The organism is Nocardiopsis tropica, from assembly GCF_042660575.1.
Classification (GTDB): domain Bacteria; phylum Actinomycetota; class Actinomycetes; order Streptosporangiales; family Streptosporangiaceae; genus Nocardiopsis; species Nocardiopsis tropica.
On record NZ_JBHSUF010000020.1, the window covers coordinates 1 to 57,117 of the forward strand.

Annotated in this window: 49 protein-coding genes (1 of these 49 only partly in view); 28 read left to right on the plus strand and 21 right to left on the minus strand. The window is 73.2% G+C overall.

Annotated features, from left to right (window positions below):
* Positions 1-964: DUF4349 domain-containing protein (locus tag ACFQBR_RS26400; RefSeq protein WP_344181699.1), on the minus strand; the 964-nt coding region annotated here is incomplete at its 3' end.
* Positions 965-1,224: 260 nt separating this feature from the next.
* On the opposite strand from ACFQBR_RS26400, the gene hemG reads away from it, so the two are divergent.
* Both hemG and hemQ read left to right on the plus strand, forming a co-directional pair.
* The gene (gene hemG / locus ACFQBR_RS26405; RefSeq protein ID WP_344181697.1) at positions 1,225-2,721 is read left to right on the plus strand and encodes a protoporphyrinogen oxidase; all 1,497 of its coding nucleotides are present in this window, start codon (positions 1,225-1,227) and stop codon (positions 2,719-2,721) included.
* Complete coding sequence (gene hemQ / locus ACFQBR_RS26410) at positions 2,718-3,428, plus strand: hydrogen peroxide-dependent heme synthase (protein ID WP_344181695.1); 711 nt, start codon at positions 2,718-2,720, stop codon at positions 3,426-3,428. The genes hemG and hemQ overlap by 4 nt, the downstream gene beginning before the upstream one ends.
* Positions 3,429-3,789: 361 nt before the next feature.
* Here the strand turns inward: hemQ and ACFQBR_RS26415 are convergent, their stop codons facing one another.
* The 3 genes from ACFQBR_RS26415 to msrB form a co-directional block, all read right to left on the minus strand.
* Positions 3,790-4,599, minus strand: a complete 810-nt coding sequence (locus ACFQBR_RS26415) for a CDP-alcohol phosphatidyltransferase family protein (RefSeq protein ID WP_344181693.1) — start codon at positions 4,597-4,599, stop codon at positions 3,790-3,792.
* Complete coding sequence (locus ACFQBR_RS26420) at positions 4,586-5,254, minus strand: phosphatidylserine decarboxylase (RefSeq protein WP_267949187.1); 669 nt, start codon at positions 5,252-5,254, stop codon at positions 4,586-4,588. The genes ACFQBR_RS26415 and ACFQBR_RS26420 overlap by 14 nt, the downstream gene beginning before the upstream one ends.
* Before the next feature lie 268 nt (positions 5,255-5,522).
* Complete coding sequence (gene msrB / locus ACFQBR_RS26425; RefSeq protein WP_344181691.1) at positions 5,523-5,966, minus strand: peptide-methionine (R)-S-oxide reductase MsrB; 444 nt, start codon at positions 5,964-5,966, stop codon at positions 5,523-5,525.
* Between the two features lie 205 nt (positions 5,967-6,171).
* Between msrB and ACFQBR_RS26430 the strand changes: the two genes are divergently transcribed.
* Positions 6,172-6,603 carry a hypothetical protein gene (locus ACFQBR_RS26430; RefSeq protein ID WP_344181689.1) on the plus strand — a complete coding sequence of 144 codons (432 nt, stop codon included), beginning with the start codon at positions 6,172-6,174 and terminating at the stop codon, positions 6,601-6,603.
* A 76-nt stretch (positions 6,604-6,679) separates the two neighbouring features.
* Here the strand turns inward: ACFQBR_RS26430 and ACFQBR_RS26435 are convergent, their stop codons facing one another.
* The 9 genes from ACFQBR_RS26435 to ACFQBR_RS26475 form a co-directional block, all read right to left on the minus strand.
* Complete coding sequence (locus ACFQBR_RS26435) at positions 6,680-7,459, minus strand: GntR family transcriptional regulator (protein ID WP_267949190.1); 780 nt, start codon at positions 7,457-7,459, stop codon at positions 6,680-6,682.
* A 166-nt stretch (positions 7,460-7,625) separates the two neighbouring features.
* Positions 7,626-8,432: a pyrimidine reductase family protein gene (locus ACFQBR_RS26440; protein WP_344181687.1), complete on the minus strand. Its 807-nt coding sequence runs from the start codon at positions 8,430-8,432 to the stop codon at positions 7,626-7,628.
* Between the two features lie 78 nt (positions 8,433-8,510).
* Positions 8,511-10,658: a glycogen debranching protein GlgX gene (gene glgX / locus ACFQBR_RS26445; protein WP_344181685.1), complete on the minus strand. Its 2,148-nt coding sequence runs from the start codon at positions 10,656-10,658 to the stop codon at positions 8,511-8,513.
* Between the two features lie 349 nt (positions 10,659-11,007).
* Positions 11,008-12,639 (minus strand): acyl-CoA dehydrogenase family protein, encoded by a 1,632-nt coding sequence (locus ACFQBR_RS26450; RefSeq protein WP_344181683.1) that lies wholly within the window; start codon positions 12,637-12,639, stop codon positions 11,008-11,010.
* A gap of 169 nt (positions 12,640-12,808) precedes the next feature.
* A complete protein-coding gene (locus ACFQBR_RS26455; protein ID WP_344181681.1) occupies positions 12,809-13,513 on the minus strand; it encodes a pyridoxine/pyridoxamine 5'-phosphate oxidase in 705 nt (234 codons plus the stop codon).
* 236 nt (positions 13,514-13,749) lie between these two features.
* Entirely contained in the window at positions 13,750-14,523 is a 774-nt protein-coding gene (locus ACFQBR_RS26460) for a sirohydrochlorin chelatase (protein WP_344181679.1), read from the minus strand.
* On the minus strand, positions 14,520-15,221 hold the full coding sequence (locus ACFQBR_RS26465) for a phosphoadenylyl-sulfate reductase (protein WP_344181677.1): 702 nt from the start codon (positions 15,219-15,221) through the stop codon (positions 14,520-14,522). Before ACFQBR_RS26465 ends, ACFQBR_RS26460 begins: the two co-directional genes overlap by 4 nt.
* The gene (locus ACFQBR_RS26470) at positions 15,218-15,424 is read right to left on the minus strand and encodes a hypothetical protein (RefSeq protein WP_267949197.1); all 207 of its coding nucleotides are present in this window, start codon (positions 15,422-15,424) and stop codon (positions 15,218-15,220) included. Before ACFQBR_RS26470 ends, ACFQBR_RS26465 begins: the two co-directional genes overlap by 4 nt.
* Before the next feature lie 99 nt (positions 15,425-15,523).
* Complete coding sequence (locus ACFQBR_RS26475; protein WP_344181675.1) at positions 15,524-17,221, minus strand: nitrite/sulfite reductase; 1,698 nt, start codon at positions 17,219-17,221, stop codon at positions 15,524-15,526.
* 387 nt (positions 17,222-17,608) lie between these two features.
* Between ACFQBR_RS26475 and ACFQBR_RS26480 the strand changes: the two genes are divergently transcribed.
* The 4 genes from ACFQBR_RS26480 to ACFQBR_RS26495 all read left to right on the plus strand — a co-directional run bounded on the left by ACFQBR_RS26480 (position 17,609) and on the right by ACFQBR_RS26495 (position 22,281).
* Positions 17,609-18,619, plus strand: coding sequence for a YihY/virulence factor BrkB family protein (locus ACFQBR_RS26480; protein WP_267949199.1), 1,011 nt, complete (start codon positions 17,609-17,611; stop codon positions 18,617-18,619).
* A 185-nt stretch (positions 18,620-18,804) separates the two neighbouring features.
* Positions 18,805-19,581, plus strand: coding sequence for a hypothetical protein (locus ACFQBR_RS26485; protein WP_344181673.1), 777 nt, complete (start codon positions 18,805-18,807; stop codon positions 19,579-19,581).
* A 460-nt stretch (positions 19,582-20,041) separates the two neighbouring features.
* Positions 20,042-21,508: a hypothetical protein gene (locus ACFQBR_RS26490; protein WP_344181671.1), complete on the plus strand. Its 1,467-nt coding sequence runs from the start codon at positions 20,042-20,044 to the stop codon at positions 21,506-21,508.
* Positions 21,509-21,555: 47 nt separating this feature from the next.
* Positions 21,556-22,281 carry a DNA primase gene (locus tag ACFQBR_RS26495; protein ID WP_267949202.1) on the plus strand — a complete coding sequence of 242 codons (726 nt, stop codon included), beginning with the start codon at positions 21,556-21,558 and terminating at the stop codon, positions 22,279-22,281.
* 121 nt (positions 22,282-22,402) lie between these two features.
* Here the strand turns inward: ACFQBR_RS26495 and ACFQBR_RS26500 are convergent, their stop codons facing one another.
* Complete coding sequence (locus tag ACFQBR_RS26500; RefSeq protein WP_378554707.1) at positions 22,403-23,656, minus strand: MFS transporter; 1,254 nt, start codon at positions 23,654-23,656, stop codon at positions 22,403-22,405.
* A 247-nt stretch (positions 23,657-23,903) separates the two neighbouring features.
* Between ACFQBR_RS26500 and ACFQBR_RS26505 the strand changes: the two genes are divergently transcribed.
* Positions 23,904-24,464 (plus strand): GNAT family N-acetyltransferase, encoded by a 561-nt coding sequence (locus ACFQBR_RS26505; RefSeq protein WP_344181669.1) that lies wholly within the window; start codon positions 23,904-23,906, stop codon positions 24,462-24,464.
* Between the two features lie 133 nt (positions 24,465-24,597).
* Positions 24,598-25,905 (plus strand): phosphoribosyltransferase family protein, encoded by a 1,308-nt coding sequence (locus tag ACFQBR_RS26510; protein ID WP_344181667.1) that lies wholly within the window; start codon positions 24,598-24,600, stop codon positions 25,903-25,905.
* 150 nt (positions 25,906-26,055) lie between these two features.
* Here the strand turns inward: ACFQBR_RS26510 and ACFQBR_RS26515 are convergent, their stop codons facing one another.
* The gene (locus ACFQBR_RS26515) at positions 26,056-26,355 is read right to left on the minus strand and encodes a WhiB family transcriptional regulator (RefSeq protein ID WP_017588640.1); all 300 of its coding nucleotides are present in this window, start codon (positions 26,353-26,355) and stop codon (positions 26,056-26,058) included.
* Between the two features lie 788 nt (positions 26,356-27,143).
* Between ACFQBR_RS26515 and ACFQBR_RS26520 the strand changes: the two genes are divergently transcribed.
* From ACFQBR_RS26520 to ACFQBR_RS26575, 12 genes are all read left to right on the plus strand, one after another.
* Positions 27,144-27,551 (plus strand): YccF domain-containing protein, encoded by a 408-nt coding sequence (locus ACFQBR_RS26520; protein WP_267949205.1) that lies wholly within the window; start codon positions 27,144-27,146, stop codon positions 27,549-27,551.
* Between the two features lie 126 nt (positions 27,552-27,677).
* Positions 27,678-29,006, plus strand: a complete 1,329-nt coding sequence (locus ACFQBR_RS26525; RefSeq protein ID WP_267949206.1) for an AI-2E family transporter — start codon at positions 27,678-27,680, stop codon at positions 29,004-29,006.
* Positions 29,007-29,290: 284 nt separating this feature from the next.
* The gene (locus ACFQBR_RS26530) at positions 29,291-30,889 is read left to right on the plus strand and encodes an ABC-F family ATP-binding cassette domain-containing protein (RefSeq protein WP_267949207.1); all 1,599 of its coding nucleotides are present in this window, start codon (positions 29,291-29,293) and stop codon (positions 30,887-30,889) included.
* Between the two features lie 218 nt (positions 30,890-31,107).
* The gene (locus ACFQBR_RS26535) at positions 31,108-31,314 is read left to right on the plus strand and encodes a helix-turn-helix domain-containing protein (RefSeq protein WP_267949208.1); all 207 of its coding nucleotides are present in this window, start codon (positions 31,108-31,110) and stop codon (positions 31,312-31,314) included.
* Positions 31,315-31,387: 73 nt separating this feature from the next.
* Positions 31,388-32,227, plus strand: coding sequence for an enoyl-CoA hydratase/isomerase family protein (locus ACFQBR_RS26540; protein ID WP_344181663.1), 840 nt, complete (start codon positions 31,388-31,390; stop codon positions 32,225-32,227).
* Positions 32,228-32,645: 418 nt separating this feature from the next.
* Entirely contained in the window at positions 32,646-34,271 is a 1,626-nt protein-coding gene (locus ACFQBR_RS26545) for a DEAD/DEAH box helicase (protein WP_267949210.1), read from the plus strand.
* 320 nt (positions 34,272-34,591) lie between these two features.
* The gene (locus ACFQBR_RS26550) at positions 34,592-36,196 is read left to right on the plus strand and encodes an alanine/glycine:cation symporter family protein (protein WP_267949211.1); all 1,605 of its coding nucleotides are present in this window, start codon (positions 34,592-34,594) and stop codon (positions 36,194-36,196) included.
* 132 nt (positions 36,197-36,328) lie between these two features.
* Positions 36,329-37,411 carry a permease gene (locus ACFQBR_RS26555; RefSeq protein WP_267949212.1) on the plus strand — a complete coding sequence of 361 codons (1,083 nt, stop codon included), beginning with the start codon at positions 36,329-36,331 and terminating at the stop codon, positions 37,409-37,411.
* A complete protein-coding gene (locus ACFQBR_RS26560; RefSeq protein WP_267949213.1) occupies positions 37,408-38,256 on the plus strand; it encodes a TIGR03943 family putative permease subunit in 849 nt (282 codons plus the stop codon). Before ACFQBR_RS26555 ends, ACFQBR_RS26560 begins: the two co-directional genes overlap by 4 nt.
* Positions 38,257-38,372: 116 nt before the next feature.
* Positions 38,373-39,779, plus strand: coding sequence for a sensor histidine kinase (locus ACFQBR_RS26565; RefSeq protein ID WP_344181657.1), 1,407 nt, complete (start codon positions 38,373-38,375; stop codon positions 39,777-39,779).
* A gap of 13 nt (positions 39,780-39,792) precedes the next feature.
* The gene (locus tag ACFQBR_RS26570) at positions 39,793-40,869 is read left to right on the plus strand and encodes an AI-2E family transporter (RefSeq protein ID WP_344181655.1); all 1,077 of its coding nucleotides are present in this window, start codon (positions 39,793-39,795) and stop codon (positions 40,867-40,869) included.
* Positions 40,870-40,893: 24 nt separating this feature from the next.
* Entirely contained in the window at positions 40,894-41,553 is a 660-nt protein-coding gene (locus ACFQBR_RS26575) for a TVP38/TMEM64 family protein (protein ID WP_344181653.1), read from the plus strand.
* A 39-nt stretch (positions 41,554-41,592) separates the two neighbouring features.
* On the opposite strand, the gene ACFQBR_RS26580 is transcribed toward ACFQBR_RS26575, so the two are convergent.
* Positions 41,593-42,921, minus strand: a complete 1,329-nt coding sequence (locus ACFQBR_RS26580) for an ABC transporter substrate-binding protein (protein WP_344181651.1) — start codon at positions 42,919-42,921, stop codon at positions 41,593-41,595.
* A 581-nt stretch (positions 42,922-43,502) separates the two neighbouring features.
* The gene (locus ACFQBR_RS26585; RefSeq protein WP_267949218.1) at positions 43,503-44,528 is read right to left on the minus strand and encodes a LysR family transcriptional regulator; all 1,026 of its coding nucleotides are present in this window, start codon (positions 44,526-44,528) and stop codon (positions 43,503-43,505) included.
* A 235-nt stretch (positions 44,529-44,763) separates the two neighbouring features.
* Between ACFQBR_RS26585 and ACFQBR_RS26590 the strand changes: the two genes are divergently transcribed.
* Positions 44,764-45,921, plus strand: a complete 1,158-nt coding sequence (locus ACFQBR_RS26590; RefSeq protein ID WP_344181647.1) for an acyl-CoA dehydrogenase family protein — start codon at positions 44,764-44,766, stop codon at positions 45,919-45,921.
* A gap of 196 nt (positions 45,922-46,117) precedes the next feature.
* Here ACFQBR_RS26590 and ACFQBR_RS26595 read toward each other — a convergent pair whose 3' ends face one another.
* A complete protein-coding gene (locus ACFQBR_RS26595; RefSeq protein WP_267950335.1) occupies positions 46,118-46,897 on the minus strand; it encodes a 4'-phosphopantetheinyl transferase family protein in 780 nt (259 codons plus the stop codon).
* 95 nt (positions 46,898-46,992) lie between these two features.
* Here ACFQBR_RS26595 and ACFQBR_RS26600 point away from each other — a divergent pair, with 95 nt between their 5' ends.
* The 4 genes from ACFQBR_RS26600 (at position 46,993) to ACFQBR_RS26615 (ending at position 49,447) form a co-directional block, all read left to right on the plus strand.
* Positions 46,993-47,127, plus strand: a complete 135-nt coding sequence (locus ACFQBR_RS26600; protein ID WP_344181645.1) for a hypothetical protein — start codon at positions 46,993-46,995, stop codon at positions 47,125-47,127.
* Between the two features lie 50 nt (positions 47,128-47,177).
* A complete protein-coding gene (locus ACFQBR_RS26605) occupies positions 47,178-47,984 on the plus strand; it encodes a DeoR/GlpR family DNA-binding transcription regulator (RefSeq protein ID WP_267949221.1) in 807 nt (268 codons plus the stop codon).
* Positions 47,985-48,127: 143 nt separating this feature from the next.
* Entirely contained in the window at positions 48,128-48,946 is an 819-nt protein-coding gene (locus ACFQBR_RS26610) for a polyprenol monophosphomannose synthase (RefSeq protein WP_267949222.1), read from the plus strand.
* Positions 48,947-49,021: 75 nt separating this feature from the next.
* Positions 49,022-49,447, plus strand: a complete 426-nt coding sequence (locus ACFQBR_RS26615) for a hypothetical protein (RefSeq protein WP_267949223.1) — start codon at positions 49,022-49,024, stop codon at positions 49,445-49,447.
* A 283-nt stretch (positions 49,448-49,730) separates the two neighbouring features.
* On the opposite strand, the gene ACFQBR_RS26620 is transcribed toward ACFQBR_RS26615, so the two are convergent.
* The 3 genes from ACFQBR_RS26620 to ACFQBR_RS26630 form a co-directional block, all read right to left on the minus strand.
* Entirely contained in the window at positions 49,731-51,344 is a 1,614-nt protein-coding gene (locus ACFQBR_RS26620; RefSeq protein ID WP_344184908.1) for an MFS transporter, read from the minus strand.
* A gap of 96 nt (positions 51,345-51,440) precedes the next feature.
* Positions 51,441-54,239 (minus strand): ABC transporter permease, encoded by a 2,799-nt coding sequence (locus ACFQBR_RS26625; protein WP_344184907.1) that lies wholly within the window; start codon positions 54,237-54,239, stop codon positions 51,441-51,443.
* 3 nt (positions 54,240-54,242) lie between these two features.
* Positions 54,243-55,010: an ABC transporter ATP-binding protein gene (locus ACFQBR_RS26630; RefSeq protein ID WP_344184906.1), complete on the minus strand. Its 768-nt coding sequence runs from the start codon at positions 55,008-55,010 to the stop codon at positions 54,243-54,245.
* 366 nt (positions 55,011-55,376) lie between these two features.
* Between ACFQBR_RS26630 and ACFQBR_RS26635 the strand changes: the two genes are divergently transcribed.
* Both ACFQBR_RS26635 and ACFQBR_RS26640 read left to right on the plus strand, forming a co-directional pair.
* Positions 55,377-56,636, plus strand: coding sequence for a sensor histidine kinase (locus ACFQBR_RS26635; protein ID WP_344184905.1), 1,260 nt, complete (start codon positions 55,377-55,379; stop codon positions 56,634-56,636).
* Between the two features lie 115 nt (positions 56,637-56,751).
* Positions 56,752-57,117, plus strand: partial view of a response regulator gene (locus tag ACFQBR_RS26640; protein WP_267949228.1) — the 5' portion only. It continues 294 nt past the right edge of the window; the window shows 366 of its 660 coding nt (coding positions 1-366); it begins with the start codon at positions 56,752-56,754; its stop codon lies beyond the right edge, outside the window.

A 57,117-nucleotide genomic window follows, 5' to 3' on the forward strand; every position in this document is an offset into this window, starting at 1 on the left:
CGGTCCCGCGGCGCCCGCCCGAGGCCTTGCGCCCGGGGGCCGCGCCGCGCCGGCGCGAGCGGTACCACCACAGCGGCCCGGCGCCGAGCACCGCGGCCGCGACCAGGAACGGCAGCAGCCAGCCCGCGACCACGGCGACGCCCCCTCCGAGCGCCACCAGCGCGCGCCAACCGCGCTCCAGGCCGCCGAGGAAGCCGATGCCCTCCTCCGACGGCTCCTCCAGGTAGGTCTCCGGCGGGGTCAGCCGCAGGTGCACCGTCGAGTACGCGGTCTGGTTCGTCAGTGTCTCCAGGCGCGCCTGGAAGGCCTCCAGCTCCGACTGCCGCGTCTGGATCTCGCTCTCCACCCGCAGCAGGTCGTCGACGTCACGGGCCTCCTCCAGGTAGCCGCGCAGCGTCTCCAGCGAGGCCTCGGAGGACGCGATGCGGCTCTCGACGTCCGCCACCTCCTCGGTGACGTCCTCCACGGACCGCTCCAGGTTGGAGCGGTCGCCCAGCTCGCCCAGGGCCTCCAGGGCCCCCTCGTAGCCGTCGTTGGGCACGCGCAGGGTCAGGTTGCCCTCGGGGGTGCCGCCGGCGGGCGTGGAGAGGCTCTCCGAGGCGATGTAGCCGCCCGCCCCGATCGTGAGCTCCTTGGCGAGCTCGGAGGCCTCCGACACGTCGTCCACCCGGACGGTCAGGTCCGCGGTGTGGACGAGGTCGCGCTCGCCGACCTCGACGTCGGCTCCGACCGAGGAGGAGGGGGCGTCCTCCTGCTCGACGCCCCCGCCCCCGTCGTCGGCGCCCACGGCGCGCTCCCCGGCCGCGGCGGGGCCCTCCTCGGAGCCCCCGCCCGCGAAGCTGTCGGAGCTGCCGGAACTGGTGAGCCCACCGGCCCCGCAGGCCGTGAGGAGCAGGGCCGCGAGGCCCACGGAGAACGCAGCCCCGGCGACACGCCGCGCCGGGGGGACCGCTGAAGTAGCCATGAACGTTCGACGCGCCCGGCTCCGCGCCCGGTTGCGGGCCTTCGGTAACGACCCCGCAACAGGGCCGCCGGGACGGGCGGGACCGGGGGGTACGGCGGGGCCCGGCCGGAATCCGTGAGAGGAGGGGCGCCGGAGCGCTCCACACCCCGCCGCCGGAAGGGGGCGCCCCCGCCGCCGCACCGTCCCGGCCCCCGTGGCCCGCTCCCCGGCGCCGGAGGGGGACCGAGGTCACCGGGTGTCGGGAGGTATGGCGGATCACTGTGACCCGCGACATCTGGGAAGCTGGAGGCATGCCTGAAGCACCGCACGTCGTCGTGGTCGGCGGAGGGGTCTCCGGACTCACCGCCGCGCACCGCCTCCGTGGTCTCGGCGCCGCCGTCACGGTGGTCGAGTCCGCCGACCGCCCCGGGGGGAAGCTGCGCGCGTCCCCGGTGGCGGGGGTGCCCATGGACGCGGGCGCCGAGGCGGTCCTCGCCCGCCGCCCCGAGGCCGTCGACCTGTTCTCGGAGCTCGGGCTGGAGGACCGGGTGGTGCACCCCGGGCCGGGCGCCGCCGCCGTCTACAGCCGGGGGCGCGTGCGCCCCCTGCCCCGGGGCCAGCTCATGGGGGTGCCGGGGGACCTGCGCGCCCTCGCCCGCAGCGGGGTGCTGTCGTGGCCGGGCACCGTGCGCGCCGGACTCGACCTGGTCAGGCCGCGCACGCCCGTCCGCGGCGACGTGTCCGTCGCCGCCTACGTCGGCGCCCGCATGGGCCCCGAGGTCGTCGACCGCCTCGTCGAACCCCTCCTGGGCGGTGTGTACGCGGGCCGCGCCGACCTCCTCTCCCTGGACTCGACCCTGCCCCAGATCGCGCCGATGGCGCGCGGCGACCGCTCCCTGATGAGGGCGGTGCACACCAGCCTCCGGGGCCGGGGCGCCGCGCCCACCAGGCCGGGGCCGGTGTTCGCCTCCCTGCGCGGGGGGGTCGCGGAGCTCGTCGCCGCGCTCGCCGAGCGCCACGCCGCGGACCTGAGGACCGGGACCCGCGCCGCCTCCCTCGAACGCCTCCCCGGGGGCTGGAGGGTGCACCTGGACGGCGGCGAGCCGGTCGCCTGCGACGCCGTCCTCCTGGCGTGCCCCGCCCCGGAGGCCTCCCGCCTGCTCACCGGGCACGCGCCCGGGGCCGCACGCGACCTCGGCGGGGTGCGGTACGCCAGCATGGCGCTCGTGACGCTCGTCCTGCCCGCCGCCGCCTTCCCGCGGCCCCTGACCGGGACCGGGTTCCTGGTCCCGGCGGGGGAGGGGCTCACCGTCAAGGCCGCCACGTTCTCCAGCAACAAGTGGCCCTGGCTCGCCGAGGCGCTGGCCGAGGCCAACCCCGGCGAGGACCTGGTGGCCGTGCGCTGCTCGATCGGCCGGTTCGGCGACGACGCCGTGCTGGAGCGCTCCGACGGGGAACTGGAGGCGGCGGCGCGCGCGGACCTCGCACGGGTCACCGGCATGGCCGGCCGCCCCGTGGACAGCCGGGTCACCCGGTGGAACGGCGGGCTGCCCCAGTACTCCGTCGGCCACGCCGACCTCGTCGAGCGCCTCCGCGCCGACGTGCACCGCATCCCGGGGCTGGGGGTGTGCGGCGCGGTCTACGGAGGCGTCGGCATCCCCGCCTGCATCGCCGACGCCGACCGGCAGGCCGAACGCCTGGTCGGCGCACTCTCGACCCACGGACGCAGCGGCGGCGGAGACGCCGCCGGAACGAACCAGCAAGGAGTCAACCCGTGACGGGCCAGCAGAACGAAGCCGTCGGCCAGGACGGCGCCGACCTCAACAAGCTCATCCGCTACACCATGTGGTCGGTCTTCAAGGTCGACCGCCTCGACGGCGTCGACCGGGGCGCGGCCGCCGACGAGCTGCGCACGCTCCTGGACAAGGCGGCCGAGAGCGGCGTGACCACCCGGGGCGCCTACGACGTGCAGGGCTTCCGGGCCGACGCCGACATCATGTTCTGGTGGGTGGCGGACACCCCCGAGCAGCTCCAGGAGGTCTACACGGCGTTCCGCCGCACGGAGGTCGGGCGCGCCTCGAGCCCCGTGTGGTCGGTCATGGGCCTCCACCGCCCGGCCGAGTTCAACCGGGGCCACGTCCCGGCCTTCCTCGCCGGGGAGGAGCCGCGCGACAACATCTGCGTCTACCCGTTCGTGCGCTCCTACGAGTGGTACCTGCTGCCGGACGACGAGCGCCGCGCGATGCTCGCCGAGCACGGTCGCATGGCCGCCCCCTACCCGGACGTGCGCGCCAACACGGTGTCCTCGTTCGGCCTCAACGACTACGAGTGGCTGCTCGCCTTCGAGGCCGACGAGCTGTACCGCATCGTGGACCTGATGCGCCACCTGCGCGGCGCCAAGGCGCGCCTGCACACCCGCGAGGAGCTGCCGTTCTACACCGGCCGCCGCAAGGGCGTCGCGGAACTGGTCGACGCCCTGCCCTAGGTGTGACGGCCGTGGAGGCCGGTGACACCCGCCCCTGCCGTCACAGGCGAAGAGGGCCTCCGGTACCGGTGTGGACGGCGACGTCCACCACCGGTACCGGAGGCCCTCGACGCCCCTCTCGCACCCGCCGGAGGCCTGGTACCGGCCCGATGCGCGGTCGAGGACCGATGGCCGCTGCGACGTCCCGCAGGCCCCGCCGCTCCACCGCCCGCGCCGACGCGCCCCCGCTCCCCGCGGGGCCGTCCGCGCGGGCCCGCCGCGCCGCCGGGGACGGCCGGGGAGCCGGGGCGGACCGGGAACGCGGAGCGCCCCGGGCGGAGGCCCTCGCCTCCGCCCGGGGCGCTCCCCGTGCGTCCCCGCCTCAGCCCCGGGCGGAGGCGGACCTCCGCGTGGCCAGCACGTAGAAGGGGATCGTCACGATGAAGCCCAGCACGAGCGCGCTCATCAGGTAGATGAGCGACTGCCCGGCGGGGAGCCCCATGCCCCAGGCGGCCATGAGGGCCACGCCGAAGCCGAGCACGCCCAGGACCGCGTAGGCCTTGCGGCCGCGGGGCTTGGGGTACTCCATGCGGCTCACCATCAGCCAGGAGATGAGCAGCACCGCCGCGACCCCCGCGAGCAGGGGCGGGTCGAGCAGCACCACCGTCACCACCGCCATCGCGCCGAACGGGCAGGGCAGCCCGGTGAAGTAGTCCGCGCCCGGGGCCTGGCAGGAGAACCGGGCCAGCCGCACGATCACCGCGAGCAGCACCGCGCCGCCCGCGGCCACCGGCAGCAGGCCGGCGTCCCCGGCCTGCATGGCCCACACGACGAAGAAGAACGCCGGGGCGAACCCGAAGCTGATCACGTCGGCGAGGTTGTCCAGCTCGGCGCCCATGCCGCTGCCGCCCAGCTTGCGGGCGACCCGGCCGTCGAGCACGTCGAGGGCGGCCGCGACCATCATCAGGCCCACGACCGTGGCCATCGCGGTGCGCGGCAGCGGGCCGACCGCCCCGGCGGCGGCGTGGGCGGTCTGCGCCACGACCAGCGCCCACACGGCGAGGAAGCCGCACAGGGCGTTGCCCAGGGTCAGGTAGTCGGCCACGCCGAGGCGCAGCAGGGGGGCCGCCTCGACGGCGCCCGCGGGCCGTTCGGCCGCGGCCACGCCCTCCGCGCTCTCAGTCGGCGTCAAGACGGGTTTCTCCGGAGCGGACCTTCTGGCCGATCTCCACCGCCGGGGCGACCCCGGCCGGAAGGTAGACGTCGACCCGGGACCCGAACCGGATGAGACCGATCCTCTCGCCTTGTTCGACCTTCTGCCCCGCAGCGAGATACGGGACGATACGCCTGACCATCGCGCCGGCGATTTGAACGACCGTGATCTCACCGATCTCGGTTTCAAGGGTCCAGATGACGCGCTCATTACGCTCGCTGTCCTTGTCGAATGCGGGGCGGAAACCCCCGGGGCGGTGCTCGACACCGGTCACCACACCGGCGAGGGGTGCACGGTTGACGTGCACGTTGAGGGGGTTCATGAACACCGCGACCCGGATCCGCCCGTCGGGCTGGAGGTCGAGGCTCTGTACGACGCCGTCGGCCGCGGACAGCACCCGCCCGGTCGCAGGCCCCCGTTCGGGGTCACGGAAGAACCAGGTCATCCCAGCCGCGAGGGCGACCACAGGGACGGCGAGCGCCGTGCGGGCCCGGGAGCCCCGTGCCGCCAGCACGGCGGCCCCGGCGGCTCCGAGAGCGGGGAGCAGCCAGGGGCCCGACCCCTGGGCCATGCCGAACCGGGGGCGTGCCGGGGGGCGGTGGGTGACTGATGAGGAAGGTGAGTCGTCGGTCATCGAGCGCTTTCGTCGCGGGTCGGTCGGGTCGCCCGCACATCGGTTGCCGCTGTGAGGGGTCGGCCCGGTGGCTGAGGGCCGGCTGGTGCGCGGAGGACCCGGTGTGGTCCGGGGGCCTTCGCGCCGCGCCTCGCGGGCAGCCGAGGGGGCCGACCGTTGACGCGCTGGATGCGATTATCCCCGATCCCGTCGCGGGCGGGTCGCGGGCGCACGGTGATACGCGCGCCGACCGCCCCGGACCACGCGTCCGGGGCGGGGCGGGGAGGTGCTAGTCGGCCGGTTCGAGGGTGAGCGCGACGGAGTTGATGCAGTACCGGGCGTCGGTCGGGGTGGCGTAGCCCTCGCCGTGGAAGACGTGGCCGAGGTGGGAGTCACAGGTGGCGCACCGCACCTCGGTCCGCACCGCGCCCAGGGACCTGTCCTCGTGCAGTGTGACGGCGTCGGAGTCGGCCGGATCGAAGAAGCTGGGCCAGCCGCAGTGGGAGTCGAACTTCTCGTCGGAGCGGAAGAGCTCCGCCCCGCAGCCCCGGCAGCGGTAGACGCCGCTGGTCCTCGTGTCGACGTAGGCGCCGCTCCAGGGGCGCTCGGTGGCGGCCTGCCGGAGGACGGCGTACTCCTGGGCGTTGAGCCGGTCGCGCCATTCCTGGTCGCTCTGGGGAAGACGTTCGGTCCCGTCGCCGGTGTGCGGGGCCTGGTCCGATGAGTCAGCCATGTGACGACGCTACCCCGAATCGTGTCCTGATGCTGCCACGGCGCCCCCTGTCGGACGGACCGGTACATAGAGCCTTTGGTGCCGGTAAATCATCCTTCATGGCTATATCCACCTAACTTCACCTCTGGCGACGTTCAGTGGCCCGGGCGACGGGTACGGCAACCGACGAGGTCGGTGGTCGTACGGTGCGTGTGAGGCGGGTGACATGGCGGTTGCGACGCAACAGGCACTCGGAGTGAGCAGACGGCCGCTGCGTGTGGGCAGGATTCGATACGGACTGTGGTGGCTGGACCGGACCACCTCGGGGGTACGGGGGCGGGCCCGGGTGCTCGCCGGGGGCGCGGCCGTCGCGGGCCGCGAGCTGGCGTGGGCCGCGGAGCTGAGCCTCCGCACCACGACGAGGCGGGCCGAGCTGGCCAGGCCCGAGCCCTGGAGCGACCGCAAGCTCCTGGTCTCCGCCACGGTGCTCGCGGTGTGCGCGCTCGCCGTGGCGATTGTCCTGGGGGCCGGCATGGCCCGGTGGGCGATGACCGAGTCGAACTCCCTGCTCTTCGCAGCCGCCGGGGCGCCGGCGGTGGGACTCGTGTTCCTGGCGCTGGCGTACCTGGTGTTCGCTTCCAAGCGGGGCTGTCGCTGAGCCGGGTTCGGGGGAGGGGCGCCGGGAACGGCGCCCCTCCCGCCGTGTACGGGCCGGTGCGCGGGCGGGGCGGCGGTCAGGCGTCGAAGTCGTACTGGAGCACGTACGCCGAGCCGTCCATCGTGATCTCGTTGAACTCCACGGGGCGGTGCTCGGAGGTGAGCGCGGTGCGCGCCACCTCCAGCACCGGTGTCCCGGGCGCCAGCCTCAGCTCCTGGCTCTCCTCCGGGGTGGGCATGCGCACCCGGATCTCCTCGGTGAAGTGGGCAGGCGCCTGCCCGAGCTCGGCCAGCCGCGCGTAGATCCCCCCGGGGCCGCTGTCGTGCTCACGGACGCGCCTGGCCGCGGCGGAGTCCACCAGGACCGTCAGGGGCAGGTACGAGACCGCGCGCTGGACCGGCCTCCCCTCCACGAGGTAGCGGCGCGAGCGCCGGAGCACCCCGCCCCCCTCGGTCAGCCCCAGGGCGCGGGCCACGTGCCCGTCCGCGACGGTCTCGTCCACGCACAGCCCGTCGACCTCGTAGCCCCGTTCCTCGCCGTCGGTCTGCCAGATCGCCCGGCCCTGGCCCCACAGCTCCTTGGACAGGCGGCGCGCGCCGTGTCTTCGCACCGGCCGGAACAGGCGGACGTAGATGCCCGAGCCGCGTACGGCCACGGCCAGGCCCTCGTTGATCAGCACGGAGAGCGCCTGCCGGGCTGTCGCCCGGGCGACTCCGTGACGCTCCATGAGGGTGTTCTCCCCGGGAAGGCGGTCGCCGTCGGCGTACCGCCCGGAGCGGATCTGTCCGCGTAGTTCCTCGGCTATCTCCCGGTAGACCGGAGGGGACCCGTTTTCGGACGTCGGCACTACGTTCATCCTCTCGGCCGGGGGCCAAGCCGGTAAGCCCCGTCAATGCGGTGTGTCCCGTGGCGGTGATTCCAGTGGAGGGCACACATCGGGTATGTCCGATTGCGGGATGGTTCATGCGTCGTTGTGGGGCGGCCGAAACCGACCGGTTACAGCCGCGTCCCCGCGAGACGCCCTAGCCCCTGACGTAACGCGCGAACAGGTTCCCCTCCGCCTCCAGCAGGTGCGCGATGCGCACGGGTGTGCTCTGTTGTGACCACGCCTCCGGCGCTCCGGGGGCTCCGGGGCCTCCCGCCACGATGCGGGGCGGCCCCGATCCCAGCAGGTGAGGGCTCAGGGTCAGGCAGAGCTCGTCCAGGAGCCCGGCGGCCACGAACTCGCCCAGCAGGTGCGGTCCCCCCTCCGTCAGGATCCGGCGCATCCCGCGCGCGGCCAGCTCCCCGACCACGTGCGCCGGCGTCACCGACGCCCCGTCCACCACCACGACGTCGGCGTACCGGGCCACCCGCCGCCGCCGCTCCTCCGGTGCGCCCCGGGTCGTGAGGACCAGTGTGCGGGCGTCCTCGGGGGCCTCCGTCAGCAGCTCCTCCGGGAGGTCGAGCGAGCGGGAGACGACCGCCACCGCGGGGGTCCGGGCACGTCCGGCGCGCAGCCCCTCCCACGCCTTCCTGGCCCGGACCGGGCCGTACCCCTCCGTGCGCGCCGTGCCCGCTCCGACCAGCACCACGTCGCACAGGCCGCGCAGCACCCCCATCAGCCTGCGGTCGGGAGCGGAGGACAGGTCGCGGCTGCGGCCCGAGGGCCCCACCGCGCCGCCGTCCGCGCTCGCCACCATGTTGGCGCGCACCCAGGGGCGGTCCAGGCCGGGCGGATAGGCGTACGCGAGGGCCGGGTCGACGTCCCCGGCGCCCGGAGAGGGCAGGAGTTCGCGGAACGTGACGGGAGCGGAGGTGCCGGCGCCGCCGGCGTGTTCGGTCGACATGGTCACTCAGCGTAGGGGGTACGGGGGCGGGCCGCCCGGGGAGGGCCGGGGTCGGCCCCGGCCCTCCCCGGGCCCGGGTCAGGAGTTCCTGTGCGACACGCGGCGCAGCAGGAGCAGCGCCCGGTCGATCACCCGGACCGGTCCGGAGGCGGCCACGAACGGCCTCCCGGACACATCCGGCTCGGCCGTGTCCAGGACGGTCTCCCACGCCATCCCGTACTCGGTTCCCGGGACGGTGAAGTCCACCGCGTCCGCGCCGCTGTTGAGCAGGAGCAGGAAGGAGCTGTCCCGGATGCGCCGCCCGCGCGGATCGGGCTCGGTGATGGCGTCCCCGTTGAGGAACACCCCCAGCGCCTGGCCGGCCGAGTCCCAGTCGTCACCGGACATCGGCCTGCCGTCCGGCCGCAGCCACGCGATGTCGGTCAGGCCGCCCTCCCCGGCGGCGGCCTCCTCCACCGGGCCGCCGCGGAAGAAGCGGCGCCGCCGGAAGACCGGGTGGTCGCGCCGCAGGCGCGCCAGCCCGCGCACATAGTCCAGCAGGTCGTTGTCGGGCTCCTCGTCCTCCCCCAGCCCGGCGCTCTTCCAGTCGATCCAGGCGATCTCGTTGTCCTGGCAGTAGGCGTTGTTGTTGCCGCCCTGGGTGCGGCCCACCTCGTCACCGTGGGAGAGCATCACCACCCCCTGCGACATGTACAGGGTGGTGAGGAAGTTGCGCACCTGGCGGCGGCGCAGAGTGATGATCGCCGGGTCCTCGGTGTCCCCCTCCACCCCGTGGTTCCAGGAGCGGTTGTCGTCGGTGCCGTCGCGGTTGCCCTCGCCGTTGGCCTCGTTGTGCTTGTGGTCGTACGAGACCAGGTCGGCGAGCGTGAAGCCGTCGTGGCAGGTGATGAAGTTGATCGAGGCCACCGGGCGGCGGCCGTCGTCCTGGTAGAGGTCGCTCGACCCGGCCAGGCGCGAGGCGAGCTCGCCCATCACGGGCTCGCCCCTCCAGTAGTCGCGGACGGTGTCGCGGTACTTGCCGTTCCACTCGGTCCACAGCGGCGGGAAGTTGCCCACCTGGTATCCGCCCGGGCCCACGTCCCAGGGCTCGGCGATCAGCTTCACCTGCGAGATCACCGGGTCCTGCTGGACGATGTCGAAGAACGTGCTCAGCCGGTCGACGTCGTGGAACTCCCGGGCCAGGGCCGAGGCGAGGTCGAACCGGAACCCGTCCACGTGCATCTCCAGGACCCAGTAGCGCAGCGAGTCCATGATGAGCTGCAGCGAGTGCGGGTGGCGGACGTTCAGGCTGTTGCCGCACCCGGTGTAGTCGAGGTAGTAGCGCTGGTCCTCGTCGCTCACCCGGTAGTAGCTGAGGTTGTCGATGCCGCGCAGGGACAGCGTGGGGCCCATGTGGTCGCCCTCCGCGGTGTGGTTGTACACCACGTCGAGCAGGACCTCGATACCCGCCTCGTGCAGGGACTTCACCATCGCCTTGAACTCCTGGACCTGCTGGCCGCGTGAGCCGCGGGCGGCGTACCCGCTGTGCGGGGCCAGGAAGGAGAGGGTGTTGTACCCCCAGTAGTTGGTCAGCCCGCGCGCCACCATGGCGTGCTCGGGCACGAAGTGGTGGACGGGCATGAGCTCGACCGCCGTCACCCCCAGCGAGGTGAGGTAGTCGATCACCACCGGGTGCGCCAGTCCCGAGTAGGTGCCCCTCTGGTGCTCGGGGATGCCCGGGTGGCGCATCGTCAGGCCGCGCACGTGCGCCTCGTAGATCACCGTCCGGTGGTACGGGGTGCGCGGGCGGGACTCGTTGCCCCAGTCGAAGAACGGGCTCACCACCACGCACTTGGGCACGTAGGGGGCGCTGTCGTCGGTGTTCTTGCGGTCGGGGTCGGCGAAGCGGTAGCTGAACAGCGACTCGTGCCAGGTGAGATTGCCGTTCAGGGCTTTCGCATAGGGATCGGTGAGTAGTTTGTCAGGATTGCACCGCAAACCGTGCTCCGGGGCGTAGGGGCCGTGCACCCGGTACCCGTACTGTTGCCCCGGGCCGATTCCGGGCAGGTACCCGTGCCAGACGAATCCGTCGTATTCGGTCAGCGGTACGCGCGTCTCCTCGCCGTCGTCGTCGAACAGACACAGGTCCACCCGGTCGGCGGCTTCGGAGAACAGGGAGAAATTGGTGCCGGACCCGTCGTAGGTCGCACCGAGCGGATAGGAACTACCTGGCCAGACTTCCACCATAGGATCTGTCGGTCTCTTGGTGTCGGGGCCTTCGGGTCTGGACGGGACGGCGCGAATCCGTTCCGTTCGGAAGGGTGGTCGTCCGTCACGCCCCTGCCCGAAAGCGGGCGGACGTGTTTCGTGACGACTTCTTCCTTCCGCCGCGACGGGCGAAGTATGCCGACCCCGGGCGATGATCGTCGAGGGGCGTCCCTCTTCGTGTCCTTTGTGGGAATTGTTATCACCGGCTCGGCGGGCGGCCCCCGGAATTCCCCGTGCGGCGGCCGCCGCACGGGGAGGGGCGGCGGGACGGCCGGCCCGGCGTGCGCCGTGCGCGTCCGGCCCGCGGGCCGTGCGGGCCGGACGCGGTTCAGCTGCGCGGCCGGGCCCGGTCCAGGATCAGCCCGGTGTCCGTCCCCCGGGGCAGGGTGCCGAACACGTGCCCCCACTCGCCGCCCAGACGCGACGCGGTGAACGCCTCCGCGACCGGGGTCGGCGCGTACCGCAGCAGCAGCGACGCCTGGAGGGTCAGGGCCATCAGCTCCACCACGGACCGGGCACGGTACTGGACCTCCTCCTGGTCGCCCAGGGACTGCTCCAGGCGCTTGACGGCCGCGTCGTAGTGGTCGTCCACACCGGCGGCGGCGCCCAGCTCCGCGAAGAACGCCTCCACCGACTCCGGGCTGCGGCCCATCGCGCGCAGGACGTCCAGCGCCGCCACGTTGCCCGAACCCTCCCAGATCGAGTTGAGCGGCGAGTCGCGGAACAGGCGGGGCATCCCCGACTCCTCCACGTACCCGTTGCCGCCCAGGCACTCCAGGGCCTCCGCGGCATGGGCGGGCTGGCGCTTGGTCACCCAGAACTTGCCCACCGCCACCCCCAGGCGCCGGAACGCCGACTCCGATCCGTCGCCGCGCACCGAGCGGTCCACCGCCCCGGCCAGGCGCGTCATCAGGGCCGTCGCCGCCTCGGACTCCAGCGCCAGGTCGGCGAGCACGTTGCGCATCAGGGGCTGGTCGACCAGCGCCGCGCCGAACGCCCGGCGGTGCTCGGCGTGGTGCAGCGCCTGCACGACCGCGGCGCGCATGCCCGAGGCCGAGCCGATCACGCAGTCCAGCCGCGTGCTGTTGACCATCTCGATGATGGTGGGCACACCCCGGCCGGGTTCGCCGACCAGGTGGGCGACGGCCCCGTCGTACTCCAGCTCGGCCGAGGCGTTGGACCTGTTGCCCAGCTTGTCCTTGAGCCGCTGGACGGACAGCCCGTTGCGGCTGCCGTCCTCCAGCACACGGGGCACGAGGAAGCAGGTGAGCCCCTCCGGGGCCTGCGCGAGGGTGAGGAAGAAGTCGCTCATCGGCGCCGACGTGAACCACTTGTGCCCGGTGAGCAGGTAGTGCCCCCCGGAGGAGGGCACCGCGCGCGTGGTGTTGGCGCGCACGTCCGAGCCGCCCTGCTTCTCCGTCATCGACATGCCCGCGAGCAGCCCGTGCTTGGTGTGCGGGGCCCGCAGCCCGAAGTCGTACGTACGGGCCGTGAGCAGCGGCTCGTAGCGCTGCGCCAGCTCCGGGGCGTGGCGCAGCGCGGGCACCACCGCGTAGGTCATCGAGACGGGGCAGCCGTGACCGCTCTCCGCCTGGGACCACAGGAAGAACTTGGCCGCGCGGGCCACGTGCGCGCCCGCCCGGTCCTCCGCCCACGGGGCGGCGTGCATGCCGTGCTCGACCGCCTGGTCCATCAGCACGTGGTAGGCGGGCTGGTAGTCGACCTCGTCCACGCGGTGGCCGTAGCGGTCGTGCGTGCGCAGCACCGGGGGGTAGGCGTTGGCGGACTCGCCCCAGGCGCGCACCCGCTCCGATCCGGCGGCGTCGCCGACCGCGCGCACGTCGGCCTCGGCCCACTCGGCGCCCTCGCGCCGCAGTCCTTCGAGGAGGGCGGGGTCCTCCCCGGCGCTGTAGTCGCCGAGCGGTGCGGCCTGGTTGAACACCTCGTGTGTCGGGGGCATCGACCTACCGTCCTTCTGGCTCGGTGTTCGGAGGGTTCCGGAATCCTACCCGTGCCCGGGACGCCGAACGGAACAGGATTCGGTAACGCTGTGGACACACGTTTCCCCCGCCCCCTGCCTGATCAGACCGGGCGCGGCGGACCGCGGGGCATGGGAGCCCTCCCATGCGTCAGGGCCAGAGCAGACCGCGTTCCCAGGACCCGTCCGGCACCGTGCGGGAGTAGTGCAGGCGCGTGTGGCGCCGGTCCGGGTCGGCCTGCCAGAACTCGACCTCGGCGGGGGAGACCACGTACAGGCCCCAGTCCCCGGGGGCCAGCCCCGGCTCGCGCCCCAGGAGCTCCCGGCCCCGGTCCGCGGCCCTGTCCACCTCGGCGGGATCGGCCAGGGGCCGGCTCTGCCTGCCGTGCAGACCGGCCACCCGCGACTCCAGGGGACGCGCGAGGAAGTCGGCCGCGCACTGCTCCGGGGAGGCGAGCTCCACCGAGCCCCGCACCCGCACCTGGCGCCCCTGCGGCCCCCAGTGGAAGAGCAGTGCCGCGGCGGGGTTGGCGGCCAGCTCCCGCCCCTTGCGGGAGGTGGTCGTGGTGGCGAACCACCATCCCCGCTGCGTGAAGTCCTTCATGATCACCACCCGCGCCGACGGGGCGCCCGCCTGGTCCGCGGTGGCCACCGTCATCGCGTGCGGTTCGGGCACCCCGTCCCGCAGCGCCGCGGTGAACCACTCCAGGAACAGCTCCGCCGGGTCGTCGGGCGCAGCGGCGGGGTCGAACCCCGGCAGCGGGCCCGCGAACACCGGCAGCCCCCTCAGCAGGTCCCTGATGCCGTCCTCCGCCGGAGCCCCCTGCGGCTCCGGCGCGCTCTGGTCCCCGGGCACGGCCACCTCCACGGCTCGTACGGCCGGCGGCGTCCGGCCGGAGCGCCGCCGGTCCTGATTCTTCTCGCCCGCGCCGCCCGGCACAAGGGACGCCCCCCGCCTGTGGACGACCGTGTCGGGGGGCGTCTGCACCGGTCAGGGGGCCGGGGCGGCCGGGAGCGGCGACAAGCCGGCGGACGCCGGACCGGGGCGGGGCCGGCTGGGGCGGACCCGGGGCCGGGCCCGCCCGCCGCCTCTCAGGCGCGGACCACCGCGCGCCGGACCGCGACCGCGGAGTCGTACCGGTCCAGGACCACCCGGGCCAGCTCCGGCACGTCGCCCAGGGCCTCGGAGACCACGGAGGCCCCCGCGGACAGCGACTGCGAGCGGATGCGGTCGGCGAAGAAGCCCGGGGCCAGCAGGTAGGTGGCCACCGCGACCCGCCGCGCCCCCCGGCCGAGCAGGGCGGCGACCGCCTCGCCCGGCGAGGGGCGGGCCGCCGAGGCGAAGGCCGCCACCACCTCGCGCCACGGCCCGCGCTCCGCCAGCCGTTCCGCCAGGGCCCCCACGGTCGCGTTGGCCTCCGGGTCGCCGGACCCCGCCGAGGCCAGCACCAGCGCCGTCCCCGGCCCGGCGTCCGCCCCCGCCTCGGCCAGGCGCCGCTCCACGGCGTCCAGCAGCAGGGGGTGCGGCCCCAGCGTGTCGGCGTAGTGCACCCGCAGCCAGGGGCTGCGCCCGCGCGCGGCGGCGAGCGCCCTCGGCAGGTCCACCTTGCTGTGGTAGGCCGCGGTCAGCAGCACGGGCAGGACCACGGCCTCGCCGGCGCCCCCCGAGGCCAGCTCTCCGAGGGCCTCGTCCGCGCCCGGCGCGACGTGGTCCAGGTAGGCCGCCCGCACGTCCAGCCCCGGGCGCAGCGACCGCACCCGGTCCAGGACCGCGGCGACCGTCTCGGCCGACCGCGGGTCCCGGCTGCCGTGCGCCACCGCCAGCAGGGGCGCCGACGGGCGCCCCCCCGGCGTCCCGGCGCTCATATGTGGATCCCGCACTCGGTCTTGCCCGTCCCGGCCCAGCGGCCGCTGCGCGGGTCCTCGCCCGGCTCCACGCGCCGCGTGCACGGCTCGCAGCCGATCGAGGGGTAGCCGTCGTACTGGAGGGGGTTCACCATCACCCCGTTCTCGGCCATGTAGGAGTCGACCTCCTCCTGGGTCCAGCGGGCGATCGGGTTCACCTTGGTCATCCGGCGCCGCTTGTCCCACTGCACGACGGGGGTGTCGCGGCGGGTCACCGAGTCCTCGCGGCGCAGGCCGGTCAACCAGGCGGCGTAGGGCGCCAGCGCCCGCTGGAGGGGTTCCACCTTGCGCAGGTGGCAGCAGATACCGGGGTCGCGGCCGTGCAGGCGCGGCCCCAGGGCCAGGTCCTGCTCGGCCACCGTGCGGACGGGTTCGACGTTGATCAGGTTGATGTCGTACACGGAGGAGACGGCGTCGCGGGTGCCCAGGGTCTCGGGGAAGTGGTACCCGGTGTCCAGGAAGATCACGTCGATGCCGGGCGCGGCCTTCGAGGCCAGGTCGACCATGAGCGCGTCCGCCATGGACGAGGTCATGCAGAGCTGGTCCCCGAAGGTCTCCGCGGCCCAGGCGATGATCTCCTGGGCGGAGGCCTCCTCCAGCTCGCGCGCGGCGCGCACGGCGAGCTCGGGGCCGCCCGCGGCGGTGATGGTGGAGTTCATGAGTTCCCTTCCGTCGGTCTGGAGGGGGCGTCCGCGCCGGAGAACGACGCGGAGCGCAACCCGACGTACTTGACGCGGAACACGCGGGCGCAGGACAGGCAGGCCCAGGGGTAGCCCTCGCCCTTGACGGCGGCTCCCTCCTCCGGAACCAGGTCCTCGTCACCGCAGTAGGGGCAGTAGTGGGGCGCGGCCCTCTCGGACATGGCGCACCTCTTCCTTCGTCGTGTTCCACGGGTCCTGCTCGGGCACGGCCGGGGCGGCCCGCGGGGCGGGAGCCCGCCCCGGCCGGGCCGCTCCGGTCGCTACTTCAGGTCGGCGTCGTCCGCCCGGCCGACCCAGGACGCGAAGGACTCACCGTCCTTCTTCTGGTCCTGGAACCGGCGCAGCACCCGCTCGACGTAGTCGGGCAGGTCGTCGGCGGTGGTCTTCAGGCCGCGGATCTTCTTGCCGAAGGACCGGGTCATGCCCATGCCGCCGCCCAGGTGGATCTGGTAGCCCTCCACCTGCTCGCCGTCGGCGTTCATCACCAGCTGGCCCTTGAGGCCGATGTCGGCCACCTGGATGCGGGCGCACGAGTTGGGGCAGCCGTTGAGGTTGATGGTCAGGGGCTCGCCGAAGTCCGGCAGCCGTTTCTCGAGCTCGTCGATCAGGGTCGAGGCGCGGGCCTTGGTCTCCACGATCGCGAGCTTGCAGAACTCGATGCCGGTGCACGCCATCGTCTGGCGCCGGAACACGCTCGGCTCGACCTGGAGGTCCTCCGCGCCCAGGGCGGCGCGGATCGAGTCGATCCGCTCCTCCTCGACGTCCAGGATCACCAGCTTCTGGTCGGCGGTCGTGCGGATGCGGTCCGAACCGTGCTCCTCGGCGATCTCGGCGATGCGCAGCAGGGAGGTGCCGGAGACCCGCCCCACCCTGGGTGCGAAACCGACGTAGAACCGCCCGTCGTTCTGGCGGTGCACGCCCACGTGGTCGCGCTCCAGCCCGGGGTCCAGCTCCGGGGCGGGGCCGTCCGGGAGCGCGTACCCCAGGTACTCCTCCTCCAGCACCTGGCGGAACTTCTCCGCGCCCCAGTCCTTGATGAGGAACTTGATCCGGGCGCGGGTGCGCAGGCGCCGGTAGCCGTAGTCGCGGAAGATCGAGCAGACGCCCGCCCACACCTCGCTGACCTGGTCGGGGCGGACGAACGCCCCGAGGCGCTGGGCGAACATCGGGTTGGTGGACAGGCCGCCGCCGACGAAGAGGTCGTAGCCGGCCTCGCCCGCCCCGTCGCGCACGCCCACGAACGCGATGTCGTTGATCTCGTGGTTGACGCAGTGGGAGCTGCACCCCGACAGCGAGGTCTTGAACTTGCGGGGCAGGTTGGAGTACAGCGGGCTGCCGATGTGCTCGTCGTAGATCTGGCGGATCTGCGGTGTGGGGTCGATGACCTCGTGCTCGGCGACGCCCGCCAGCGGACAGCCCATGATCACACGGGGGGTGTCGCCGCAGGCCTCCGTGGTGGAGAGGCCGACCGACTCCAGCTTCTCCCAGATCGCGGGCACGTCCTCGACCCGGATCCAGTGGAACTGGACGTTCTGGCGGTCGGTGATGTCGGCGGTGTCCCTGCCGTGGTCGCGGGAGATCTCGCCGATGGCGCGCAGCTGCGCCGCGGAGAGCTGGCCGCCGTCGATCCGCACGCGCAGCATGAAGTAGCTGTCGTCCAGCTCCTCCGGCTCCAGGACGGCGGTCTTGCCGCCGTCGATGCCCGGTGCCCGCTGCGTGTACAGCCCGAACCAGCGGAAACGCCCCCGCAGGTCGGCCGGGTCGATCGAGTCGAACCCGCGCTTGGAGTAGATGTTGATGATCCGATCGCGGACGTTGAGCCCGTCGTCGTTCTTCTTGTTCTCCTCGTTCTTGTTCAGCGGCTCGCGGTAGCCGAGGGCCCACTGGCCCTCGCCACGGCGGCGTCGCGGCGTGGCCGCGGTCGCTGTCCTGCCGGGCTGCGCGGAAGAGGGAGGCATCGCGGGTGTCTCCGATGGGGTCGCGGGGTGCTCACAGTCCCGGCGCCCGCACCGCCGGCCCGTGGGCGCCGCACGTCGTCGTGTCGGGCGTCACGGGTGGGATCCGCGTGTGGGGAAGCGAAGAAGGGGGAGAGCGCCGGGGCCGCGCGCACCCCTGGGGTGCGTCAAAAGGCGGCGAGATTAACCGACGCTGCAACAGATGGCACTGCGGACCCGAAGAAAGTCCACGTGGCGGCGCACGCAGAGCATGGGGTCCAGGGCAGCGATCATGCAATGAGAATGTCACGGGCTTCCGGACTTTGTCCAGACGCGCCGAAAGGCCCCCGACGTGAGTCACGTCACTCACCGCGTCGCCCGGTGGGGCCTGTGCCCACTAACGTTCTCCCCGTGGTGGGATTCTGGGAGGCGCTGTGGCACGCCGTCGACGCATGGCTGAGACGGCACCCCCGCGCGCACGGCGGAATGCTGCTCGTCCTGCGCACCGTGCGGGCGTTCGCCCGGGACCGGGTGGTCGGCCTCGCGGCCGAGTCGGCGTTCTTCACCCTCATCTCGCTGCCCGCGCTCCTGCTGTGCCTGCTGGGGGCGCTGGGGCCGCTGGCCGCCGTGCTGGGCGACGACATCGTGGAGGAGATCCGGGTCTGGATCCTGGACCTGGCCGCGCGTGTGCTCACCCCGGGCACGGTGGACAGCGTCGTCAGGCCGCTCGTCGACGACTTCCTCGGCGGCGCCCAGGGCGGGCTCCTCTCGGTGACGTTCGCGGTGTCGCTGTGGTCGGGGTCGCGGGCGATGAACGTCTTCATCCGCTCCATCACCATCTCCTACGGGCTGGACGAGCTGCGGGGCTGGATACGCCAGAGGGTCCTCGCGTTCGTCGCCTACCTCGGGGGGCTGCTGTTCGCGGTCCTGGTCCTGCCGGTCCTGGTGGCCGGGCCCGACATCGTGCACGCGCTCCTGCCCATCACCGTGGGGCGCCTCAACCTCCTCTACTGGCCGACCGTGGTGCTGCTCGCCATCGCGGCGGTCACGCTGCTGTACGCGCTGAGCGTGCCGGTGCGCACCCCGCTGTGGCGCCACCTGCCCGGCGCGCTGCTGGCCACGCTGGTGCTGATCGGCGGGTCGGCCGCCCTGCGCGCCTACCTGGACGCCTCCCTGGGCCAGGTGAGCATCTACGGTTCGCTGGCGGCGCCGATCGCCATCCTGGCCTGGCTGTACGTGATGGCCGTCGCCGTCCTGGTCGGGTCCTCGTTCAACTCCGAGATCGACGCCATGTGGCCGACCGTCCGCACCGCCGCGGCCAGGGCCGAGCTCGCGAACCGCCGGTTCGAGCGGGCGGACCGCCTCGTCCAGCGGCGTGAGCAGGCGGTCATCGACACGATCGTGGAGGGCAACGGCCGCTGAGGCCCGCCGACTCGCCGAAGGTCGCTCCGCCCCGGTACCGTCGCGGAAACCGTCCGGGAGGAGGGCCGCGGCCCCGCGGCCCCGGGTCCGGACGCCGCACCACGAGAGGTCACCCCCATGACCGTCCCCCCGTCCCCCGCCGGCCCCCGGCCCCGTGTCGCCGCCCCTGAGCGGGGGTACGGCGGATGAGGGCGTCGCCCCTGCTCGCCGCCTGTGCGAGCGCAGGCCCTCTGGCCTGCTTCGTGATCCTCCCGGTGGTGCGGTTCACGGGGAATCCCGTGCCGGTGGCGGCCGGGATCTTCCTCGCCCTGTTCCTCGGGTGGGCCGCCGCCTGCTGCACGACGGTCGCCCACACGGAGATGACGTCCTCGGAGAGGATCCGCTGGGCGGGGGGAGAGCATTTCTTCTCCGTGACGACCCGGTTCAACCTCGTCACCTCCGTCCCCCTCACCCTGCTCGCCCTGGCGTTCGTCGTCTTCAACTCCGCCTGGACGATGATGCCCCTGCTGGCGGTCTCCTGCGGGTCCGCCGTCCTGGCCTGGGTCCACCTGAGGAGGGAGCGTGCGGCGCGGCTGGAGGCCGCGGCGGAACCGGTGCTCACCGGGCCGAAGGTGATCGGCCTGCGCAGCCCGGGACAGGTGCCGCGGGGGTGGGTGCCGGTGGTGGTCCACCGGCCGCATGCGGGCATGCGGGACATGCTCGTCGACTATCGGATCCACGTGGACGGCGACAGGGTGGGGACGGTGGCTCCTGGGGAGAGCCTCGTCGTGGGCCTTCCCCCGGGACCGCACAGCGTCCGGTGCGCGTACGCCGGGTTCTCCAGTGTCCCGGTGTCCTTCGCGGCGGTCCCGGGCGTCCCCGTCCACCTCGTGGGCGAACCGGGGGGAACGGCCGCCACCGCGGCCGCCGACCAGCGGAACCGGCCCCAGGAGTACATCAGGCTCTTCAGGCTCCCCGGTTGACCGGTACACCGCCCCGGCGGGGCCGACGCGCGGTCCCGGAACCGCGCCGGCCGTGGTCGGCCGGGGGCCGTGCGCGCTCCGGGGCGGATCGAACCGCGGGACCCTGGCCGGATCCGGCCATTTTCGGTGTGAACCTCACGACGGGTCGGAGGGTCCACAACAGGGGCGGGACAGCGCGGAACGTCCGGTCCGCATCCCGTGCCGGGGTGATCTTGCAGGTCGGGGGAGGGACAACGGAAACACTGTCGGAAGTTTCGCAGCGGATACCGGGTCCACCGGCCCATGGCCGGAATAGGTCCGGAGGACGACCATCAGTATCATCTCCAGCAGCATCGACTACGCGTGTGCCGGCACCACCGCTTGGTGACCACCCAGGCCGCGACCTACCGTCACCGCTGACCGAGGTCTCCCGTAACCCGTACACGAACAGGTCCACGTTTCCCATGCCTTCGGAGGCACCATGAGCCGGGCGTCCCGACCGGGGCAGTCCCGGCCCACCGCCGTCATCGTCATCGCGCCCGACGAACACAGCGCCGAGATCGTCATCGAGGGGCAGCGCCAGGTCGTCACCGGCCGCGCCCCGAAGGAGACCCGGCGCGCGGCCCTGGACGTCGCCACCGGCTATGCCGCCAGAATCGGGCAGCCGGTCCTGGTCGACGCCCGTGACGCCAACGGCGTCTGGCGCCTGGTCGCCACGCCCGACGGGGTGGTCCAGGCCGCCGAGCCTCCCGCGCCCGTCGCCGCCCCGGTCCCGCCCCCGCCCGCGGCCCCCGCGACTCCCACGCCTTCCGCGAGTCCGGTCCGGCCCGCGGGCTCCGGGCGCAGGCGCGGCCTGCTCATCGCCGGGGCCGCGGCCCTGGCACTCGTCCTGCTCGTGGGCGCGGGCGTGGTCGTGATGCGCTTCCTCCCTGGCGGCGGCGCCGACCCCGCGGAGCAGGCGGCCGACGACGTCACCCTCAACCACCCCGCGCCGCCCCACTTCTCCGAGACCGTCGACTTCAGCGAGGCGCTCGCCACGGGGAGCCAGCCCGGGGTCAGCCGCGACGGCGAGCTCCTCGCCTACGTCGACCCCGAGGACCGGCTCAACCTGTTCGACGCCGACGGCTCACGCCTCTGGGCGGCCGACCTGCCGATGGGCTCCGGCGAACTCCTGGGCTCGCCCAGGTTCGTGGAGTACGGGGGCGGGCCCGCGATCGTGGCGGAGACGGCGGGAACCCTCTGGTTCTGGCCCGCGGACGGCGGGGAGCCCGTCGACATCCCGATCCCGGAGAACGCCTCCGCCCAGTACGTGGGCAGTTCGGTGCTCGTGCGCAGCGAGGAGGAGGCCTACGTCCCGGTCGCGGACGCGCTGGAGCCCGTGGAGGTCCCCGGGAGCGCAGCCCCGATGCTGGCCGAGGGGGAGAACGTCCTCGCCGCCGTCCTCAGCGGGCCCTGGACGTGGGTCTCCCCGGACGGCGACCCGGTCGAGGTCAACGCCGAGCGCCCGGACGAGGCCGGTGAGATGGAGTCGGTCGTCACCGCCCTGCGCGACTACGTCATCGTGCGCTGGGAGCCCCGCGAGGGCGACGAGACGATCCTGGCCTTCCACGACAGCGAGGACGGCAGCGTGATCGGTACCGCTGCCGTCGACCCCGCCCTCCTGGAGGACGTCCGCCACCGCTCCGGCCCCGTCGGGACCGACGTGGTCGCCTACGGGCCCATGGTCCTGGACCCGGCGACCGGCGAGTCCGCGGTGGTCCCCGGTCTCATCCCCGAGATCGCGGTCGGCGCACGGGTCTTCGGCCGGCTCGACGGCGCACTCGTCGCCGTCGACGCCTCCGGAGAGCCGTCCGAGGCCCCCGAAGGCTCGGTCCAGCCCAACGGCCTGCTCGGTGAGCGGGCCGTGGTGGTCCACGACGACCACCTCTATGCCATCCCCCCTGAGTAGATCTCTCCCCCTGAGCAGATCACTCGCAGAGAAGAGAAAGGAGTGGGATGTCCCCCAAGAAGCGCGTTCTGACCGTGACTGCGGCCGGTCTGTTCATGGCCGGTTTCTCCGTCAGCCCGGCGTTCGCCGTGACCGGTGACGAGACCACCCCCGACGTCGCCCCCGCGGTGACCGAGGCAACGGTCGAGTCCCCTGTCCTCCCCGTCCTCGACGAGGTCGTCCTGGAGGACGCGCCGATCACTGTGCCGGACCTGTTCCCGGCCGACTTCCCCCCTTCCCCGGAGAACCCGGGCGATGGTGAGAACCCGGGCAACCCCGACCCGCCGGTCGACCCGGACCCCGGTGACCCGGGTGACGGCGAGGACCCCGGAGACGGTGAGACGCCCGGACCCGACCCGGATCCGGACCCGGACCCGGATCCCGACCCCGACCCCGACCCCGACCCGGATCCTGACCCCGATCCGGACCCGGACCCCGACCCGGATCCCGACCCGGACCCGGATCCCGACCCCGACCCGGGCCCCGACCCGGACCCGGGCGAGGGCACCGACCCCGGTGACGACGACGGCGACGAGAGCCAGGCCCCCGGCGGCACCACCCCCGGTGGTACCACCACGCCCGAGGCCCCGGCTCCCGTCAACAGCGGCGCCGACGAGACCCTCGCCCAGACCGGCGTCGACATGCAGGGCTTCGTGCTCGGTGGCGCCGTCGTGACGGGTATCGGCGTTCTGGCCCTGTGGGCCGGTGCGCGGCGCCCGTCCCCGGTCGCTTAGCGGTACCCGCGTCCCACGGTCCCGACCGTGGACGCACCAGGGCCCCCGGTCGTGTCCCACGACCGGGGGCCCTGCCCGTGTGCCGGGGCGGGGGCGCTCCCCGCCCCGGCACACGGCTCGCTCACCCGCGCGGACGCAGTGCCGCCGCCAGCAGGAACGCGGTGACGCCCGCACCGGAGATCACCCACAGGGCCGCCCCCAGGCTGAACGAGTCGGCCAGGAGGCCGATCAGGGGCGGGAACCCGAGGAACCCCGCGCGTCCCAGCCAGCCGACGACGGTCACGCCGTCGCCGGTGCGCACCCCCGGCACGTTCCCGGCCGCGGCCAGGGTGAGCGGGAACAGCGTGGCCACGCCCAGGCCCATCACGCCGAAACCGATCACGGTGGTCACGGGGTGGGGGAGGAGCAGGGCGAACGCGATCCCTCCACCCGCAAGCAGCCCGCTGGCGCGTCCCACCGCCACCGCGCCGAACCGGTCGGTCACCCGGTCGCCGGCGAGCCTTCCCAGCGTCATCATCGCCTGGCAGGCCACGAACGGCAGTGCGGCGAGGAACAGCGACGCGTCCAGCTCCGAGGTCATGTACACCGCGCCCCAGGACGCGGCCGAGTCCTCGATGCCCCCGGCGAACATCAGCAGCACGCCGAGCCCGACCAGGAGGACCAGCGCGCGGCCGGGGACGCGCAGCCGGCGCCCGTCCTCGCCGCTGGTCCCGTCCTCGCGCTCACTGCTGTCCGGTCCGGGCAGCAGCATCTGGCTCACCACGAGGTTCACCACCAGCAGCACGGCGGAAACGGCGCCGAGGTGCCACAGGAGCGGCACCCCGAGTCCGGCCATCGCCGCGCCCAGCAGTCCTCCCGCGACCGCCGCCAGGCTCCACACCGCGTGGAAGGTGTTGATGATGCTGCGCCGGTAGCGCCGCTGGACGCGCAGCCCGTGCGAGTTCTGCGCGGAGTCGGTCCAGGCGTCCGCGCTGCCCAGGACGAAGAGCGCGGCCGCCAGCATCCACCAGTTCTGCGCCAGGGCGATGAATGGAAGCGCTCCCAGGGAGACCAGGCTGGTCCCGACGGCCGCCCGGCCGCTGCCGAACCAGTGGATCAGCGGCCCCGCCAGCATGCCGGTGAGGATCGCCCCGGTGGGCATGGCCGCGATCGCCAGGCCCAGTTCGGCGTTGCTCAGCTCCAGCCGGTCCTTGATCACCGGCAGCCACGGCACCGCGTTGGTATAGGTGAATCCGTTGACGAAGAAGAGGGTGGAGACCGCGACCCGGGCCCGGCGGGCCTCCGGGGGCGGTGCTGCGGTCTTCTCGGCGGACGTGCTCAAGGCGGCTCCCACGTGGACGGTTCCGTGCGCGCAGATGCTATCCAGTCCGCTCATGGGACGACAGACGTTTTCGGCCACCGCGTCGGGCGGGCTTGCCATAGGACGCGGACCCGATTTACATAGGGGGTCCGCTCCGTATCCGAGAGGCTTCCGACCCGGACCGCTCGGCCAACCCGAGACCCGGGGCCCTGACCCGGCCCGCCCCGGGGCCCGCTCCCGCGCGGGGCCCCAGCCTGCCGTCCGCCGTCTCCCCCACGCCGGGAACCGCCACACGCGGGCCCGGACGGAACCGGAAGATCCCATGATCAACACGAGCGCGCTGCGAGAAAAACCCACTCTCACCGGGGAACGCGTCCATCTGGTGCCCCTGGGGCCGGAGCACACCGACGCCTACTTCACCGCAGGCCTCGACGAGGAGGTCCGCAGACTCACCGGCACCCACCGCCACCTCACCTACGCGGAGGCCAGGGAGTGGTGTGCGACCCGGGCGGGCAGCACCGACCGGCTGGACCTGGCCATCCTCGCGCCCGGGGACGGGCGCTACCTGGGAGAGCTGTCCGTCTACGCCGTGGCCGCGGAGAACGAGAGCGCCGGCTACCGCATCGCCCTGTCCGCCATCGAGTTCACCGGCCAGGGCCTGGGCCGGGAGGCCACACAGCTCGTCCTGGAGTACGCCTTCGAGCGCATCGGGCTGCACCGGGTGTGGCTCCACGTCTACGCCTTCAACATGCGTGCCATCGCCGTCTACCGCTCCTGCGGCTTCTCCGTCGAGGGGCGGATGCGCGACTCGCTGCTCTGGGAGGGGCGCCGCCACGACGAGCTGCTGATGGGGGTGCTCAGGAGCGGGTTCCGGCGGACCTGAGCCATACGGTTTTTGCCCGGTGCCGGGGTTGGGACCGCGGGGTCGGGGGGTATGCCGGTAGCACTTTCCAGCGGCTCATCCACACAGCCGAGAGGAGCGGTGCCGGGGCCCCGGTCCCGGTGCCGGTGAGGACATGAACCCGGTTCCCGTTTCACTGCCCTTCGCCGACCGGTCCGAGGCGGGGCGCCGCCTCGCAGAGCGGGTGCGCCCCCTCGTGGTCGACGACCCCCTCGTCCTGGCCCTGCCGCGCGGCGGGGTCCCGGTCGGGGCGGAGCTCGCCCGGCGGCTCGACGCCGACTTCGACGTTCTCATGGTCCGCAAGATCGGGCTGCCCGGCCGGCCGGAGACGGGGGTGGGGGCCATCGCCGAGAACGGGCAGGTGTTCTTCGACGACCGCGCCCTGGCGCGGATGCGGGTGCCCCGCCAGGCCCTCTCCGAGACCGTCGCGGCCGAGCGCGACGAGCTCGACCGCCGCCGCCGGGTCTACCGGGGCGAGCGCTCGGCGCCGCGCATCGCCGGGCGCGACTGCGTGGTCGTGGACGACGGGGTCGCGACGGGCGGCACCGCCCGCGCCGCGCTGCGGATGGTGCGCCGGGCCGGACCGTCCCGGCTGATCCTGGCCGTGCCGGTCGCGGCGCCCGAGGCGGTCGAGGCGCTGCGGGAGGACGTCGACGAGATGGTCGTGCTCGGCGCGCCGGACAACTTCCACTCGGTGGGCGAGTGGTACCGCGACTTCGGCCAGCTCTCCGACGGGAACGTCACCGCGATCCTCGACGAGCACGGACGCGTCCGTCCCCCGGGGGAGGAGGCCCGCGGCGTGCGGGTGCGCGCCGGCCGGGTCTACCTCGACGGCGATCTCACCGTGCCCCCCGCCCTGCGCGGCGCGGTGGTCCTGGCCGCGGGGGAGGGGAGGTCGGACCCGCGCCGGAGGGTGGTCTCGTCGGCCCTGCAGCGGGCCGGGTACGCGACCCTGGTCCTAGACCTGCTGACCGCGGAGGAGCAGGCGTCGGGTCCGGCGGACGCCGACGCCGGTGCGCTGGGCGAGCGGCTGGGCGCGGCCGTCGGCTGGCTCCGCAGCGCGACCGACGCGGCGGACCGGCCCCTGGGCGTGCTGGGGTCGGGGAGCGCGGCGCCGGCGGCGCTGGTCACCGCGGCGGAGCGCCCCCGGGAGGTGGCCGCCGTGGTGGTCCACGGCGGGCGGATCGACCTGGCCGAGCCGCACCTGTCGGACGTGCGGGCCCCGGTCCTGGTCCTGCTGGAGAGCGGGGACTCCTTCGTCCGCGAACTGGGGGAGTGGGCCCGGGGCCGGATGGGCGGGACGACCGACCTGCGGGTCGTGCCGGGCGTCGAACAGCTGCTCCCCGGCGCGCAGGAGTGGAGACAGGTCGCGGTGGAGGCCCTGGACTGGTTCGACCGCCACATCGGGGGCCGGGAGGGGTGACCCGGCCGCGGCTCCGGCCCGCGGACCGCGTCCCCGCCGGGCACGAGAAAACCCGCGGCGCCCTCGACGTTGCTCGTCGGGGCGCCGCGGGTTGATCGGGGGCCGGGGCCACCGGGGGAGATCCGCTGTGCCGTGGTCCGTGGACCTCGGTCAGGCAGCGTTGGCGCGGCGCATACGGCGACGGCGCTCGGAGGCGCGCTCGTCCTCGTTCAGACCGCCCCAGGTACCGTACTTCTCCGGACGCGAGATCGCGTAGTCCAGGCAGTCGGTTCGCACAGGGCAGGCCGCACAGATCTCCTTGGCCTTGCGCTCCCTGATCTCCCGCTCCGGCTGGCGTTCGCCGTCCGGGCCGAAGAAGAGCACAAGGTCCTCGCCCCGGCACGCGGCGGCATCCTGCCACCCCCAGCTCGGGCGGGGGCGCAGCGCGGCCTGCCGACGTACCTGAGACATGCTTGAACCACCTCTACTGAAATCACTAGTAAGCTGTCGGAAAAAGCTTCAGTCACCAAAAGATTGGTCATGCGGCGTGAGCCACCCCGCACGACGCAAACGCCGGACGGTGCAGACGATGTTCCCCGGTGTGGCTGAGACCACGAGAAGCACAGACCACGCGGCAGGATGTGCTGCTGACGGAGTGCTCTCACGCGAACGGCTGCGGAGGCGGTGACGGCCTCCGTCCGAGCCGGTACGTAATCATGCCATCCCCACTCCCGATCCTGCACGGGGGGTGGGGAAATTACTCGCCCAACCGTTACCGAAACCTGATGTCTACTGACCGGTCTTCGGTCGTTTGTCCGAGTTTGTCGTAAATCACAAGATCTACGGTCTTAAGCAGGACACAGCACATCGTATGGTGCGATGTCCCTCCTGCCTAGGGGGTTCTCCTGATGCGCCGATCACATTGTGGTCTGCTTGGAGCTCCGAGATATGGCGTGACCGTATGTCCTCACGCTGCGTCGCACCAGCCGGGGGGCGCCACGCCCGCCGGCGACCCCCGGTGAACCGGATCGACCCCTTCCCCGGTCCTCCCCGTCCCCGCGCGACGCGCCGTCCCGCACCCGTGCCGGGAGGCCCCGCGGCCCCGTCCCCCCGCCCCTAGGGGAAGGACCAGGGGAACCGCCCGGAACGGCTCGTGGTGCGGCGGCGTCCCAGACGGTAGAAAGCAACGGGTGCGGGGACTCTTCCCCCAGGAGGTCGCGCACCCGCGACCGGGACCCGATCGAAGGAGACGAAACACCGTGGCCCTCTTGCGGCTCATCCTGAACGTCATCTGGCTCTTCGTCGCCGGCTTCTGGCTGGCAGTCGGCTACGTGATCGCCGGAGTCATCTGCTGCATCCTGATCGTCACCATCCCGTTCGGGATCGCCTCCTTCCGCATGGCCAGCTACGCGATCTGGCCCTTCGGCCGCGAACTGGTGCGCAGGCAGGGGTCGGGCGGCGGCAGCACCTTCCTCAACGTCATCTGGCTGATCGTCGCGGGCTGGTGGCTGACGCTCGGCCATATCGCCACCGCGATCGGCCTCGCCGTCACTATCATCGGGATTCCGATGGCGTGGGCCTCGCTGAAGATGATCCCCGTGGCGCTCGCGCCGTTCGGCAACGAGATCGTGCACAGTGGCCGTCCCAGGGAACCCTGGCAGTTCTGACGCCGTTGAGTTCCCGACGGACACGGGAGAACCAGGACCCTCGTCCGCGCATCCCCCCGGTACCGCCCCCGCGTGTCCGTCGCCTCCCGTGCGGGCACCACGCAGCACCCCGAGAATGGAGTCCATGTGCAAGCCCAACGGCCGGGAGTGTGGGCGCTCCTGAACAAATGGCTCACCGCCCGCAGGGCGCGAGCCGAGCGCCTCGCCCAGTTGGAGGCTCAGAAGGAGCACTCCGAGCCCGAACCCCAGTCCCCGGACCAGGGGCCGGCCGAACAGGACGACGTGGGCGCGGGGGACATCCTGAAGTCGGTCAGCGACGTCGCCTGGCGCTTCCTCCTCATCGGCGTCGTCGCCGGGCTGCTCCTCTACGGGCTCGTCTACCTGTCGGTCGTCACCCTGCCGATGATCCTCGCGGTGTTCATCACCGCCCTGCTCATGCCGCTCGCCAACCTGCTGCGCCGCAAGGGCCTGGGCCGGGGCACGTCGACGACGATCTCGATCCTCGTCGGGCTCATCGTGTTCGGCGGCGTCATCTCGATGATCGTCACGCCCGCCGTGCAGGGGTTCGGCCCCCTGGTCGACAGCGTTACCAGCGCGGTCAGCGAACTCCAGGACATCCAGGTGCCCTTCGGGCTCGACCCGGCGCTGTTCACCGACATGATCGACGACGCCTGGGTGCAGATCCAGGCCATGATCAGCGAGAACCAGGACCAGCTGCTCAGCGGCGCCTGGACCGCGGGCGCGGCCGTCATCTCGGTTCTCGTCGGCATCGTCCTGATCATCGCCCTGACCGTGTACTTCGTGCACTCGGGCGACCAGCTCATGGACTGGTTCCTCACCCTGTTCCCGCCGCGGTCCCGTCCGGGCCTGCGCCACGCGGGGGACGTCGCCTACGGCGTCATGGGACGGTACGTGCGCGGTGTGGCCGCGGTCGGCTTCTTCGACGCCGTCGGCATCGGCATCGCCCTGGTCTTCCTGATCGACATCAACCTGGCCATCCCGCTGATCGTGCTGACCTTCGTCGGCGCCTTCCTGCCGATCATCGGCGCCTTCCTGACCGGGCTGCTCGCCGCCCTGGTCGCGTTCGTCACCGAGGGCTGGATCGTCGCGCTCGTCGTCGTCGGCGCGGTGATCCTCGTGCAGCAGCTGGAGAGCAACGTCTTCGCGCCGCGCATCTACGGGGCCTCGCTCGACCTTCCCTCGCCCGTCGTGCTGATCGCGATCTCCGTCGGCGCCGTGGTCGGGGGCGTCCCCGGCATGTTCCTGGCCACGCCGGTGGCCGCCGTCCTGGCGGCCCTGCTGCGCAACCGCCCGCCGGGCAAGCCCGGGGACTCCGACGAGGAGTCCCCGGAGGGAACCGGGGGGGAGCCGCCCGTCGCGGCGGCGGTCGTCGTGGCCAAGGTCCCCAAGGACAAGGAGCCCGAGGGCGCGCACCCCGCTCCCGAGGAGGAATAGGGCCCCTCAGGAGCGGCGGGGCGTGCGACGGGGTGACCGGCGCCGCCCGGCCGCGGGGAATGCGGCGCGCCCCCGCACCCGTTGACCGGGTGGCGGGGGCGCGGCCGTGTCCGGGGGCCTCCCGGAAAACGGATCGCCGCACCCCCCGCCCGTGCCGTTAGGCTGGGTCGGTCGGCCCGAAGGCCACCACCCCCCACCCACGCGGAGGAGCCGCCGCTCCCGTGCACCGCGGGTGCGTGTCCGGCCGTACCGAACCGTCCCACCACCTCGTAGGAAGCCCCACCATGCTGATCGCCACCGACCTCGAACTGCGTGTCGGTCCTCGACTCCTGTTGGAGCCGACCACCTTCCGCGTCGCCGCCGGGGACCGGATCGGACTGGTCGGCCGCAACGGTGCGGGCAAGACGACCATGACCAAGGTGCTGGCGGGCGAGGGCCTGCCCACCGGCGGCACGGTCACCTCCTCCGGCACCATCGGCTACCTGCCGCAGGACCCCCGCACCGACGACCCCGACGTCATCGCCCGCGACCGCGTGCTGTCCGCGCGCGGGATCGACGAGGCCCTGCGCGGTATGCGCGAGGCCGAGAAGAAGATGGCCAGCACCGACACCAAGACCCGGAACAAGGGTGTGCGCGCCTACTCCCGGTGGGAGGAGCGCCTGCACGTGCTGGGCGGGTACGCCGCCGAGTCCGAGGCCGCCGCCATCGCCTCCAGCCTGGGCCTGCCCGACAAGGTGCTCTCCCAGCCCCTGCACACCCTCTCCGGCGGTCAGCGCCGACGTATCGAGCTGGCGCGGATCCTGTTCAGCGGAGCGGACACGCTGCTGCTGGACGAGCCCACCAACCACCTGGACGCCGACTCCATCGTCTGGCTGCGCGACTTCCTCAAGTCGCACCAGGGCGGGCTCATCGTGATCAGCCACGACGTGGACCTGGTCGAGCACGTGGTGAACAAGGTGTTCTACCTCGACGCCAACCGCAGCGTCATCGACATCTACAACATGGGCTGGAAGCTGTACCTGGAGCAGCGCGAGGCCGACGAGCGGCGGCGCAGGCGCGAGCTGGCCAACGCCGAGAAGCAGGCCGACACCCTGCGCAAGCAGGCGGACAAGTTCCGGGCCAAGGCCTCCAAGGCGCGCGCCGCCCAGCAGATGCTCAACCGGGCCGACCGGCTCCTCGACGGCGTGCAGGGCGTCCGCAAGTCCGACAAGGTCGCCAAGCTGCGCTTCCCCGACCCGGCTCCCAGCGGCCGCACGCCGCTGATGGCGGAGGGGCTGTCCAAGTCCTACGGCTCGCTGGAGATCTTCACCGGCGTGGACCTGGCGATCGACCGGGGCAGCCGCGTGGTGATCCTGGGGCTCAACGGCGCCGGCAAGACCACGCTGCTGCGGCTGCTCGGCGGCGTCGAGGAGCCCGACCGGGGGGCCGTGGTCCCGGGGCACGGGCTCAAGCTCGGCTACTACGCCCAGGAGCACGAGACCCTGGACGTGGGCCGCAGCGTGCTGGAGAACATGATGAGCGCGGCCCCGGAACTCCCGGAGGTGGAGGCGCGCCGCACGCTGGGCTCGTTCCTGTTCACCGGCGACGACGTCGACAAGCCGGCGGGCGTGCTCTCCGGAGGCGAGAAGACCAGGCTGGCCCTGGCCACGCTGGTCGTCTCCAGCGCCAACGTGCTCCTGCTCGACGAGCCCACCAACAACCTGGACCCGGCCAGCCGCGAGGAGATCCTGGCGGCCCTGCGCAACTACAAGGGCGCGATCGTGCTGGTGACACACGACGAGGGCGCGGTCGACGCCCTCCAGCCCGAGCGCGTCATCCTGCTGCCCGACGGCGTCGAGGACGTGTGGAACGCCGATTTCGAGGACCTGATCTCGCTGGCGTGAGCCGGGGGCCGCGAGGGCCCCGGCGGCGGAGGTGGACGCCCAGCATGCTGGGAGGTTCACCTCCGTCCTTTTCGGACGACGTTTGCGGCGCTCCGAAACCCGGGCAGGGAAGGGGGCGCCCGGCGCGGCGCGCGGCGAATGTGGCGGGGCGTGAGCGCGATGCCGGATCATGGCAGGGATTCCAGAAGCGTTGACCGGACGACCCGGAGGAGTGGACTGTGGACGATGCGCTGAGGAAGGGCACCCGCGTGGCGGGAACGGACCGCTCCGAGCTCGCGGCCCAGCTCAAGCGGCGCTACGACTCGGGGGAGAGCATCCGCATGCTGGCGGCCGCCACCGGGCGTTCCTACGGTTTCGTCCACCGGCTGCTCAGCGAGGCCGGGGCCGAGCTGCGCGGCCGGGGCGGGGCGACCCGCAAGGCCTGAGGCCCCGCCCGCGCGACCGGTGGTTACCGATGGGTAATATCGAGGGTGACACCGAGCACGACGGAGGAACCCCATGGCACAGGCGTCGAACGGGCCCGGGCGGCTGCCCACGGAAGCGGAGCTGACCCGGGCCGGGCTCGGACTGGCCGTGGAGGGGCCGGTCGCCCGCATCACCATCAGCCGCCCCGAGCGGCGCAACGCGATGACCGGGCGCACCTGGACCACGTTGGCCCACATCGGCCACACCCTCCCGGCCGATGTCCGAATCGTGGTGATCGCCGGCGAGGGCGACATCTTCTCGGCCGGGATCGACCTCGGCATGTTCACCCCCGAGGGCGTGGACGGCGAGCGCTCCATGGTCGGCGGCATCCTCGACGGCTCCTCTACCGGGGCCGACGTCGAGGAGTACATCGCCGGCCTCCAGGAGGGCTTCCTCTGGCTGCGCCGCCCCGACCTGGTCACCGTCGCCGCGGTCCGGGGCCACGCCATCGGCGCGGGCTTCCAGCTGGCGCTCTCCTGCGACCTGCGCATCCTCGCTGACGACGCCAAGTTCTGCATGAAGGAGCCCGCGCTCGGCCTCGTCCCCGACCTCACCGGGACCAAGCCGCTCGTGGACATCGTCGGCGTCCACCGCGCCGTCGAGATCTGCCTGACCGCCCGCCGCGTCGGCGCCCAGGAGGCCCGTGAGCTCGGACTGGCCGAGCTGGTCGTGCCCGCCGACGAACTCCCCGGGGCCGTGGACGACGTCGTCGCCGCGCTGCTCGCCACGAACGCCGAGGCGGCCGCCGCCACCAAGGCCCTCCTCCAGCAGGCCGCGGGCAACACGCTCGAGGAGCAGGCCGCGGCCGAACGCCGCGCGCAGGTCGCCCGCCTGACCGCCCTCGCCGGGACGATGGCGGCCGACAACCGCTGACCCGGCGGGCCCGGCGCCGCACCGCGCCGGCGCCGCGCCGCCCCCGGAGGGATGGGGGAGACCCGTATCACCGGTGAAAAACCCCCATCCCGTCCCCGTTTCCGGACGATGTCTAGTACGCTTCTGCAAGCGGTCGTCCAGTAATGCCGCGCGCATCCGAGCGCGCCGAGGCCGCACAAGACGCGGAGAGCGTGTCGACCCCGTCGGCGCCACTCTTGCCAGAAGAGTTGCTCGTATCCACTCAGTGGGATGCACCGAGCACAGGAGCCCCGAGAATCGAAGGGGTCCGCTTCCGCGTGTGATCAGGCGCGTTTGTGTGATTTCTTCGCTGGGTCCGCTGTGGCCGTGTGGAGCCTTCCTCGAAACGCCGCCAAACGATGAGGAAGGTACACGTCACTTGACGACGGACACTGCCGTAATGCCCGCTTTCGACTCCCTGGGTCTGCCCCAGGACATCGTCGACGAGCTGGCCAAGAACGGTGTGACCACCCCGTTCCCGATCCAGGCCGCCACCATTCCCGACGCCATCGAGGGCCGCGACGTCCTCGGCTGCGGTCGTACCGGATCGGGCAAGACCCTGGCCTTCGGCCTGCCGGTCCTGATGCGCGCCGCAGAGCGCCGCGCCGCCGCCAACCGCCCCAGGGCCCTGATCCTGGTGCCCACGCGCGAACTCGCCCACCAGGTGCGCGACGCCCTTCGCGGTTACTCCCGCATCGTGGGCGTGCGCGTCGGCGACGTCGTCGGCGGCAGCTCCTACACCCGCCAGATCAACGAACTGCGCCGCGGCGTCGAGATCCTCGTCGCCACCCCGGGCCGCCTCAGCGACCTCATCGACCAGGGCGCCTGCGACCTGAGCGACGTCGAGGTCTCGGTGCTGGACGAGGCCGACCAGATGTGCGACATGGGCTTCATGCCCCAGGTCAGCGAGCTCCTCGACCAGGTGCGCCCCGACGGCCAGACGCTGCTGTTCTCGGCCACGCTCGACGGCGACGTCGACAAGCTGGTCCGCAAGTACATGAACGACCCGCAGACCCACTCCGTGGACCCGCCGGTCTCCCAGGTCACCGCCATGGAGCACCACCTACTCAAGGTGCTGCCCCGTGACAAGAACAAGATCATCACCCAGATCGCCGCGCGCGACGGCCGCACGATCCTGTTCGTGCGCAGCAAGTACCGCGCCGACGCCATCAGCGAGCAGCTGGCGGCGGCGGGCGTGCCCTGCGCGTCCCTGCACGGCGGCAAGACGCAGAGCGTGCGCACCCGCACCCTCGCCAAGTTCCGCGAGGGCAAGATCCAGGCGCTGGTCGCCACCGACGTCGCCGCCCGCGGCATCCACGTCGACGGCATCGACATGGTCGTCAACATCGACCTGCCCACCGGGCACAAGGACTACCTGCACCGCGGAGGCCGCACGGCCCGCGCCGGCGCCTCCGGCCTGGTCGTCTCCCTGGTCGCGCCCAACCAGCGCCGCATGGCCCGCCGCCTGCTCAGCGACGCCGGCGTCGACGCCAAGCAGCACCTGGTCAACCCGGGCGACGAGCTGCTCACCGAGGTGACCGGGGCCAAGGAGCCCTCCTGGGAGCCGTGGATCGAGCCGCCGGAGCCCGTGCGCGAGCGCCGCGGACGCGGCGGCCCCCGCCGTGGAGGCTACGGCGGCGGTGGCGGCGGCTACCGGGGCGGCGGCTACCGCGGTGACCGCAGTGGCGGTGGCGGCGGCTACCGCGGCGGCGGTGGCGGCGGCTACCAGGGTGACCGTCCCCGCACCGACCGCGGTGAGGGCGGCGGTTTCCGTGAGGGCGAGCGCCCCCGCGGCGAGGGCGGCGGCTACCGCGGCGGCGAGCGCCGCGAGTACGCACCGCGCTCCGAGGGCGGCTACCGCGGTGACAACCGCGGTGGCGGCGGCTACCGGGGCGGCAGCGGCGGCGGCTACCGCGGTGACCGCAGTGGCGGTGGCGGCGGCTACCGGGGCGGCAGCGGCGGTGGCGGCGGCTACCGGGGCGACCGTCCCCGCACCGACCGCTACGACTCCGCCCCGCAGCACTAGGGTGTGAACGGACCCGGGCCCGGCAGGATCTCCTGCCGGGCCCGAGCCTTTTCCGGGGTTGTACACCTCTCTCGGACAGCGGCGCCCCGCGCGGGTCCGAGCCCCGGGACGGGGCGGTCGGAGGGAGGGCCGCCGCGCCCGGACGGCCACGGGGCGGGCGCCGCCGCGCGGCCACGGGCCCGCCCGGGGGTGGTGACCCATTACGGTCCTTTACCGCCCCTTCGCGTGTCCGAATCGCCCGGAACCGCAGGGGGCGTGGACAGTTGCGGGACAGCCCCGATGTCGCACTCGGGACCACCACGCCGCCTGAAGGGGAACGCGTGAACGTCCTCAACGTCCTTCTCGTCACCGTCAACGACTTCTTCTGGAGCTACCTCCTCATCCCGCTCCTGGTCGTTCTCGCCGTCTACTTCACGGTGCGGTCGGGTTTCGTGCAGCTGCGCCTGCTCCCCGAGATGTTCCGGGTGCTGCGGAGCAGCCCGGGGACGGCGCCCGACGGTGGCAGGGAGATCTCGTCCTTCCAGGCCTTCGCGATCTCCGCCGCCTCCCGGGTGGGGACGGGGAACATCGTCGGCGTGGCCACCGCGATCATGCTCGGCGGGCCGGGCGCGGTCTTCTGGATGTGGGCCATGTCCTGCGTGCTGGGGGCCGCGGCGTTCGTGGAGTCGACGCTGGCCCAGCTGTACAAGGTGCGCACCAGCACGGGGTTCCGGGGCGGACCCGCGTACTACATGCTGCACGGGCTGGGCCAGAGGTGGATGGGCGCCCTCTTCGCGGTCCTCATCACCGTCACCTTCAGCCTCGTCTTCAACTCCGTGCAGGCCAACAGCATCACGGGCGCCATCTCCACCTCTATGCAGGAGCTGGGCGCGCCCACCGGCTGGTTCCTGAGCGTCCTGGTCGGGCTGGCGCTGGTCGGGCTGACCGCCGCCGTCGTCTTCGGCGGGGTGCGGCGCATCGCGACGGTCGCCCAGGCGCTCGTCCCCCTCATGGCGATCCTCTACATCCTCCTCGGCCTGGCCGTGGTGGTCCTCAACATCGGCGAGCTGCCCCGGGTCGTCGGCGACATCTTCGCCTCCGCGTTCGGGCTGCGCGAGTTCACGGCCGGCGGCGTGGGCGCGGCGCTCGTGCAGGGCATGCGGCGGGGCATGTTCTCCAACGAGGCGGGCCTGGGGTCCGCCCCCAACGCCGGAGCCACCGCGTCGGTCTCCCACCCCGCCAAGCAGGGGCTCGTGCAGACCCTCGGCGTGTACTTCGACACCTGGCTGGTGTGCTCGGTGACCGCGTTCATCGTCCTCGTGTACAACCCCGACTTCACCACCGAGACCGGGGCCGAGGTCACCCAGCGGGCGCTCCAGTCCTCCCTGGGGAGCTGGTCGGTGCACGCCCTCACGGTGATCCTGTTCCTGCTGGCCTTCACCTCCGTGCTGGGCAACTACTACTACGGCGAGTCCAACCTCCGGTTCCTGGACGCCGACCCGCAGCACATGACCTACTTCCGCTACGCGGTGCTGGCCGCGGTGTTCATCGGCTCCGTGGCGCCGCTGACGCTGGTGTGGAACCTCGCCGACATCTCCATGGGCGTCATGGCGACCGTCAACCTCGTGGCACTGGCACCGCTGTCGGCCGTCGCCTTCCGGCTGCTGGGCGACTACAGCCGCCAGCTGCGCAACGGGCTCGACCCGCAGTTCACGCTGTCCAAGATGCCCGACCTGCGGAACGTGGAGTGCTGGGGGCCCGCGTCCGGCTCCCTTCCCGACGACGTCCAGCGCGGGGAGGGGGAGGCGCCCGGCGACCCGGCCTCGGCACTGGCGGAGCGGGACGCGGACACGCGGGACGGCGGGGCGGGCGGAGCCCACGCGGACCCCGGTGAGGAGGAGGGCCCCTCCGACGACGGCCGCGACGAGGGCCCCGGGGAACGCTAGCCGCGTCCCGCCGGGCGGATGCGCTCCTGCCACCGGGGGAGCGTCGTCCACAGGAAACGCCGGGTCGTCCCGGGCGAAAACGATTTTCGGTACTATGCGTGAAGATCCCGCCCGACCACCACGGAGACCGACGTGCCCGACCGGACCACACCGGCCACCGACCCCGGCCCGCCCCCGAGCAGTTCGCTCGGCGACTCCCTCGCCGGGGGGTGGGCGGACCGCGGCGAGGAGCTCCCCCCGGAGGACTGGGGACGAGCCCGGGGCCGCCGCAGGACCGGGACGGTCTGGCTGTTCGCCCTGTTCATCACCGCGATGGCGCTGGGGCACGCCTGGATCTCCGACGAGCTGACCAGTCAGGCCTTCCTCGCGTGGGCCACCATCTTCACCGCGATCAGCTTCCAGGCACTGCCCTTCCTGGTGTTCGGTGTGGCGCTGTCCGCCGCGCTCACCGCGTTCGTGCCGCCCTCGGCCTACCAGCGGTTCATCCCGTCCAAGCCCAGCCACGCCGTGCCGGTCGCGGGGGCCTCCGGGGCCCTGCTGCCCGGCTGCGAGTGCGCCTCGGTGCCCATCGCCGGAAGCCTCATCAAGGGCGGGGTCGCCCCGGCCGCCGCGCTCACCTTCCTGCTGGCGGCGCCCTCCATCAACCCGGTCGTCATGATCGCCACGGCGGTGGCCTTCGCCGGGCAGCCCGAGATGATCCTCGCCCGGTTCGTGGCCTCCCTGCTGGCGGCCGTGGTCATCGGATGGATCTGGGTGCGCTTCGGCCGTGCCGACTGGCTGCGCCTGCCCACGCACAACCACGCGCCCGGGGCCTCCCGGTGGCAGGTCTTCCGCGAGTCGATGCTGCACGACATGATGCACGCGGGCGGCTACCTGGTGGTCGGGGGCCTCGCCGCCGCCACCCTCAACATCATGGTGCCCCGCGAGTGGCTGCTGGCGGTCGCCGGCATGCCGGTGGTCTCGGTCCTCGTGCTCGCCCTCCTGGCCATCCTGCTGTCCATCTGCTCCGAGGCCGACGCGTTCGTCGCCGTCAGCCTCACCGACTTCTCGCCCACGGCCAAACTCGCGTTCATGGTGATCGGGCCGATCGTCGACCTCAAGCTCCTCGCGATGCAGGCGGGCGTGTTCGGCTGGCGCTTCGTGGCCCGCTTCGCCCCGCTGTGCCTGCTGGTCGGCCTGCTCAGCACGTTCCTGATCGGAGGACTGATCCTGTGAACCGCATCGCCCAGGGACTCACCCTGGTCCTGCTCGGCGCGGCCGCGCTGACCAGCACGATCCCCACCGACCTCTACCTCAACTGGGTCAAGGCGGGCTTCGGCCCCTTCCTCATCGCCGCAGGCGTGGCCATGGTCCTGCTCGGCGTGCTCGTCATCGCCTCCGAGCTGCGCGGCGAGGACGAGGCGGAGGAAGAGCACGGGCACGGGGCGGACGCCGAGGTCGTCGCCGCCGGGAACACGGTGTCGGCGCAGGAGAGCGCGTCCGCCGTGGAGAGGGACTACGAGGAGGCGTACGGGCGCGGGCGCGGTACCCAGGGGCACGACCACTCCCGGGCGCCCGGCGTCGCGTGGCTGCTCCTGCTGCCGGTGCTCGCCGTGTTCGTCGTCGCCCCGCCCGCGCTGGGCTCCTACACGGTGGAGGCCACCTCCGGCTCCTCCGGACCGCCCCCGGAGGACCGGCGCGCGGGCGCCTTCGACGACGGGGTCGAGGAGGCCGCTCCGGGCGAGGTCGTCTCCATGGACATCCGCCAGTTCGTGATGCGCGCCTGGATCGACGAGGACCGCCTGCTGGTCGGCCAGGAGGTCGAGCTCACCGGGTTCGCGGTGCCGGAGAAGGACGGCGACGGGTGGTACCTCGCCCGCCTCCAGATGGCCTGCTGCGCCGCCGACGCCGTCGTGAACAAGGTGTACATCTCCAACGAGCCCGCGCCCGAGGCGGACACCTGGTGGACGGTGCGCGGCACCTGGGTGGAGCCCGAGGGCGAGCTCTCCGAGGTGAGCCAGCACGAGTTGACGGCCCTGGAGGTCCAGGAGGTCACCAACCCGCCGGACCCCTACGAGTAGCCCCTGGAGGGTGTCCGGTTCCTCCCTGAGTCGGACGATGGCCCCTCTCCTGCTCACTCTTCGCCACACCGTTCACCATTCGCCGGTTTATGGTCGCACTGAGTGACAATGGGCGGGTGTCAGAGCGGAGCGACGGAAGCCGGGGAGGGTGGGGCCGACTGCGCCCCCGGTCGATCCGTGCCAGGGTCACCACCGGGGCCGTGGTCACCCTGATCCTGATCACCGGCCTGTCGCTCTCCCTCAGCAGCTTCCTGATTCGGGAGATCTCGCTGACCCAGATCAGGGACCAGGCGGACGACGAGGCCCGCCGGGTCTCCGAACGGATCGCCACCGAGCGCTACCAGGGCCCGATCCCCGACGGCGAGACGGTCCTGCGCGTGCAGGTCGTCGACTGGGACACGGGCGAGGTGGTCGCGGCCACCGACGCGATGGAGGGCAAGCCCCCGGTGACGGACGAGCGTCCGGAACCGGGGGACTTCCGCCTCCAGACCACCGTCTGCGGCGACATCGCGGGCCCCGAGCGCAGGGACTGCCTGCTCGTGGTCGGGTACGGCCTCTCCGATTCCGCCTACGGCGAGGTACTGGTCCTGGCGGCGGCGAGGTCGCCCAGCATCCTGGGCACGTCCCTGGTCGAGGCGGTCCTGGTGGGGACCTCCGTGGCGTTCCTGGTGATCACCGCGACCGTCATCTGGTTCTGGGTCGGGCGTGCGCTGCGGCCCGTGGAGAGGATCAGCGCCCAGCTCGACAAGCTCTCCGTCACCGACCTGAACCGCAGGCTCCCGGTCCCCGGGACCCACGACGAGATCGCCCACCTGGCCCGCACGGCCAACGCGAGCCTGGCGCGGCTCGACGAGGCGGTCACCCGGCAGAGGCGGTTCGTCTCCGACGCCTCGCACGAGCTGCGCAACCCCATCGCCGGGATGCGCACCAAGCTGGAGGTCGAGCTCTCCGACCCCGACCCCGACGCCCGCTCGCGCGAACTGCTGCTCACCGGCCTGCTCTCCGACACCGAGAGGCTGGAGAACATCGTCTCGGACCTGCTCGAACTCGCCCGCCTGGACAAGGACGTGGCCCGCGAACGGGAGGAGGTGGACCTGGAGGCGCTCATCAGGGAGGAGTTCGTCGACGAGCGGCGCCACCCCGCGCTGCGGATGCACTCCTCCGGGCCCGTCCGGGCGACCGTCAACCGGCTCCGCCTGGTCCGCGTCCTCACCAACCTGGTCGCCAACGCCGAACGCCACGCGCGGTCCAGGATCGACATCGTGGTCGAGCGGGACGGTGACGCGGCCGTGGTGGAGGTCCACGACGACGGGGCGGGGATCCCCTCCATGGACCGCGAACGGATCTTCGAGCGGTTCGCGCGGCTCAAGGAGTCGCGCGAGCGCGACCCGGGCGGGAGCGGGCTCGGCCTGGCCATCTCGCGTGAGATCGTCCAGTCCCACGGAGGCAGCCTCGTGGCCGGGCACAGCGACCTGCTGGGCGGTGCGGTCTTCACCCTCCGCATCCCCGACACGACCGAGTAGTCGGGACAGGGACATGCCACCCGGAAGCGGACTGACCGCACTGCCCGCGGGCGGGGACGGGCCGAGGCACCCCAACTACTTCCTCCTCGGGTTCGTCGGCGCCCTGGGCGTCCTCACCGCCTGGCTCCTCGTCGAGGCGCTGATCGGGGTCCGCGCGGTCCTGGTGTACATCCTCGTCGCGCTGTTCCTCGCGGTCGGGCTCAACCCCGTGATCGAGGGGTTGCGCGACCGCGCGCGCATGCCGCGCTGGGGGGCCGTCCTCACGGTGTGCCTGGCGATGGTGCTCTTCGCCGCCGTGTTCGTCTGGGCGATCGCGCCCCCGCTCACCGAACAGGCGGCGAGCTTCGCCGCGAACCTTCCGGACACGGTGGACAGCCTCCGGCGCACGCCGTTCTTCGCGGACCTGGAGCGGCGCTACGACGTCCTGGACCGGATCGAGGGCCTGGTCACGGCCCCCGATTTCGGGCAGCAGGTCTTCGGAGGGCTGGTCGGCGTCGGCCAGGTCGTGTTCAACACCCTGTTCGCCACGTTCACGGTGTTCATCCTGACGCTGTTCTTCATGGCGTCGCTGCCGGGGATCCTGGACGTGTCCTACCGGTTCGTGCCCCGCTCCAACCGCGACGGGGTGCGCCGGATCGGCGACGAGATCGTCCGGCGCATCGGTGCGTTCATCGCCGGCCAGCTGGTGGTGGCGGCCTTCGGCGGGGTGGTGGCGTTCTTCTTCCTGTGGGCGGTCGGCTCGGCCTACGCCCTCACCCTGGCGCTCGTGGTGGCGGTGACCGCGCTCATCCCGCTGGTGGGCACCACCATCGGCGCGCTGGCCGCCTCCGCGGCGGTGGCCCTCGGGAGCCCGCTGCTGGGGCTGGTCACGCTGGTGTTCTTCCTGGTCTACCAGCAGATCGAGAGCTACGTGATCTCACCGAGGGTGATGCGCCACGCGGTGGACGTGGCGCCGACCGCGAACATCACCGCCGCGCTGGTCGGCGGGACGCTGATGGGGCTCGTCGGCGCGCTCCTGGCGATCCCCACGGTGGCGGCGCTCACGATCATCCTGAAGCAGGTGGTGTTCCCGCGCCTGGAGCGCCGCTGACGCGGAGCCGCATAGGCTTCCGGGATGGGGGAGGGGACGGGCGGCGGGCGCGGGGTGCGGGTGTCGCGGTTCCTGCTGCTCGCGGCCTGGGCGGCGGTGGTGGTGTTCGCCCTGCTCCACGTGCCCGGGGAGGACGCCCTGCGGAGCCGGGTGGAGGAGGCGGGCGCGGCCGGCCCCGCGGTCTACCTGGTCGTCTACGTCGTCGCCGTCTTCGCGCTGGTGCCCCGGCCGGCCCTGAACGCCCTGGCGGGACTGGTGTTCGGATTCCCCCTCGGCCTCGCGCCGGCCCTGGCGGGCGGTGTGTGCGCGGCCCTGGCCCAGTTCGCGGTGGCGCGGCACGTGGCGGGCGACGCGGTGGCACGGCGACTGCCCCCGGGCATCCGCGCACGGCTGGACGCCCTCGTGGGCGGTCACGCGTTCGTGGCGGTGCTCCAGCTGCGGCTGTTGCCGGTGGTGCCCTACCAGGCGGTCAACTACGGTCTCGGGCTGACCCGGATGGGCGTGTGGCCCTTCGCGGCGGGCACGTTGGCGGGTGCGGTCCCCGCGACGGCGGCGCTGGTGCTCGTCGGGAGCGGAGGAGCCGACCTGGGCGTGCCGGTGACCGTGGCCGGGGTGCTGCTCACGGTGGTGATCGGCGCCGCGTGGTGGCTGCGCGCACGGTCCGCGGCGCGGACCGGGGGGTGAGGGCGGCGGTCCCGGGCCGGGACCGCCGCCCGTCCCGCGCTATCCGCCGGAGGCGCCGTCGAAGAGGGCCACCTCGTCGGGGGTGGGGCGTTCCAGCTCGAAGGGGAGGATCTCCCCGCCGTCGCTGTCGGTGACCATCGGCTCCTGGAGGACCTCGGGTTCCTCCCCGGTCCTGTTCCGCACCACCATGACACCGGAGTACCCGCTGTGGTCGTCCTCGGTGGCCACGAACGGGACCAGGCCCGGGCCGGCCCACTCGTTGGCGTGCAGGGTGTCGACCAGGTTCTGCCGGGTCAGGTCGGGGCCGACCTCCATCAGCAGCTGGGCGAACAGCGTCGCCTGCACCATGCCGTACACGGTCGTGTCGGTGAACGTTGTGCCCTCGTTGTACTCCTCGTGGATCTCCAGGTAGAACTCGGTCCACGGGTCCTCGCGCTGGGCCGCCATCGGCAGGAACGCGGTGATGATGAGCCCGTCCGTGAAGGACTCGGGCGGGACGTCCTCGGCGGCGGTGCCCTCCGCGTACTCCTCGATGAGCCCGGTGATGATCTCCACGTCCCCGCCGAAGCTGGGGGCGACCCACTGCGGGGTGTACCCGATGGAGGCGGCCTCCAGGATGGCCATGCCCAGGAACGCGGGGATGCAGTAGCAGACGGCGATGTCGGCGCCGGACGCCTTCAGCTCGGCGACCTGTCCGGCGAGCTCGGGGACCCCGGGGTCGTAGGACTCCCAGGCCACGATCTCCTCGGTGAGGTACTGCTCGATCCCGGCGTGGGAGGAGGGGCCGACGTCGTCGTTCTGGTACAGCAGGCCCACGTCGTCACCGGGGAAGTTCTCCGCGATGAAGCTGCCCTGGACCTTGGCCTCCTTGGAGTAGTCGACCTGGAACCCGTAGCTGTAGGGGTAGACCTCCGGCTGGTCCCAGGCGAGGGCGCCGGACGAGACGAAGAGGTCGGGGACGCCCTCCTCGTTGAGGTCGTCGATCACCGCCTCGTGGGTCGGCGTCCCCAGGCCGCCGAGCATCGCGAAGATCTCCTGGTCCTCGATGAGGGTCTCGGTGGCCTCCATCGTCTGCGCGGGGTCGAACGCGTCGTCCTGGACCTGGTACTCGATCCGGCGCCCGTGGATGCCGCCGTTGTCGTTGATGTAGTCGAACACCGCGCGGGCGCCCGTGGACACGTGACGGAACCCGGGGGAGGCCGGTCCGGTGAGGGGCTGGTGCGTGCCGATGACGACGGCGTCTTCACTGACCCCCCGGGTGTCGGCCTCGAGGGCCGCGGCTTCCTCCTCCGCGGTCCGTCCGCCGGAGCAGGAGGAGACGAGAACCGCGACGGCGAGTGCCGAGGCGATGGTGCTCAGTGGTCGCATGAATGGTGTCCTGGACTAGGTCGCGCCTGATCAGACTGGGTGGGTGGCCCCTGGGGGAGTAGTGGGCGGATGGGGGAGAGGAAATCGGGGGGAAACCCTACTGGCGGGTACGTTACTTGCGAGTAAACACCATACGCGTGTCGCACGCCACTGCAACCCGAGCGGGTTCCGCGCGTGCCGCGGGCGCCGTGGCCGGGGGCGGGCGCAGGGGCGGCCCCGTACGGGATCGTGGTCCGGGGCCGGTGTGCGGCGCGCCGCCACAGGCGTGGGGCGCGCGAGAACCGTGGCGCGGATCACCGCGCGGCGGGCGCGGGGGCGCCACGGCAGGGCCACTTTCGGGGCGGGTGCGGGAACGCGCTGCCGGGCCGGTCCGGGGACCCGGACGGCCCCCTCTCCGGGCGGTCGCGGGAACACGGTCGCGGGGCCGCCGCGCGGGGCGGGGCCCGTGCCCGCCTTCCCCGCCTGGGACACCGGGCCGTGAGGCACCGCTCCCGACGCACGCGGCGCCCGCCGCGGTCGGAGGGGCGCCGTCCCCGGCCGCCCTCCCCGGCTGCTCCTTCGGGCCTCCGCCGGGGGTGGGATCAGCTGTCGGGCCGGTCGGACGTCCGTCCGCCGGAGGGGCCGGCCAGGGCCCGGGGGGTGCCGTCGCCGGAGGGGACACCGCCTTCGGCGGCGGTGGCGACGGCCTCGACCGAGCTGACCGAGCCCGCGGGCCGGGGAGCCCCCCGCAGGATCTCGCGCGCCAGCCGCGCGACGGCGTCGGAGGCCTGGTGCACCGCGCTGTCGCGCCGCCAGACCAGGAGGTGCCGCAGTTGTATGGGTGCGCCCTCCAGCGGACGTATCACCACGTCCTCACCGGTGTCGAAGTCGGACTGGCAGGGGGCGATCGCCCGGCGGTCGGCGATGAGGTCGCGGATCTCCGACCGGTCGTAGAGCCGGTAGGGCACCTCGGGGGTGAAGCCCGCGCGCTGGCAGGCCAGGTAGAAGCACTCGGGCCATCCGGTGCCGTCCGGAGGGGTCAGCGCCCACGGGGACTCGGCCAGGTCGCCCAGCCGGATCAGTGTCTGGTGCGCGCGCGGGTGTTCCGCCCACAGGGCCACGTGCAGGGGTTCCACCGAGAGCATCGCCCAGGCCAGCGGGCCGTCGGTGGACAGGTCGCGGTCCACGTAGTCGATGGTGGTCCCCAGGTCCAGGCGCCCGGCGCGGACCAGGTCGGTGACCAGTTTGGGGGAGTACTCGGTGCGCACGTGCACGGGGACGTTCGGGAAGACCTCCGGGAGCCGCGCCGACAGCTCGATGGTCAGCGGCCCGACGCCGCCCACGCGGAGCGTGGAGGGGGAGGCCCCGCGCGCGGTGATGTCGTGCAGCAGGTCGTCCATGGAGAGCAGGACCGAGCGCGCGCGGACCAGGACGAACTCCCCGAGCTCGGTCGGGCGGACCCCCGAGCGCCCGCGGTGGAAGAGCGGTCCGCCGACCTCCCGCTCGATCCGCTGGAGCTGCGTCGTGAGGGCGGGCTGGGACGTGGAGAGCGCCGCGGCCGCCTTGGTCACGCTGCCGGTGTCGGCCAGGAGGCAGATGGTGCGCAGGTGGCGGAGTTCGAGGTCCATGCGTGGAATCTAGGACGGGGAGGGGGCCCGTGTACAGACGTGCTGTCGCGGAGGCCGCTGCGAGTCGGGCCGTCCAGGGGATCGGGGGTCCGATTCCCCTTTGTCGAGAGGCGGGTGCCCCGGGCCTCGTGCGCGACCGCGCCGTGGGATAGGGTGCCGCTCGTCACCATATAGTTGGACGTCCTACTACATCCAGTCGTTGGATGGGGCCGGCGCGGAACCGTGGGAGAGGCTCATGGCGGTCGAACGCATGCTGCACACACCCGAGGCGGAACAGCTTCTCGATCTGACCGGGGAGATCGTCGACAAGGAGCTCGCCCCACGCGCCTCCCAGGACGAGGAGGAGGGGGTCTTCCCCCGCGAGGTCTTCCGGGTCCTGGGCGGGGCCGGCCTGCTCGGGCTCCCCTACCCCGGCGAGTACGGCGGCGGCGACCAGCCCTACGGGGTCTACCTCCAGGTGGTGGAGGAACTGGCCCGCGGGTGGCTCGCGGTGGGGCTGGGCGTCAGCGTCCACACCCTGTCCTGCTACCCGCTCGCGGCCTTCGGCAGCGAGGAGCAGAAGGCCGCACTCCTCCCCGCCATGCTCGGCGGCGACCTCCTCGGCGCCTACTGCCTCTCCGAGACCGCGTCCGGGTCCGACGCCGCCGCCATGACCACCCGCGCCGAGCCGGTGGAGGGCGGGTACCGGCTCAACGGCGCCAAGGCGTGGATCACCCACGGCGGCGAGGCCGACTACTACTCCCTCTTCGCCCGCACCGGCGCGCCGGACTCGGGGGCGCGGGGGATCAGCTGCTTCCACGTCCCGGACGGCACCCCGGGGCTGGGCTCGGCGCCGCCCGAACGCAAGATGGGCATGCGCTCCTCCCCGACGGCCGGGGTCCTCCTCGACGACGTCGGGATCGGGGCCGACGCCCTGATCGGCGAGGAGGGCCAGGGGTTCGGCATCGCCCTGTCCGCGCTCGACTCCGGCCGCCTGGGCATCGCCGCCTGCGCCGTGGGCGTCGCCCAGGCCGCCCTCGACGCCGCCGTGGCCTACTCCCGGGAGCGCCGCCAGTTCGGCAGCGCGATCGGCGACTTCCAGGGCGTCGGCTTCATGCTCGCGGACATGGCCACGCAGATCGCCGCCTCGCGCGCCCTGTACCTGTCCGCGGCCGCGCTGCGCGATGCCGGCCGGCCCTTCGGCAGGCAGGCGGCCATGGCCAAGCTGATGGCCACCGACACCGCGATGCGGGTCACCACCGACGCGGTCCAGGTCTTCGGGGGCTACGGCTACACGCGCGACTTCCCCGTCGAGCGCTACATGCGCGAGGCCAAGGTGCTCCAGATCGTGGAGGGCACCAACCAGGTCCAGCGCCTCGTGATCAGCCGCCACCTGGCCAAGGAGGGGAGCTGACCGGACGGCGGACCCGGCGGCCGGTCCCGTCACACCGGCGCGAGGGGCCCCGGCCCCGATGACCCCGTACCCGTGGCCGGTCACGGGTACGGGGCGGCAGGGCCGCGAACCCCCCGGCCACGGCCCAGGGCGCGTTCGGTGGATGCTTTCGGCGGGCTCGGCGCTCGCGAGCCCGGAACGACCCGCGGACCACGGCCTAGGAGCGGAGCAGCCCCGCCGTGTCCCCGGCGGTGCGCACCACGGGCTCCAGAGGCCCCGGGGCAAGAGCGGCCAGCGCCGAACGGTACCCCTCGGCGCACTCCAGGTCGGTGAGGGCGGCGGACTCCGGGCCGCCGCCGCCCTCCCAGGAGAGCAGCGCCGCGTCGTCGTGGGGCGGACTCACCAGGACCCTGCGCAGACCGCCCGACAGGCCCAGCCCGGTCGCCTTGAGGAGGGCCTCCTTGCGCGCCCAGTACCGGAAGAAGGCGCCGACCCGGTCCTCGGGCGCCAGGCGCTCCCAGGCCGCGTGCTCGGGCGCGGCCAGCGTGTAGCCCGCCAGCCCCGCCAGGTCGCGGGCCTCGGAGACCCGTTCGACGTCGACCCCCACGGGCACGCCCCCGGAGACGGCGAGGACGACCCACTCGCCCGAGTGGCTGACGGAGACCTCCCACCCCTGGGCGGGCCCGGAGGGGTGCGGCTTGCCGTGCGGAGCGGCGTCCCCGGTGCCCGCGCCGGTGCGCTCCTTCTCCTCGCACGAGCGGCAGCGCAGGTCGAAGGTGACCTTCTCGGGCGGGCAGCCGGCCCGGTCCGCCAGGACCAGGCGGGCCATCGAACGGCCCAGCAGGTGCCGGTCGCGGTCGGCCTGGTGGCGGAAGCGGGCGTTGCGCGCCCGTTCCTCCTCGTCCAGCAGGCGCAGCAGGCGGTCGTCGGCGGTGGAGGTGTGGGCCCACCAGACCTCGTGGGCCGGGGGCGCGGGGTCGAGCTTCATGCTCCTCATTGTCACCCGACTTTCCCCGCGTTGGGTGGTGTGAGGTCAACCCAAACCGGGAATTCGGTTAATGGCAGGTCAGCCCGTCCCCTGGGGAGGCCCGAATGTCTGTCTTCGTGTTGTTCGGAGCAGGTGCGCTCATCGGCCTGGTCACGCTGACGGCGGTCGTCATCGTCACCCTCCTGACCGAGAAGCCCGAGGCGGAGCACCCCGCGGCCCGGGAGCGGTCCGTACTCTAGAGCGGCGCGGGACCACGCCCGTGCGATGGCACGGGTGAAGGTGGGTCCACATGGCCGAGGAAAGCCGTCCGGCGTTCGCCGCCGAGCGACGGGAGCGCATTCTCGAACTCGTGCGCGCCAACGGCACCATGTCCCTGCGCGACATCGCCGCCAAGGTCCGCGCCTCGGAGGTCACCGTCCGCCGCGACGTGCGCGCGCTGGAGGCCGAGGGGGTCGTGGACCGCCGGCGCGGCGGGGTCGCCCTGCCCGGCCGGATCGGCCACGAGCAGAGCTACTCGGGCAAGAGCGGCCAGTGCGCCGCAGAGAAGGCCGCGATCGCGGTGGCCGCCGCACGCCTGGTCCGCCCCGGCGACGCCATCAGCATCGGCCCCGGCAGCACCGCGGAGGCCTTCGCCAAGGAGCTCCTCACCCGCCACGACCTGACCGTGGTCACCAACTCCCTGCGCGTCGCCGACGTCCTCGCCGAGGCCGCTCGGGTCGAGGTGGTGGTGACCGGCGGCACCCTGCACGGGCCGATACGGGCGCTGGTCGGGGCGGCGGCGGAGGTGAGCCTGTCCGGGCTCCGCGTCAACCGGGCCTTCCTCTCCGGCAACGGGGTCAGCGCCGACCGCGGGCTGAGCACCCCCAACCCCGCGGTGGCCAGTGTGGACCGCGCGCTGGCGGCCTGCGCGGACGAGACCATCGTCCTGGCCGACCACACCAAGATCGGCGCCGACACCATGGTGCCCACCGTCGCCCCGGAGGAGATCGCCCATCTCGTCACCGACAGCAGCGCCGACCCCGAGGTGCTGATGACCCTGGAGGAGCTGGGGGCACTCGTCCACGTCGCCGTGGTCGCCGACGAACGGGGCGAGTGAGACCGCCCCGCCGCGACCGGTCGGAAGGACCGCGTACCCTACCGTTCACGCCCATTGCGCTATCGGCGCCCGGTGCGTGATCCTGGGCCCACCCCAGTCCGCCCTCCCGACCGACCGCCGCCCATACGCAGGAGCTGCCGCGCATGCCCTCACAGCCGACGCCGCCGCACGTCCCGTCCGAACCGGTGCGCGTCACCCCCGAGCCCGTGGCGCTCCCCGAGCCCTGGGCGGACTCGCGCCTGACGGTCGTCGTCCCCACCTACGACGAGGCGGCCAACCTCCCCGTGCTGGTCGGGCAGCTCATGAGCCTGGACCTGCCCCGCCTCAGGGTCGTGGTCGTGGACGACAGCTCCCCGGACGGCACCGGCGAGGTCGCGGACAAGCTCGCCGTCGAGTTCCCCGGGCGGGTCGGCGTCCTGCACCGCACCGCCAAGGACGGCCTCGGCCGCGCCTACGTGGAGGGCATGAACCGCGCCCTGGAGGAGGGCGCCGACTACGTCGTGCAGATGGACGCCGACCTCAGCCACCCGGTGGGCTACGTCCCGCAGCTCCTGGGCACCCTGCACTCCACCAACGCCGGGGTGGTCATCGGCAGCCGCTACGTGCCGGGCGGGAGCCTCTCCGAGCAGTGGGGCGTGCGGCGGCGCCTCCTCAGCGGCTGGGCCAACGCCTACGTCAAGGCCGTGCTGTCCATCCCCGTGCGCGACGTCACCGCCGGGTTCAAGATCTGGCGGGCCTCGGCGCTGCGCGTCCTCGACCTGCCCAGCATCGAGAGCACCGGCTACGCCTTCCAGGTGGAGATGCACTACCGGGCCCACCGCAGGGGCCAGAAGATGATGGAGATCCCCATCCACTTCGAGGACCGCGTCGCCGGCGAGAGCAAGCTCGACGGCGCCGTCGCCCTGGAGGCTGCCCTGCGCCCGCTGCGCCTGCGTCGCGCCGAGAGGTCCCGCAGGCGCTAGCTCCGGCCCGCCTTCCTTCACATCCGCCCGCTCGTCTGAGAGCATCGGTGGAAACGTGGGAAGGGGGAGAACACAGTGACCGAAGAGCCCTATGACGTGGACACCGACATGGGTGACGACCCCGAGGAGAGCGAGGCCGCCGAGCTCGAGCGGCGTATCGAACCGGATTACGACATCCAGGAGTACGACTTCGAGGACGACGACAGCCGGGGTGAGCGGGGGATCAGCGAAGCGGTCCGGGACGAGCGCAACGACGTGTACCCGCGGCAGAGCTGGGGCGGGGAGACCCGGAGCGCCGAGGAGGAGGCCGTCAACGAGATCGACGACGGGTACTCCCCCGACGTCGGCGAGGGCGCGGCGGTGAGGAGCCCTCACCCCGGTGAGGCCGACGCCCACCGGGCCGACGCGCACGGCGCGGACGAGCGCGACCGCACCGCGGACCCGGCCGGCTACGTGCCCGACGCGGAGGACCCCAAGGACACCGGGGCGCCGGACGCCTGATCCGGGACCCGTGGCGGGAGAGCGGGGCCCGGACGACCCGGCCCGGGACCGGCCCGCCGTATCCGGCCGGCGCCACGCGGCCGTACCCCTCGCGGCCCCGGCAGGCCCGCCGGCCGCCGGGGCCGCGCGCTGCCCCGGCCCGGCGGGCGGGCACCCCCTCCCCGGCGGCAGTCCCGGGGTCCCGCACGCGGCCGGCCCCGTGTCCCTCGGAAGGGCGGTGCGCCCCGAAGCCGGGGAAGGGGCCGGGGACGCGCGCACAGTGCCCCTCAGGAGGACAGGTCCCTCAGGAGGGCGGCGCGCCCGGCCCCCGGCCGTCCGAGATCTCCCCGGCCGTCGAACCCGGGCACGAGCGCAGCGGCGGCCCCGCCACACCGCAGAACCGCAGCGGCTGGTCGTCGGCGCGCGGGGCCACGGCACTGGCCTCTTCGGCCATCGCACCGCGTTCGGCCGCCTCCGCGGCCTCGGGCATCCGCCCGCGCGGCAGCGCCAGCGCGCACAGGGAGGCCAGGACGCACAGGCCCGCCAGTATCAGCATCGCCGGGCCGAACCCCTGGGCGATCTCCGCCGACGCGGCGCCCGATCCGGATCCCTGGCTCCCGGAGCCGCCGATCCCCGCCAGGACGGGGACGGCGGCCACGCCGATGAGCTGCGCGGCGCGCGCGAACGTGTTGTTCACCCCCGACGCCAGCCCCGCGTGCCGCTCGGACACCGACGCGAGCACCGTCGCCGTCAGCGGCGCCACCGTCGTCGACAGCCCCAGCGCCACCAGGAGGACCCCGGGGAGCACCCCCGTCAGGTAGGGCGCGTCCGGGCCCAGGCGGGACAGCAGCACGAACCCCGCGGCCAGCAGCAGCGGGCCCGCCACCAGCTGGGGCCGCGGGCCGATCCGGGCGGCGAGCTTGCCCGAGCGCGCGGAGAGGGCGAGCATCAGGAGCGTGATCGGCAGCGACGCGGCCCCCGCCGCGACCGGCGAGTACCCGCCCACCTCCTGGAGGTGGATGACCAGCAGGAACAGGAGGGGCCCCAGCGATCCGTAGATCAGGACCGTCGCCGCGTTCGTCACGCTGAACGGGGTGGAGGAGAAGATCCCCAGGGGCAGCATGGGGTTCGCGGTGCGCGCCTCCACCGCGAGGAAGGCGCCCAGGGACAGCACGCCGACCACCACGCCGGTCCACACGGCCGGGGTGCCGCCGACCGCGCCCCACTGGATCAGCGCGTAGGTGATCCCGCCCAGGGCCACGACCCCCAGCAGCGCGCCCGGGTAGTCCAGCCTCCGGGGGGCCTGGGCGTCGCGCGACTCCGGCACCTTGAACCAGGCGATCGCCAGCACCGCCGCGGCGATCGGCAGGTTGATGAGGAAGATGAGGCGCCAGTCGCCGATCTGCACCAGCCAGCCGCCCACGAACGGCCCCACCGCCGAGGCCACCCCGGTCAGCCCGGACCACGCCCCGATCGCCCGCGCGCGGTCCTGCTCGCGAAAGCCCGCCTGGAGGATGGCCAGGCTCCCCGGAGTGAGCAGGGCGCCTCCCACGCCCTGCACCACGCGTCCGGCGATCAGCCACTCCAGGGTGGGCGCGAACGTGCACAGCGCCGACGCCAGGGCGAACACGGCCACGCCCGCCATGAACAGGCGGACCCTGCCGAACCGGTCCGACAGGGAGCCGCTGAGCAGGATGAGCGCGGAGAGCGTCACCATGTAGCCGTTGACGATCCACTGCAACCCGGACAGCCCCGTGTCCAGGTCCTCCTGGACGGCGGGCAGCGCCACCGTCACCACCGTCGAGTCGAGGAAGGCCATCCCCGAGCCGAGCACGGTGGCGGTCAGCATCCACCGGGCGGCCGGCGTCCCCCAGGCCACCGCGCCGCTCGTCGCCGGTACCGAAGCAGATCCAGACACAGCACACACCCCCGGTCCACAGTACGGCGCGGACCCCCGCCCGCAGGCGGGGGTCCGCGTCTCTTGTCCCCGAGTTGTGCAGGATGTGACCTGCTCCTACTCGCTGGCGAGCGCCCCCGTGATGGAGGCACCGGCGGCCCGGCGGGCGGGCAGCACCGACGCCAGCAGGCCCGCGAGCACGGCCACGGCGATGAACACCGCGATCTGCCCGGCCGGAACGGTGAGCACCATGTCCGGCAGGGTCGCCGCGCCCGCCGCCCAGCCGAACACCACGCCCAGCACGATGCCGATGCCGGCGCCGATCAGGCACAGCAGGACCGCCTCGACGCCCAGCATCCGGCGCAGCTGCCCCTTGGCCAGGCCCAGCGCGCGCAGCAGGGCGGACTCGCGGGTGCGCTCCAGCACCGACAGCGCCATCGTGTTGGAGATGCCGAACACCGCGATGACGATCGCCAGGCCCAGCATCGCCGCGATGGTGTAGAAGGCGATGTCCATCATGTCCGAGAACTGGTTCTTCATCTCGGCCACCGACATGACCTGCATGGTCGGGTGGTCGTCCACCGCCGTGTAGACGGCGTCGCGCACCTCGGAGGCGTCGGCGCCCTCGGCCGCGCGGACGTAGACCATCTCGCTGTCGGTGGTGTCGGGGAACAGCGTGGCGAAGTCCTCCGGGGAGACGACCGCGCCCCGCAGGGTCTGGGCGTCGGCCAGGACCGCGGCGACCTCCAGGTCGACCTCGCCGTCCGGGGACGGCAGTGTGAGGGTGTCGCCCACGCCCAGGCCGTCGGTGTACCCCTCGGAGACCAGCACCTCGCCGGGACCGAAACCGGAGATCTCGCCCTCGACGGTCTCGCCGGTGATGTCGACGCCGAGCTCGGCGCCGTCGTAGGTGTTGACGGGGAGCGAGCCCACGGGGGAGGCGTCGTAGCCCTCGACCGTGCCTCCGCGCTGGGCGATCACCTTGTCCAGGAGGGGGCTCTCCGCGAGGGCGTGCTCGACCTCGGTGGGGACGAGGGGCATGCCGGTCTCCCCGGACGCGGACGTGTCGGCCCCCTCCTCCGGGGAGGCCCCGCCGTCCTCGGCATCCGCCGAGCCCTCGGGCGAGGCGCCGTCGGCCGGGGCCCCGCCCTCCTGCCCCTCCTGCGCGCTCTCGGGCGGGGGCTGCACGGTGTCCTCGGCCGGGACGCCGTCCGTCCCGGCGCCGTCCTGCGCGTCCTCGCCGGAGGCGCCGTCCTCCGCGGGGGCTTCCTCGGCGACGGTGTCGCCGCCGGAGGCGCCGTCCATCGAGTACTGGGCGCTGACCTGGTAGTCCACCGGGAACTGCTCGTCGAGCATCCGGGTCATGGTGGACTCCAGGGAGGCGCTGACCACCGAGTAGCCCGTGATGAGCGTGGCGCCCACCGTCAGGGCGATCATCGCGGTGGCGGCCCTGCGCGGGCTGCGGGTGGAGTTGTCCACCGCCAGCATGCTGGGCACGCCGACCCTGCGCAGCGGGACGCCGACCAGGCGGACGATGCCGCGCACCAGGAGCGGGCCCAGCACGACCACGCCCACGAAGGCGATCAGGGCGGCCGCCGTCACGATGACCGGCCCCATCTGGTTCGGGCCGGACACCTGCGTCAGGGCCACCAGCGCGGCCGAGACCAGGAAGGTCAGGACGCCGAACACGACGCGCATCCAGCCGGTGCCCTTCTCCAGGCCGCCCGCGGTCGCGCTGGTGCGCAGCGCGGCCAGCGGCGGGACCCGGGTGGCCCGCGTGGCCGGGACCAGGGCGGAGCAGACGGTCACCACGGTGCCGACCGCCAGGCCCACGATCACGGCGGACGGCGTGATCACCACGGGGACCGAGCCGCCCATGCCCAGCAGCGGGCCGCCGAACGCCGCACCGGCCATGCCGATGCCGACGCCCGCCAGGACGCCGAGGGCGGAGGCGATCAGCCCGACCGCCACCGACTCCAGCAGGACGGACCGGAACACCTGGCCGCGCTTGGCGCCGACGCAGCGCAGGAGGGCCATCTCCCGCTGGCGCTGCGCGATGAGGATGGCGAAGGTGTTGTAGATGACGATCCCCGCCACGAACATGGCGATGAACGCGAACAGCAGCAGCGCGGTCCGCATCATCGCGGTGTCGCCGCCGGCGGACTCGGCCATCTCCAGGCCGAAGGCCTCGCCCGTCTGCACGTCCGCGCTGTCGCCCAGCAGGGCCGCGACGGCCTCGGCGGCCTGCTCGTCGGTGTGGCCCTCCGAGGCGAGCACGTCGATCTCGGTGTAGCCGGTGGCGCCGGTCATCTCCCCGACGGTGTCGGGGGAGAAGACGAGCGCGCCGCCGTAGCTGTAGCCCGGGTCCACGCCGAAGTCGACCAGGCCGGTCACGGTGAACTCGCGCTCCTCCTGCGCGGGGTCGAGCACCGTCACCGTGTCGCCGACCCCGAAGCCCGCCTGCTCGGCGGTGGAGCCGGCCAGGGCCAGCTCGTCGGGGCCCCCGGGCAGCTCGCCCTCGGCCGCGGAGAAGCGGCTGGGCTCCCCGATGGAGATGGCGGCGGGCGGCATGAAGCCGAACGCGCGGCCGTCACGGTCCAGGAGCACGGCCTGTCCGCTGACGATGCCGTCGGCCCCGGCCACCTCGGGCAGGGCCCGGACACCGTCCAGCTGGGCCTCGGTCAGCGGTTCCGGCTCCGAGGGCTCCGCCGGGTCCGCCGGCTCCTCGGCGGCGGGGACCGCGATCGCGTCGACGCTGGTCGCGGAGCCCATGACGGACTTCTCGTAGTTGGCGTTCAGCGTGTCGGCGAACACCATCGTGCCGGAGACGAACATGACGCCGAGCAGGATGGCCATCACCGTGGTGAAGTACCGGGACTTGTGCATCCGCAGCCCGGCGAGTGTGGTGCGCAGCATGGATCAGACCTCTTCCAGCTTCAGCAGCCGCGCGGAGACCAGTTCGGCGGTGGGCTCGAGGACCTCGTCCACCAGGCGGCCGTCGCGGAGGAACACCACGCGGTCGGCGTAGGAGGCCGCGACGGGGTCGTGGGTGACCATGACGATGGTCTGGTGCAGGTCGCGGGCGGAGCCGCGCAGGAAGGCGAGGACCTCCGAGCCCGAACGCGAGTCCAGGTTGCCGGTGGGCTCGTCGGCGTAGACGACCTCGGGGGCGTTGAGCAGGGCGCGGGCGACGGCCACGCGCTGCTGCTGCCCGCCGGAGAGCTTCGCGGGCAGGTGGTGGAGCCGGTCGCGCAGGCCGACCACGTCGACGATGTGCTCGAAGCGCTCCTTGTCGACCGCGCGCTTGGCGATCTGGGAGGGCAGCAGGATGTTCTGCTCGGCCGTGAGCATCGGCAGCAGGTTGAACGACTGGAAGATGAACCCGATCCGGTCGCGGCGCAGCAGGGTCAGCTCGGCGTCGCGCAGACCGGTGATCTGGGTGCGCCCCAGGTGTACGGTGCCGGACGTCGCCACGTCCAGCCCGGCCAGGCAGTGCATCAGCGTGGACTTGCCGGAGCCGGAGGGGCCCATGATCGCGGTGAACGCGCCCCGGTGGAACTCCACGTCGACCCCGGCCAGGGCGTGGACCTTGCTGTCGCCGGTGTCGTAGGTCTTGGTGAGGCCCCGCGCGACCACGACCGGTGGCGAGGCGACCGGGGGGACGGTTTTCACAGTGGACTCGGTCACGACAGACAGCTCCAGAGACGGTGGGACGACGGATGTACGGGAGGTGGTTGATCGGTGTTGCCCGCGCCGGGGGACCTCTCGTCCGGCCCGGCACACCACAACGCTAGGGCCGCGGGGACCGCCGGGGCGTCCACCGCTGGGCCGATCCCGGGGTCGGCCGAAGGAGGGGTGCGCGGCGGGTTCGGGACTCCTTCGTCTGGCCGACCCGCCGACTTTCGTCGGGGGCGGCCCCGTCACTGTCCGTGTTATTCGGCCGACATGGCGGCTATGACCTGCGATGACGCGAAAGTCGACTGGCCGTGGCGGCGCGGCGGGACGGCCGTCGGACGCGGGGGACCGGCGGTGGCCGCCCGTAGAATCCGCACCATGAGGACCTGGGTCAACGACAGGGGGCGGTCCGTCGGCGCCCGGTGGCGGAGCAACTGGCAGTGGTGGTGGGACCGCAGGCTCCGCATCGCCGACTGGCTCTACGCCCTGGGGACCCTGCCGCTGAGCCTGCTCCTCCAGGTGGGCGCGAACGGTGTCTTCAGCGGTGCCATCGAGTCCGGATCCGCCGTCCTCTCGCGCTCCGGGTCCGTGAGCGCGATGATCGCGCTGCTCGGCCTCGCCGTCGTCCTCTCCGTGGTCCCGGCCTTCGTGGCGGCCGCCGCCATCCTGTTCCGGCGCACCCGGCCCAAGTGGCTGCTCCTGATCGCGGTCGTCCTCCTGGCGGGCTTCGGCAACTTCGTCCCGGCCTCGATCGCCATCTACTCGTACGCCGTCTACTTCGACAACCGCAGGCTGGTCGCCGCCTGGTTCGCCCTGCTGTGCCTGGCCACCGGCGGCGGATACGGGACCAACGGCCTCATGTACGTCATCGCCGTGGTGTTCTTCCTCGTCGTCCCGGTGACGGCGGGCCTGTGGATCGGGACCAGGCGCCAGCTGGTCGAACGGCTCCACGAGCGGGCCGAGAGACTCGAACGCGAACAGCACCTGATGGCCGAGCAGGCCCTCACCACCGAGCGCACCCGTATCGCCCGGGAGATGCACGACGTGGTCGCCCACCGGGTCAGCCTCATGGTGCTGCACGCGGGCGGGCTGGAGGTGTCCTCGGAGGACGCCCGGACGGTGGAGGCCGCGGGGCTGATCCGCACCACGGGACGGGAGGCGCTGTCCGAGCTGCGCGGCATCCTCGGAGTGCTGCGCGACGAGACGACCGCCGCCGCGCCCACGGCGCCCCAGCCCGTCCTGGCGGACCTGGACCGGCTCATCGGAGAGTGGAGCACCGCGGGCATGGTCGTGCGCAGGGAGGAGACGGGGCGGGTGCGGCCCCTGGCACCGGGGGTCGAGCGCACCGCCTACCGGATCGTCCAGGAGGGGCTGACCAACGCGGCCAAGCACGCCCCCGGCGCGGAGGTCGCCGTGCGCCTGCACCACGGCCCCCGCCAGATCGAGGTCGAGGTCGCCAACGAGCCCGCGCCCGCGCCGACCGTGCCCATGCCGCAGAGCGGGTTCGGGCTGACCGGCCTCCACGAGCGCGTGGTGCTGGCGGGGGGCAGCCTCAGCGCGGGGGTGTGCCCCGACGGGGGGTGGCGGATGCGCGCTATCTTGCCAACCGACGGCAGCCCGGACCGGGACGCGGAGTGACCCCCGCCGAGGGGTCCGCGCGTCCCGGCCCGCCGGGCCGCCGCGCCCGGACCCGCCGACGGCGGCCGGCGCGGCCGCCGCTGCCTTCGCACACCGACACGAGAGGACCCGCACGGTGATCCGCACGCTCCTGGTCGACGACGAACTCCTGGTCAGGTCGGGGTTGCGGATGATCCTGGACTCCGCCCCCGACATCGAGGTCGTGGGGGAGGGGGGAGACGGGGAGGAGGCCGTACGCCTCGCCGAGGAGCTCCGCCCCGACGTGGTCCTGCTGGACATCCGCATGCCCGGCACCGACGGGATCACCGCCGCCGGCCGCCTCACGTCCCTGCCCGAACCGCCCCGCGTGGTCCTGCTGACCACGTTCGACCTGGACGAGTACGTGCACAGCGCGCTGCGCGCCGGGGCGGTGGGCTTCCTGCTCAAGGACACGCCGCCGCGCGACCTCATCGCCGCGGTGCGCACCGTGCACGAGGGCCAC

What these genes read in the sequence shown, in the direction of transcription:
- ACFQBR_RS26420 (WP_267949187.1), bottom strand. Translation starts at nt 5,254, where the DNA reads ATGACCGACGACTCACCTTCCTCATCAGTCACCCACCGCCCCCCGGCA.
- msrB (WP_344181691.1), bottom strand. Translation starts at nt 5,966, where the DNA reads ATGGCTGACTCATCGGACCAGGCCCCGCACACCGGCGACGGGACCGAA.
- ACFQBR_RS26430 (WP_344181689.1), top strand. Translation starts at nt 6,172, where the DNA reads ATGGCGGTTGCGACGCAACAGGCACTCGGAGTGAGCAGACGGCCGCTG.
- ACFQBR_RS26435 (WP_267949190.1), bottom strand. Translation starts at nt 7,459, where the DNA reads ATGAACGTAGTGCCGACGTCCGAAAACGGGTCCCCTCCGGTCTACCGG.
- ACFQBR_RS26440 (WP_344181687.1), bottom strand. Translation starts at nt 8,432, where the DNA reads ATGTCGACCGAACACGCCGGCGGCGCCGGCACCTCCGCTCCCGTCACG.
- glgX (WP_344181685.1), bottom strand. Translation starts at nt 10,658, where the DNA reads ATGGTGGAAGTCTGGCCAGGTAGTTCCTATCCGCTCGGTGCGACCTAC.
- ACFQBR_RS26450 (WP_344181683.1), bottom strand. Translation starts at nt 12,639, where the DNA reads ATGCCCCCGACACACGAGGTGTTCAACCAGGCCGCACCGCTCGGCGAC.
- ACFQBR_RS26460 (WP_344181679.1), bottom strand. Translation starts at nt 14,523, where the DNA reads ATGAGCGCCGGGACGCCGGGGGGGCGCCCGTCGGCGCCCCTGCTGGCG.
- ACFQBR_RS26465 (WP_344181677.1), bottom strand. Translation starts at nt 15,221, where the DNA reads ATGAACTCCACCATCACCGCCGCGGGCGGCCCCGAGCTCGCCGTGCGC.
- ACFQBR_RS26470 (WP_267949197.1), bottom strand. Translation starts at nt 15,424, where the DNA reads ATGTCCGAGAGGGCCGCGCCCCACTACTGCCCCTACTGCGGTGACGAG.
- ACFQBR_RS26475 (WP_344181675.1), bottom strand. Translation starts at nt 17,221, where the DNA reads ATGCCTCCCTCTTCCGCGCAGCCCGGCAGGACAGCGACCGCGGCCACG.
- ACFQBR_RS26485 (WP_344181673.1), top strand. Translation starts at nt 18,805, where the DNA reads ATGAGGGCGTCGCCCCTGCTCGCCGCCTGTGCGAGCGCAGGCCCTCTG.
- ACFQBR_RS26490 (WP_344181671.1), top strand. Translation starts at nt 20,042, where the DNA reads ATGAGCCGGGCGTCCCGACCGGGGCAGTCCCGGCCCACCGCCGTCATC.
- ACFQBR_RS26495 (WP_267949202.1), top strand. Translation starts at nt 21,556, where the DNA reads ATGTCCCCCAAGAAGCGCGTTCTGACCGTGACTGCGGCCGGTCTGTTC.
- ACFQBR_RS26500 (WP_378554707.1), bottom strand. Translation starts at nt 23,656, where the DNA reads ATGAGCGGACTGGATAGCATCTGCGCGCACGGAACCGTCCACGTGGGA.
- ACFQBR_RS26505 (WP_344181669.1), top strand. Translation starts at nt 23,904, where the DNA reads ATGATCAACACGAGCGCGCTGCGAGAAAAACCCACTCTCACCGGGGAA.
- ACFQBR_RS26510 (WP_344181667.1), top strand. Translation starts at nt 24,598, where the DNA reads ATGAACCCGGTTCCCGTTTCACTGCCCTTCGCCGACCGGTCCGAGGCG.
- ACFQBR_RS26515 (WP_017588640.1), bottom strand. Translation starts at nt 26,355, where the DNA reads ATGTCTCAGGTACGTCGGCAGGCCGCGCTGCGCCCCCGCCCGAGCTGG.
- ACFQBR_RS26530 (WP_267949207.1), top strand. Translation starts at nt 29,291, where the DNA reads ATGCTGATCGCCACCGACCTCGAACTGCGTGTCGGTCCTCGACTCCTG.
- ACFQBR_RS26540 (WP_344181663.1), top strand. Translation starts at nt 31,388, where the DNA reads ATGGCACAGGCGTCGAACGGGCCCGGGCGGCTGCCCACGGAAGCGGAG.
- ACFQBR_RS26545 (WP_267949210.1), top strand. Translation starts at nt 32,646, where the DNA reads ATGCCCGCTTTCGACTCCCTGGGTCTGCCCCAGGACATCGTCGACGAG.
- ACFQBR_RS26570 (WP_344181655.1), top strand. Translation starts at nt 39,793, where the DNA reads ATGCCACCCGGAAGCGGACTGACCGCACTGCCCGCGGGCGGGGACGGG.
- ACFQBR_RS26575 (WP_344181653.1), top strand. Translation starts at nt 40,894, where the DNA reads ATGGGGGAGGGGACGGGCGGCGGGCGCGGGGTGCGGGTGTCGCGGTTC.
- ACFQBR_RS26580 (WP_344181651.1), bottom strand. Translation starts at nt 42,921, where the DNA reads ATGCGACCACTGAGCACCATCGCCTCGGCACTCGCCGTCGCGGTTCTC.
- ACFQBR_RS26585 (WP_267949218.1), bottom strand. Translation starts at nt 44,528, where the DNA reads ATGGACCTCGAACTCCGCCACCTGCGCACCATCTGCCTCCTGGCCGAC.
- ACFQBR_RS26590 (WP_344181647.1), top strand. Translation starts at nt 44,764, where the DNA reads ATGGCGGTCGAACGCATGCTGCACACACCCGAGGCGGAACAGCTTCTC.
- ACFQBR_RS26595 (WP_267950335.1), bottom strand. Translation starts at nt 46,897, where the DNA reads ATGAGGAGCATGAAGCTCGACCCCGCGCCCCCGGCCCACGAGGTCTGG.
- ACFQBR_RS26600 (WP_344181645.1), top strand. Translation starts at nt 46,993, where the DNA reads ATGTCTGTCTTCGTGTTGTTCGGAGCAGGTGCGCTCATCGGCCTGGTC.
- ACFQBR_RS26605 (WP_267949221.1), top strand. Translation starts at nt 47,178, where the DNA reads ATGGCCGAGGAAAGCCGTCCGGCGTTCGCCGCCGAGCGACGGGAGCGC.
- ACFQBR_RS26610 (WP_267949222.1), top strand. Translation starts at nt 48,128, where the DNA reads ATGCCCTCACAGCCGACGCCGCCGCACGTCCCGTCCGAACCGGTGCGC.
- ACFQBR_RS26625 (WP_344184907.1), bottom strand. Translation starts at nt 54,239, where the DNA reads ATGCTGCGCACCACACTCGCCGGGCTGCGGATGCACAAGTCCCGGTAC.
- ACFQBR_RS26635 (WP_344184905.1), top strand. Translation starts at nt 55,377, where the DNA reads ATGAGGACCTGGGTCAACGACAGGGGGCGGTCCGTCGGCGCCCGGTGG.